General features: G+C 68.9%; 29 protein-coding genes and 1 pseudogene. 9 read left to right on the top strand and 21 right to left on the bottom strand.

Annotation, left to right across the window (positions count from 1 at the left end):
- The first annotated feature begins 136 nt into the window (after positions 1-136).
- The 3 genes from ACFWAY_RS38605 to ACFWAY_RS38595 all read left to right on the top strand — a co-directional run bounded on the left by ACFWAY_RS38605 (position 137) and on the right by ACFWAY_RS38595 (position 17,438).
- The gene (locus ACFWAY_RS38605; RefSeq protein WP_378514257.1) at positions 137-1,444 is read left to right on the top strand and encodes an HNH endonuclease; all 1,308 of its coding nucleotides are present in this window, start codon (positions 137-139) and stop codon (positions 1,442-1,444) included.
- A gap of 130 nt (positions 1,445-1,574) precedes the next feature.
- The gene (locus ACFWAY_RS38600) at positions 1,575-2,582 is read left to right on the top strand and encodes an NAD(P)H-dependent glycerol-3-phosphate dehydrogenase (RefSeq protein ID WP_378455989.1); all 1,008 of its coding nucleotides are present in this window, start codon (positions 1,575-1,577) and stop codon (positions 2,580-2,582) included.
- Between the two features lie 135 nt (positions 2,583-2,717).
- Positions 2,718-17,438 carry an amino acid adenylation domain-containing protein gene (locus ACFWAY_RS38595; RefSeq protein ID WP_378514256.1) on the top strand — a complete coding sequence of 4,907 codons (14,721 nt, stop codon included), beginning with the start codon at positions 2,718-2,720 and terminating at the stop codon, positions 17,436-17,438.
- Here the strand turns inward: ACFWAY_RS38595 and ACFWAY_RS38590 are convergent.
- Positions 17,373-18,089, bottom strand: coding sequence for a M50 family metallopeptidase (locus ACFWAY_RS38590; RefSeq protein WP_378455991.1), 717 nt, complete (start codon positions 18,087-18,089; stop codon positions 17,373-17,375). The two genes, ACFWAY_RS38595 and ACFWAY_RS38590, sit on opposite strands and share 66 nt — an antisense overlap.
- A gap of 99 nt (positions 18,090-18,188) precedes the next feature.
- Positions 18,189-19,376: an AAA family ATPase gene (locus tag ACFWAY_RS38585; protein WP_378455992.1), complete on the bottom strand. Its 1,188-nt coding sequence runs from the start codon at positions 19,374-19,376 to the stop codon at positions 18,189-18,191.
- A gap of 169 nt (positions 19,377-19,545) precedes the next feature.
- Here ACFWAY_RS38585 and shbA point away from each other — a divergent pair, with 169 nt between their 5' ends.
- Genes shbA through ACFWAY_RS38570 form a run of 3 tightly spaced genes read left to right on the top strand, consistent with a single transcriptional unit; the run spans position 19,546 to position 21,576 of the window.
- Positions 19,546-20,133, top strand: a complete 588-nt coding sequence (gene shbA, locus ACFWAY_RS38580; protein ID WP_378514255.1) for an RNA polymerase sigma factor ShbA — start codon at positions 19,546-19,548, stop codon at positions 20,131-20,133.
- A 52-nt stretch (positions 20,134-20,185) separates the two neighbouring features.
- Positions 20,186-21,283 carry a WD40/YVTN/BNR-like repeat-containing protein gene (locus ACFWAY_RS38575; RefSeq protein ID WP_378455994.1) on the top strand — a complete coding sequence of 366 codons (1,098 nt, stop codon included), beginning with the start codon at positions 20,186-20,188 and terminating at the stop codon, positions 21,281-21,283.
- Positions 21,280-21,576 carry a MoaD/ThiS family protein gene (locus tag ACFWAY_RS38570; protein ID WP_378514254.1) on the top strand — a complete coding sequence of 99 codons (297 nt, stop codon included), beginning with the start codon at positions 21,280-21,282 and terminating at the stop codon, positions 21,574-21,576. Before ACFWAY_RS38575 ends, ACFWAY_RS38570 begins: the two co-directional genes overlap by 4 nt.
- Positions 21,577-21,581: 5 nt before the next feature.
- Here the strand turns inward: ACFWAY_RS38570 and ACFWAY_RS38565 are convergent, their stop codons facing one another.
- The gene (locus ACFWAY_RS38565; protein ID WP_378514253.1) at positions 21,582-22,253 is read right to left on the bottom strand and encodes a cyclase family protein; all 672 of its coding nucleotides are present in this window, start codon (positions 22,251-22,253) and stop codon (positions 21,582-21,584) included.
- A gap of 69 nt (positions 22,254-22,322) precedes the next feature.
- Here ACFWAY_RS38565 and ACFWAY_RS38560 point away from each other — a divergent pair, with 69 nt between their 5' ends.
- Complete coding sequence (locus ACFWAY_RS38560; protein WP_378514252.1) at positions 22,323-25,820, top strand: protein kinase; 3,498 nt, start codon at positions 22,323-22,325, stop codon at positions 25,818-25,820.
- A 7-nt stretch (positions 25,821-25,827) separates the two neighbouring features.
- Here the strand turns inward: ACFWAY_RS38560 and ACFWAY_RS38555 are convergent, their stop codons facing one another.
- The 14 genes and pseudogenes from ACFWAY_RS38555 to ACFWAY_RS38490 form a co-directional block, all read right to left on the bottom strand.
- Positions 25,828-26,844 carry an aldo/keto reductase gene (locus ACFWAY_RS38555; protein ID WP_378514251.1) on the bottom strand — a complete coding sequence of 339 codons (1,017 nt, stop codon included), beginning with the start codon at positions 26,842-26,844 and terminating at the stop codon, positions 25,828-25,830.
- A complete protein-coding gene (locus tag ACFWAY_RS38550; protein ID WP_378455999.1) occupies positions 26,841-27,332 on the bottom strand; it encodes a hypothetical protein in 492 nt (163 codons plus the stop codon). Before ACFWAY_RS38550 ends, ACFWAY_RS38555 begins: the two co-directional genes overlap by 4 nt.
- A gap of 4 nt (positions 27,333-27,336) precedes the next feature.
- Positions 27,337-28,938: a GMC family oxidoreductase gene (locus ACFWAY_RS38545; RefSeq protein WP_378456000.1), complete on the bottom strand. Its 1,602-nt coding sequence runs from the start codon at positions 28,936-28,938 to the stop codon at positions 27,337-27,339.
- A complete protein-coding gene (locus ACFWAY_RS38540; RefSeq protein ID WP_378514250.1) occupies positions 28,935-30,446 on the bottom strand; it encodes an aldehyde dehydrogenase family protein in 1,512 nt (503 codons plus the stop codon). Before ACFWAY_RS38540 ends, ACFWAY_RS38545 begins: the two co-directional genes overlap by 4 nt.
- Before the next feature lie 16 nt (positions 30,447-30,462).
- Positions 30,463-31,580, bottom strand: a pseudogene (locus ACFWAY_RS38535) (Zn-dependent alcohol dehydrogenase).
- Between the two features lie 34 nt (positions 31,581-31,614).
- Positions 31,615-32,592: an ABC transporter permease gene (locus ACFWAY_RS38530; RefSeq protein WP_378456002.1), complete on the bottom strand. Its 978-nt coding sequence runs from the start codon at positions 32,590-32,592 to the stop codon at positions 31,615-31,617.
- Positions 32,593-32,636: 44 nt separating this feature from the next.
- On the bottom strand, positions 32,637-34,154 hold the full coding sequence (locus tag ACFWAY_RS38525) for a sugar ABC transporter ATP-binding protein (RefSeq protein ID WP_378514249.1): 1,518 nt from the start codon (positions 34,152-34,154) through the stop codon (positions 32,637-32,639).
- Complete coding sequence (locus tag ACFWAY_RS38520; protein WP_378514248.1) at positions 34,151-35,182, bottom strand: ABC transporter permease; 1,032 nt, start codon at positions 35,180-35,182, stop codon at positions 34,151-34,153. Before ACFWAY_RS38520 ends, ACFWAY_RS38525 begins: the two co-directional genes overlap by 4 nt.
- A gap of 46 nt (positions 35,183-35,228) precedes the next feature.
- Positions 35,229-36,338, bottom strand: coding sequence for a sugar ABC transporter substrate-binding protein (locus tag ACFWAY_RS38515; protein ID WP_378514247.1), 1,110 nt, complete (start codon positions 36,336-36,338; stop codon positions 35,229-35,231).
- Positions 36,339-36,458: 120 nt separating this feature from the next.
- Positions 36,459-37,583, bottom strand: coding sequence for a glycerate kinase (locus ACFWAY_RS38510; protein WP_378514246.1), 1,125 nt, complete (start codon positions 37,581-37,583; stop codon positions 36,459-36,461).
- On the bottom strand, positions 37,570-38,397 hold the full coding sequence (locus ACFWAY_RS38505; protein ID WP_378514245.1) for an aldo/keto reductase: 828 nt from the start codon (positions 38,395-38,397) through the stop codon (positions 37,570-37,572). Before ACFWAY_RS38505 ends, ACFWAY_RS38510 begins: the two co-directional genes overlap by 14 nt.
- A complete protein-coding gene (locus ACFWAY_RS38500; protein ID WP_378514244.1) occupies positions 38,394-39,152 on the bottom strand; it encodes an SDR family NAD(P)-dependent oxidoreductase in 759 nt (252 codons plus the stop codon). The genes ACFWAY_RS38505 and ACFWAY_RS38500 overlap by 4 nt, the downstream gene beginning before the upstream one ends.
- Positions 39,149-40,318: an acyl-CoA dehydrogenase family protein gene (locus tag ACFWAY_RS38495; RefSeq protein ID WP_378456009.1), complete on the bottom strand. Its 1,170-nt coding sequence runs from the start codon at positions 40,316-40,318 to the stop codon at positions 39,149-39,151. The genes ACFWAY_RS38500 and ACFWAY_RS38495 overlap by 4 nt, the downstream gene beginning before the upstream one ends.
- Before the next feature lie 10 nt (positions 40,319-40,328).
- Entirely contained in the window at positions 40,329-41,891 is a 1,563-nt protein-coding gene (locus ACFWAY_RS38490) for a CoA-transferase (RefSeq protein WP_378456010.1), read from the bottom strand.
- Positions 41,892-42,009: 118 nt separating this feature from the next.
- On the opposite strand from ACFWAY_RS38490, the gene ACFWAY_RS38485 reads away from it, so the two are divergent.
- Entirely contained in the window at positions 42,010-43,167 is a 1,158-nt protein-coding gene (locus ACFWAY_RS38485) for a DUF993 family protein (protein WP_378456011.1), read from the top strand.
- A gap of 1 nt (position 43,168) precedes the next feature.
- Entirely contained in the window at positions 43,169-43,972 is an 804-nt protein-coding gene (locus ACFWAY_RS38480) for a sugar phosphate isomerase/epimerase family protein (protein WP_378456012.1), read from the top strand.
- 9 nt (positions 43,973-43,981) lie between these two features.
- Here the strand turns inward: ACFWAY_RS38480 and ACFWAY_RS38475 are convergent, their stop codons facing one another.
- The 4 genes from ACFWAY_RS38475 to ACFWAY_RS38460 form a co-directional block, all read right to left on the bottom strand.
- The gene (locus ACFWAY_RS38475; RefSeq protein WP_378456013.1) at positions 43,982-44,995 is read right to left on the bottom strand and encodes a LacI family DNA-binding transcriptional regulator; all 1,014 of its coding nucleotides are present in this window, start codon (positions 44,993-44,995) and stop codon (positions 43,982-43,984) included.
- A gap of 102 nt (positions 44,996-45,097) precedes the next feature.
- Positions 45,098-46,150 (bottom strand): alcohol dehydrogenase catalytic domain-containing protein, encoded by a 1,053-nt coding sequence (locus ACFWAY_RS38470; RefSeq protein ID WP_378456031.1) that lies wholly within the window; start codon positions 46,148-46,150, stop codon positions 45,098-45,100.
- Positions 46,147-47,175 carry a Gfo/Idh/MocA family protein gene (locus tag ACFWAY_RS38465; RefSeq protein ID WP_378456014.1) on the bottom strand — a complete coding sequence of 343 codons (1,029 nt, stop codon included), beginning with the start codon at positions 47,173-47,175 and terminating at the stop codon, positions 46,147-46,149. The genes ACFWAY_RS38470 and ACFWAY_RS38465 overlap by 4 nt, the downstream gene beginning before the upstream one ends.
- Entirely contained in the window at positions 47,172-48,524 is a 1,353-nt protein-coding gene (locus ACFWAY_RS38460; RefSeq protein WP_378456015.1) for an MFS transporter, read from the bottom strand. Before ACFWAY_RS38460 ends, ACFWAY_RS38465 begins: the two co-directional genes overlap by 4 nt.
- Positions 48,525-49,029: the final 505 nt, after the last annotated feature.

Below are 49,029 nucleotides of genomic sequence, written 5' to 3'. Positions count from 1 at the left end.
CGGTCATCATTCAGCAAAATCACTCAAGGCGATGATCTATCTCAATCTCGGCGGAATCGAGGTAAGACTGCCCACACAAACGTAAGGAGGGGCACGTATATTCGAACGACCTTGGGGGAGGTTGGTTGTGGGGGCAATGCTTCTCGAGGAATTGCGAACATTCACGGCGCGACTGCAATGCGCCGATGCGGCAAGTGGAGATCCGGGACTGGGCATCGATCTGCTCGATGCAATCGAGACGTTGAAGTCGGTCGGGTGTGCGGTACAGGCGGTGATCACCGACGATGTCGCGACGAGTATCCGAGAGGACCGCAAGGTTCGGAAGCTTCCGCGATCCGAGTGGGGTCGGGGCATCGCCTCGCAGATTGCGTTGGCGCGCAGGGAGTCTCCGAATCGGGGTGGGCGGCATCTGGGTTTCGCGCAGGCTCTGGTGCACGAGATGCCCCACACCCTGGCCATGCTGCAGACCGGTCGGCTGAATGAATGGCGAGCCACTCTGTTGGTGCGGGAGACAGCGTGCCCGTCGGCGGCCGATCGGGGCATCGTGGATCGCCGGTTGTGTTCGGACCCAGGCACACTCGACGGGGTCGGCGACCGCGGTCTGATCGCACGAGCGAAAGCGTTGGCGGTGGAACTCGACGCCGCAGCGGTCGTGGCCCGGCACCGCAAGGCCGCGTCCGAACGACGGGTCACGACACGCCCCGCGCCGGATTCGATGGCCTATCTGAGCGTGCTGATGCCGGTGGAACAGGCGGTGTGCCTGCAGGCGACCCTGGGCCGGGATGCGGACAGTCTCATCGCCACCGGGAACGGCGGTGGCCGCACCCGCAATCAGCTGATGGTGGACTTGTTGTTCGCACGCGGCACCGGAGCCGAAGTGGCGTCGGGTATTCCGGTGACGGTGAACCTCGTGCTCTCCGACGAAACGTTGCTGACCGGCGGGCACGAGGCAGCGCAGCTGCAGGGTTTCGGGCCGGTGCCGGCGGGGATTGCGCGGCAGCTGGTGGCCGACTCTCTGAATGCGGATGCGGAGACGTCGTTGCAGCGGGTGTATGCCTGCCCGCAGTCAGGGGCGTTGACCGCGATGGAATCCCAATCTCGGACGTTCCCGAAAAGCCTGCGAAAGCTGATTGACCTCAGGGATCGCACGTGCCGCACCCCGTGGTGTGACGCCCCGATCCGGCACCACGACCACATCCGCTCACACGGCAAGTCCGGTGCCACCAGCGCGGACAACGGGTCCGGGCTCTGCGAGGCGTGCAACTACGCGAAAGAAGGCGACGGCTGGGCGGCCCGCCCAGTGCACAGACCCGGCCGCACCCACCTCATCGACCTCGGCACCCCGACCGGACACCACTACCGATCGGCGGCACCACCGTTGCCGGCCCCCGCGCGACAGTCGGAAGTCGAGACGGTGCTGATCGCGCACTCGCGCGCGTCATGACTACGACGATGCATCGGCCGGCCGCGGCGGAGACCAGCGGCCACAGGGACTTGCCGAATCAGCTTCGTGAACGCCCGGCAAGTGCCAGGCTTGATGCTATGGACAGCATCAACTCGATGGGTGATCGGTAATGGCCCGCCCGGTACGCGTCGTCGTGCTCGGCGCCGGCTCGTGGGGAACGACGGTGGCAGGTCTCGCCGCCCACAACACACCGACCCTGCTGTGGGCGCGGAACTCGGATACGGCCGACGAGATCAACAACGAGCACCGCAACTCTCGCTACCTCGGCGACCGCCCGCTCCCCGACTCCATGCGCTCCACAGCCGACGTGGTCGAAGCGGCCCGGGAAGCCGACGTTCTCGTGGTCGGGGTGCCGTCGCACGCGGTCCGCAGCACGCTCGCTCAGATCGCCAACGAGGTGCGGGCGTGGGTGCCGGTGCTGTCGCTGGCGAAGGGGCTGGAGCCGGGAACGCGGCTGCGTCCCACCGAGGTGATCGCGGAGTGCCTGCCCGGGCATCCGGTGGGGCTTCTCGCGGGCCCGAACATTGCGCGGGAGATCGTCGACGGACTTGCCGCGGCATCGGTCGTCGCCACCCAGGACGTCCGGGTGGCCACCGCGTTGCAGCCGTTGTTCGCGTCCGCCGTGTTCCGGGTGTATCGGAACACCGATGTGCTGGGCTGCGAACTCGGCGGCGTGCTGAAGAACATTGTGGCTATCGCGTCGGGGATGGCCGACGGACTGGACGTCGGCGACAACACGCGCGCGATGGTCCTGGCACGAGGGTTGGCCGAGATGACCCGGCTGGGTGAGGCGATGGGCGCGAACCCGCGGACGTTCGCGGGACTCACCGGGGTCGGAGACCTGATCGCCACCTGTATGAGCCCGAGTTCGCGCAACCGGCGCGTGGGCGAGTACATCGCCCGCGGCATGACGGTCGACGAGGCGGTCGCCAAGCTGGGGCAGGTGGCCGAGGGCGTGAAGACCGCCCCCACCGTGATGGAGCTGGCCCGCGACTACAACGTGGACATGCCCATCGCCGCCGAGGTCGAGGCGGTGGTCGCGGGGCGGCAGACGCCGGAAGGCGCCTATCGTGGCCTGCGGAAAGTCGCTGCCGGCGGAGAGCACGAGGTGGCGTGACCGCACAACTGCAACCGGCAGTAGCACTATCTAGACGTTTCTAAGCAATCTCCTAGAAAACTGGGGCAGACTCCTGAGTGGAGGCACTCCAGCAAGCAGCGTCGTGCGGGGACGTATGCGTGAGAGAAGTCAGCGATGAGTTCACCGACCTCGGTTGGTCCCGGAGACTCGTCGGCGCGCGCGTTCCCACTGTCACCCGCGCAAACGGGGATGTGGCTCGCGCAGCACGTCGACCCCACGGTTCCGGTGTCGGTCGCCCAGTACGTCGACATCCGCGGCGACCTCGACCGGAACGTCCTGACGTCGGCGTGTGTCCGAGCGGCGGCCGAGTTCGAGTCGTTCTTCCTGCAGATCTCCGAGGTCGACGAACAGCCGCTGCAATGGGTGGAACCGAGCCTGGACGCTCCCGTCGGCTACCTCGACTTCCGGGACACACCGGACCCCGAGGTGTCGGCGCACGCATGGATGCGCACCGAGACCGCCGATCCGATCGACATCCAGCGTGACCGCCTCACCGTCTCGTTCCTTCTCCACGTCGGACACGACCGCTACTTCTGGTATTCGCGCGCCCACCACATCGCGATGGACGGTTTCGGGTCCGTCACGATGCTCTACCGGATCGCCGCGCTCTACACCGCCGCGGTGCACGGACTGCCGCCACCCGCGAGCAGGCCCGTCGGTCTTCGGCGCCTCCACGAACTCGAGACCGACTACCGCAACTCCGCCCGCCGGGAGTCCGACCGGGACTACTGGACCGAGACGATGCGTGGTGTCACCCACGCAAGCACCCTCGCGCGTGGGTCCGCGCCGGCGACCGCGGGTTCCCGGGACGTCACCGGAACGTTGACCACCGACACCGTCGATCAACTCGAGAAATGCGCGGCAGCGCACGGCGTCAATCCGGCGACGCTCACCGTCTGCGCGGTCGCCGGCTATCTGGCGCGAATGACCGGCGAGGACGACGTCACGCTCAGCCTCCCGGTGTCGGCGCGCACGACGGCGGCGTTGCGTCGGTCCGGCGGGATGCTGTCCAATGTGGTGCCGCTGCGCATCACGTCCGCGGGGACGGGGATGATCGGCGATCTGGTGTCCCGCACGCGCCTCGTGATGTCGGGCGCCCTACGACATCAGCGGTACCGGCACGAGGACATCCGCGCAGACCTGGGACGGGCGCTGTCCGGGCCGCGACTGTTCGGCCCCGCCGTCAACATCATGCTGTTCCCCGAGGAGTTCGAACTCGGTTCGCTGCGGAGCCAATTGCATGTGCTGTCTTCGGGTCCGATCGAAGACCTCCTGGTGAACCTGTACCGGTACGGTCCCCGCGGACGCGTGCACCTCGATTTCAAGGCGAACCCGCGACTGTATTCGCAGGACGAGCTGGAGGGGCATCACACGAGATTCCTGCGGTACTTCCGGCAGTTCCTCGACGCCGGTGCCGCCCACCCGATCGGTGAACTCCCGGTCCTCACGGAGAACGAAACCGTGGCGCTGGTCCCCTTCCCCGGACCTCCCGACAGCGTGCCCGTCACGCTCGCCGACGTGTTCCGCGCTTCCGCCGCACAGCATCCGGACGCGCCCGCCGTCGTCAGCGCCGGCCGCGAGATCACCCACCGCGAACTCGACGGGCGATCGGATCGGGTCGCTGCATTGCTGGCACGGTCCGGCGTCGGGTCCGGCGACATCGTCGCGGTGGCTCTGCCTCGGTCCCCCGACTACGTCTGCGCGGTCTGGGCCGTCGCGAAGGCGGGGGCCGCATTTCTGCCGGTGGACCCGAATTATCCGGTCGCCCGCGTTCAGCACATGCTCGACGACTCCCGCGCGGCAGTCGGGTTGACCTGCGCGGAGTACGCGAACACATTGCCGGGCAGCACCGAGTGGTTACTTCTCGACGAGGCAGGAAGCTCGGGAGTCCACGATTTCCCCACGCCGACAATCCGACTCGACGACGCTGCCTACCTCATCTACACGTCCGGATCGACCGGAGTTCCCAAGGGAGTCGTGGTCACCCACCGCGGAATCGCCAATCTGGTCTCCGCGCAGCGCACCCGACTCGGCCTCGACGGCGCGGCGAGGGTTCTGCATGTCGCGTCGCCGAGCTTCGACGCCTCCCTCTTCGAGATGCTGATGGCCTTCGGCTCCGGTGCTGCGCTCGTCCTCGCCCCACCCTCTACATTCAGTGGACCCCCTCTGGCGCAGCTGATGACCACCGAACGCGTCACCCACGCGGTGATCACCCCGTCGGTCCTGGTGTCGATGGAACCCGGCGAGGTCGGAGGTCTGCGCACCCTCGTCGTCGCCGGTGAGAAGTGTCCACCGGAGCTGTTGTCTCGGTGGGCCTCCCGATGCCGAATGATCGACGCGTACGGTCCGGCGGAGACCACCGTCATGGCGACCGCCAGCGAGCCCCTCGTCGAGCCCGGACCGGTCACCATCGGCCGGCCGATCGACGGAACGAGGGCCGTGGTCCTCGATCACCGGCTCCGCCCGGTCCCGGTCGGAGTGGTCGGCGAGTTGTACGTCGCGGGGACCGCCCTTGCCCGCGGGTACCACCGCAACGCCCGGCAGACGTCGGAACGGTTCGTCGCCGATCCGTTCGGACCACCGGGCACCCGCATGTACCGCACCGGCGACACGGTCCGCTGGACCCGCGACCACGACCTCGAGTACCTCGGGCGCAGCGACGAACAGGTGAACCTGCGGGGTCTGCGCGTCGAACCCGGCGAGATCGACGCGACACTCCGCCGGCATCCGACGGTTCGATTCGCCGTCACCGTGATTCGCTCGCAGGCGGCCGGCGATCAGCTCGTGTCGTATGTGGTGGGCGCCGACACCGTGACCGAGGCGGAGTTGCTGTCGTTCCTCACCGCCGAACTGCCCCCGCATCTCGTGCCGGCAGCCGTCGTGGTGCTCCCCCACATTCCGTTGACCCCGTCCGGCAAGCTGGACCGCACTGCTCTCCCCGAGCACGGCCTCCGGTCACGTTCCAAGTCCGCCCCCCACAGTGAGCGCGAACAGACACTCCATGCCCTCTACGCCGACATCCTCGGGACGTCCGATTTCGGTGTGGACGACTCGTTCTTCGCGCTCGGCGGCGACAGCATCATGGCGATCCAATTGGCCTCGCGGGCAAGGATTGCGGGAATCCCGTTCACTCCGCGCGATGTATTCGAGCAGCGAACGATCTCCCGACTCGGCCAAGTCGCAGGAAATGACGTCGACAGACCCGCCCTCGCGGAACTTCCCGGCGGCGGGATCGGCGACATGCCGCTCACCCCGGCCGCCCGATTCCTCCTCGACAGGGCCCGCGTCATCGATCGGTACGCACAGGCCGTGGTCCTCGAACTGCCACGCGCTATGGATCCCGACAAGCTGGACAGGGTGATCGGCGCCGTCGTCGATCGGCACGACGCACTGCGGGCGCGCCTCGTCCGCGGCTCGGACGGGACGGCGTTTCTCTCCGTGAGTCCGGCAGGCGCACCGTTGCCGGCGGGCACGATCGTGCGGGTTCCGCTACCCGCCCACGCCGACCCGGCGCAGCGTACGCGGGACGAGCATGAGGCCGCGACCCGACGGTTGAATCCTGCTGCGGGCGTGATGATGCAGTGCGTCTGGCTCGATCCCGGGCCGGACGACACCACCCGCCGCGGGCGGCTCCTCATCGTCGCCCATCACCTGGTGATCGACGGGGTGTCATGGCGAATCCTGATCGGCGATCTCGCCGCAGCGTGGGTGCACGTGGAGGCGGGGGTACCGCCCACTCTGGCACCGATCGGCACCTCCCTGCGCCGGTGGTCGCACGGCCTGATCGAGGAGGCACAGCGGCCCGGCCGCAGGTCCGAGCTGTCGTTCTGGCGTGCGATGACCGCTGGCGAGGATTCGCCACTCGGCACCCGACCACTCGACGCGCGGCGTGACGTGAATTCCACCGTGGAGCGGATCCACACGGAAGCGTCTGCGGCCGTCACGCACTCGTTGCTCACCGACCTCACGGCCGCCTTCCGGTGCGAGGTCAACGACGCACTGCTCACCGCGCTCACCCTCGCTCTCGCGCAGTGGCAACGCCGCCGGGGACGACCGGCCACCGCGCCGGTGATCCGGCTCGAGGGGCACGGCCGCGAGGAAGCGGTGCTCGCCGGCGCCGACCTCTCCCGCACAGTCGGGTGGTTCACCAGCATTTTCCCGATCCGCCTCGACCTCGGGGACGTCGATCTGGACGAGGCGTTCGCGGGCGGCCGCTCCGCGAGCGCCGCAATCAAATTGGTCAAAGAACAGTTGCGTGCGGTGCCCGACAAGGGCATCGGTTACGGGCTGTTGCAGTATCCGGGGGACGGCATCGGCCAGATCGCCTTCAACTATCTCGGTCGGCTCGATACCGCGGATACCGAACGCGATTGGTGCCCGGCGCGGGACGGCACGGCCATGTTTTCGTCGGCCGAACCGTCGATGCCGGCCACCGCGCTGATCGACATCACCGCCTTCGCCACCCACGGCGTCCTCGACGCCACCTTCGCATACCCGACTGGTGCGATTGCGTCCGAGGACGTGAAGGCGCTGGCCGATCTGTGGGAGCAGGCGCTGACAGCCCTCGCCGCGGTGGCGCGTTCTCCGCACGCCGGTGGGCTCACCCCGTCCGATCTGCCGCTCGTCGCGGTGGATCGGAACGACATCGACGAGTGGGAGCGGGACCATCCGGGTCTGCTCGACGTGTGGCCGCTGTCGCCGTTGCAGTCGGGCCTGCTGTTTCACGCGGCGCTCGCCGGCACGGGTGCCGATCCGTATGCGATGCAGGTGATCCTGGCCCTGTCCGGACACCTCGATCAGGATCGACTCCGGCGCGCGTGCATCGCAGTCCTCGCGGGGCATGCGAACCTGCGTACCGCATTCGTGCGCGACGGTCGCGGCGTCCCGGTGCAACTCGTGCTCGACGACGTGCCGCTGCGGTGGCGGCACGTCGACCTTATCGCCGACGACACGGCCGATGTTGCCGAGGAGATCCTGCTCGACGACCGCACCACCCGCTTCGAGATGTCTGCCCCACCGCTGATTCGGTTCACCCTGCTGACGCGAGGCCCGAACCGCACCGAACTGGCGATCACCGCCCATCACATCGTGCTGGACGGCTGGTCCATGCCGTTGCTGGTCCGCGAACTCTTCACCGCCTACCAACGCGTCGACGTCCGCACCGAGTCGCCGGATTCGAGCCCGTACCGCAACTTCCTGGAACGGCTGGCAGCGAGGGACACCGAGGCCTCGGTGCGGGCGTGGGCCGCGGCTCTCGAGGGCATCACCGAGGCCGCTGCCCCGGCCGAGCCCACCCCCGGCACGTCCGAGGCGGTGCTGGAGCTGAGCGAGGAGGACACCCGGTCGCTGACGGCCCGCGCGGCCGAACTCGGCGTCACGCTGAGCACGATCGTGCAGGCAGCCTGGGGAATTGTCCTCGGGCAGGCGACCGCCCGGGACGACGTCGTGATCGGCGCAACCGTGTCCGGCAGGCCCGCGGACCTCGCAGGAGTGGAGAGTGCGGTGGGATTGTTCGTCAACACCGTGCCCGTGCGGATCCCGCTGGACCCCGATATCGACGCTGCCACACTGCTCACCCGCCTGCAGGCCGACCACGTGCACCTCCTCGACCATCACCATCTGGGCCTCGCGGACATCCAGCGGGCCGTCGGCGTGGCGCCGCTGTTCGACACACTGGTCGCGTTCGAGTCGTACCCCGTGGACCGCACCGCGCTGCCGGAACCTGTCGACGGACTCACCCTGGACGGGGTCCGCGCACACGATGCGTCGCACTACGCCGTGACGCTCGCGGTGACGGTGTCCCGGACCTTGCGGCTGACCGCGAAGTGCAGGTCATTTCGCTACGACGGAAAAGCACTGCTCGCGCGGGCCGGCCGCGTCCTGGACTGGATCGGCAGGGATCCCTACCTGGAAATCGGCAAGTACGACCTTCTCGGCGAGGTGGAAAAGGAAAAAGTTCTGCACACCTGGAACGCGACGGACGCACCGGTGCCCTCGCAGACCCTGGTGGACCTGCTCGACGCGCAGGTCGAGCGCTCCCCCCGGGCCGTGGCGGTGGTCTTCGGCCCGGATCGACTGACGTACGCGGAGTTCGACGCACGGGTGAATCGGCTCGCCCGGTATCTCGTGGCGAAGGGCGTCGGACCGGAAACCGTCGTCGGTGTCGCGGTTCCCCGCTCGATCGAGCTTCTCGTCGCACTGCACGCGGTACTGAAGGCCGGCGGTGCGTACTTGCCCGTGGACCCCGAGCACCCGCTCGGGCGCACCGCACTCGTCATCGACTCGGCCGCACCCGCGCTGGTCCTCATGTCCGGTTCCCGGAATCGCGCGGTCCCGGACGGAGTCGCCGTCGTGGATCTCGACCTGCTGGACGTCACCGGGTACGACCCGCGGCCGATCACGGATTCCGAGAGACGCGCACCGCTACATCCGGCGAACGCCGCGTATGTCATCTACACGTCCGGTTCGACCGGCCGGCCCAAGGGCGTGACGGTGACCCACGAGATGATGGTGAACCAGTTTCGCTGGGCGCAGACGCTGACGCCGCTCGACGGTTCCGATGCGGTACTGCACAAGACGCCTCTCACGTTCGATATTTCCGCGTGGGAACTGCTGTGGCCCTTGCACACCGGCGCACGGGTGGTGATCACCGAACCCGACGGCCACCGCGACCCCCGCTACCTTGCGCGGATCGTCGCGCAGGAATCGATCACAACTCTTCACGTCGTACCGTCGATGCTCGACGCCTTCCTGGACCAGTGCGGGCCGCGGGCACTCTCGACCCTGCGCCGCGTGTACTCGGCGGGTGAACCGCTGTCCGTGGCGACGGCATCGCGATTCGAGGAACGCTGCCCCGCCGCGCTGTTCAACTGGTACGGCCCCTGTGAGGCGGCCGCGGCGACCTCGCAGCCGGTGGACGGCAACGAGTTCGGCAGTTCGGTCGCCATTGGCCGTCCCATTTACAACATACGTACGTATGTACTCGATAGCCGACTCCGACCGGTGCCGGTCGGGACGAAGGGCGAGTTGTACCTTGCCGGTGCGTACTTGGCGCGCGGGTATGCCGGACGTCCCGACCTGACCGCCGGACGCTTCGTCGCCGATCCCTTCGGCGGACCGGGCGGGCGGATGTACCGCACCGGCGACGGGGTGCGGTGGAACGAGGCGGGCAGGCTCGAGTATCTCGGGCGCACCGACTTCCAGATCAAGCTCCGCGGCCAACGCATCGAACCCGGCGAGATCGAGTCCGCACTCACGTCCGACCCGGCGGTGACACACGCAGCAGTCACGGTGCACCGTGACCCGACGGCGGGAGATCGGCTGATCGCCTATGTCGTGACCGCGGACGGTGTGCCGCCGGACGAGAGCCGGATCGTCGACCGCCTCGCCGGTCTGCTCCCGGCCTACATGATTCCCTCCGCCGTCGTTCCGCTCCCGGCACTGCCACTCACGGCCAGTGGAAAGCTGGATCGCGCCGCCCTACCGGTACCGGCCTCCGCGAGGTCCGCATCCGATCCGCCCGCCACCCCCACCGAGGACGTGGTCGCGTTCGTGTTCGCGGAGGTGACCGGCACCGGTCGGGTGGGCAGGACCGACAAGTTCTTTGCGGCGGGGGGAAACTCGCTGACCGCGGCGCAGGCCGTCGCCCGCGTCGGAGCGGCGCTGGGAACCTCCGTCGGCATCCGCGAACTGTTCGACCACCCGACCGTCGCGGAACTGTCGGAGTATCTCGCGAAACGAACGCACGAGACCGAGCAGGCGCCCCTGGTCCGCCACGCCCCGGCCGCCCACGTGCCGCTGTCCCTCGCCCAGCAGCGTGTGTGGTTCCTGAACCTTCTCGACGGACGCTCGGCCACCGACAGCATTCCCGTCGCGCTCCGCCTCACCGGCACGCTCGACGAATCGGCACTGTGTGCGGCGGTGGGTGACGTGATCGAACGGCACGAACCCCTGCGGACCGTCTATCCCGAGCACGACGGGGTCCCCTGCCAACACGTTCTCTCCGCCTCCGCCGTGCCGCCGTGCACGGTGCGGAGAACGACGGACCCGCTCGGCCGGGTACGCGACCTGCTGTCGGAGGGATTCGACCTCACCGCCGAACCCCCGGTTCGCTTCGAACTTCTCGCGGTCAGCGCCGACGAGTGGGTGCTGGCCCTCGTCGTCCATCACATCAGTGCCGACGGGTTCTCGCTGGGACCGCTCGCCCGGGATGTGATGGCGGCGTATCGCGCTCGGGCGCACGGTGACTCTCCGGTCTTGACGCCCCTCCCCGTCCGGTACGCGGACTACGCCCTCTGGCAGCGTGACCTGCAGGACGGGCAGCGGGGACTGGCGTATTGGACGCAGACCCTGTCCGGGTTGCCCGAGCTGCTCCCCCTACCGTTCGACCGCGCGCGCCCGCCCGTCGCGACACACCGCGGCGCGAACGTCGAGTTCAGTCTCGACACCGAGATTCACCGGCGGATCCGTGCTCTCGCGCGCACTCACGACGCCACTCCGTTCATGGTGGTGCACGCGGCGCTGGCCGTCCTCGCGGCCAGACTCGGCAACATGTCGGACATCGTCGTCGGCACGCCGATCGCGGGACGCGGGCCCCGCGCAGTCGACGACCTCGTCGGGATGTTCGTCAACACACTGGTGCTTCGGACAGACGTCCCGCTGCACGCCACGTTCGCCGAAACACTCACCCGCGTGCGGGACGTCGATCTCGCCGCGTACTCCCACGCGGACGTCTCGTTCGAGGAAGTCGTGGAGGCGGTCGCACCCGCCCGGTCCCGCAGTCGCAATCCGCTGTTCCAGCTGGCGCTCGCCTATCACAACACGGTGCCGGTCGTGATCGACCTGCCGGAGGTCTCCGCCGAAATCGTCGAGATCGAGACGCACACCGCGAAATTCGACCTCCAGCTCACGGTCACCGAATTCGTCGGCGACGCAGGCGGCCCGGGACCACTGTCGTGCGTCTTCACGTACGCCACCGATCTGTTCGACGACGCCACGGTCTCGGGATTCGCAGACCGGTTCCAGCGTATTCTGCGGGCCGCGCTCGCACACCCGACCGTCGTGATCGGCGACATCGACCTCCTCGACCGCGAGGAGGAACAGGCGCGGCACGACGGCCCGCCGTCGTTGCCGCAACGGACACTTCCCGACCTGCTCTCCGCGGCAGTCGCATCGAATCCGGACGGGCCTGCGCTGACGTCGGACGGCCGGTCGATGACGTATCGCGAACTCGACGCCGAGTCGAATCGGCTCGCCCGCGCCCTGATGCGGCGCGGGGTGGGACCCGAGTCACTCGTGGCCCTCGGCGTGCCGCGGTCCGTCCTGTCCGTCGTCTCCGTGTGGGCCGTCGCGAAGACGGGTGCCGCCTTCGTGCCCGTCGACCCGCGCTACCCCACCGCGCGGGTCCAGTATCTGATGGACGACTCCGGCGCCGCCTTCGGACTGACCGCCGTTGCGGACCGCGAGGCCCTGCCGGACGGTACGGACTGGCTGTTGCTCGACGACCCGGACTTCCGAACCGAATGTCGCGGTTACTCTTCGGCCCCGGTCACCGATGCCGAACGTGTGCGGCCGCTGGATGCGCGCCACCCGGCGTACGTGATCTACACGTCCGGTTCGACGGGAAATCCCAAGGGAGTGGTGGTGACCCACACCGGTCTCGCCGACTTCACGGCGGAACAGCGTGATCGGTATTCGGTGACGGCGTCGTCGCGTACGCTGCACGCTTCGTCTCCCAGCTTCGACGGCGCGGTGCTGGAGATCCTGCTCGCGCTCGGTGCGGGCGCCTGCATGGTGCTCGCACCACCGACGGTCCAGGGCGACGATCAACTCACGGACCTGCTGGCCCGCGAGCGGGTCAGCCACGTGTTCAGTACGCCGACGGTTCTGGCGACGGTCGACCCGCGCGGCCTGCACGACCTCCGCGCCGTCGTGGTGGGCGGCGAACCCTGCCCATCGCAACTCATGGCGGTGTGGGCGCAGCAGCAGATCGCTGTCTACAACGGATATGGACCGACCGAGACGACGGTCATGACGAGTATCAGTGATCCCTTGGCGGCCGGCGGGCCGGTCACCATCGGCCGTCCGATCCGCGGTGCCGCCGTACTCCTGCTGGATTCACGTCTGCACCCGGTTCCGACTGGAGTCGCCGGCGAACTCTACATCTGCGGGCCCGGTGTAGCCCGCGGCTACCATCGCAGGCCCGCGCTGACCGCCGCACGCTTCGTCGCCTCCCCGTTCGGCGGCTCCGGAAAGCGGATGTACCGGACGGGCGACGTCGGCCGTTGGCGCCGCGACGGGTCGATCGAGTACCTGCACCGCAACGACTCGCAGATCGAACTGCGCGGCGTCCGAATCGAACTCGGCGAGATCGACGCGACCCTCCTCACCCATCCGGCCGTGAGATTCGCGGCGACGGATGTGCGTGAACTGCGGGACGGCGTCGACGCACTCGTGTCGTACGTCCTCCCGGCACGCAGCGAGACGATCGATCCGGATCAACTGATCCGCTATGCGGCGACGCGCCTGCCGACGCCGCTGGTGCCCGCGATCGTGCTCGTTCTGGACGCCGTACCGCTCACCGTCAATGGGAAACTGGACCGCTCGGCGCTGCCCGACCCTGTTCCCGCGGCGACCGAGTTCGAGGCCCCGCACACGCCCGCCGAACGGGTGGTGGCCACAGTGTTCGCCGAGGTGCTCGGAATCGACCTCGTGGGGCGGGACGAGAACTTCTTCGCCCTGGGCGGTAGTTCCCTGTCCGCCACCCGTGCCGCGTCCCGAATCGGTGCCGCACTGGAGACGACGGTGCCGGTGCGCGCACTGTTCGACACGCCGACGGTCTCGGCGCTCGCGGCGTTCGTCACCGAGCAGACCGACGGCGCGACGCACGTCGCCCTGACCGTGCGTCCACGCCCGGCCCGCGTGCCGCTGTCGCCGGCGCAGCAACGACTGTGGTTCCTCGCCCGCCTCGCCCCCGGCTCCCCAGAATACAACATCCCGATGGCGTTGCGGCTGAGCGGGACACTCGATGTCGCCGCTCTCACCGCGGCCGTCGCGGACGTGGTCGGCCGTCACGAACCGCTGCGCACCCTGTATCCCGACACTGACGGCGTCGCGTACCAGCAGTTGGTCCCGGTGTCGCGGGCCGCTCCCACTCTCCGGCCGATACCCGTGTCCCACGGTGACGTTGCCGCGCGGGTTGCGACGTTCGCGTCGAAGGGTTTCGCCCTGGGCGCTGAACCGCCGATACGTGCCAGGCTGTTCGCCCCGGCCCCCGACGAGTGGGTGCTCGCGGTCATGGTCCATCACATCAGCACGGACGGATTCTCGGTGCCGCTGCTCGTCCGCGATCTGATGACCGCCTACGAGGCGCGGGTCTCGGGCGAGGCGCCGCGGTGGGCCGATCTTCCCGTCCAGTACACGGACTACACCCTGTGGCAGCACGAGCTGCTGGGCGACCGCGACGACCCACAGTCCGTTGCCGCGCAGCAACTGTCTTATTGGAAAGACACGTTGACGGGTGCGCCGGAACAGCTGTCCCTCCCCGCAGACCGGCCACATCCCGCCATCGCGTCGCACCGCGGCGGCACAGTCGAATTCGCGCTCGACGACGAGCTCTACCGTGCGGTCGAGCACACCGCGACGGCCCGGGCCGTCACCCCGTTCATGGTCGTGCACGCGGTGTTCGCGGTGCTGCTCGCGAGGCTCAGCGGGTCCACCGACATCGTGATCGGCACTCCCGTCGCGGGACGCGGGGATCAGGCCCTCGACGAACTGGTAGGCATGTTCGTCAACAACCTGGTCCTGCGCACCGAGGTGATTCCCGCGGAAAGCTTCGCGGAACTGCTCGGCCGCGTGCGGGAGGACGACCTGGACGCGTTCGCGCACTCCACCGTTCCGTTCGAGACCGTGGTCGAGGTGCTCGATCCCGCCCGGTCACGCGCACGCAATCCGCTGTTCCAGGTGGCCCTGGCGTTTCAGAACCTCGACCACACCCCGCTCACCCTGCCCGGACTGCGGGTGTCGGCGATGACTCCCCCTACCCGGTCGGCCCGATTCGACCTGCAACTCACCGTGACCGCCGATCCGGACCCGACGACGGAACACACCCGGCGTGCGGCGGTGTTCACGTACGCCACCGATCTGTTCGACCACCACACGGTCGCGGACATCGGCGAACGTTTCGTCCGGACGTTGAACGAGGCGGTCACACAACCGGATACGGCCGTCGGCGACCTCGCCCTCCTCGATCCGGACCCGGACGTCCCCACCGCGGCGCCGTCCTCCGGTGCGACCCTCGTCGATCTGTTCGAGCGGCAGGTCGCCACGTCGCCCGATGCGACCGCCGTCGTCTCCGGCGACCGGGCACTCACCTACCGTGAACTCGACGAGCAGGTCAATCGACTGGCGCGGCACCTGATCGGCGCCGGCGTCGGCCCGGAGTCCATGGTGGGATTGGCGATTCGCCGCTCCGTCGACCTCCTCGTCGGAATGTATGCCGTCGCGAAGGCGGGAGCAGCGTACGTGCCGATCGACCCCGATCAGCCCGCGCAGCGCAATGCCCAGGTCATCCGGTCCTCGGACGCATGTGTGGTCCTCACCACCGAGCGCGATCGGTTCGACCTCTCCGACGTCCTGCCCGCGGAGACACAGCTCTTCGTCGTCGACCGTGTGGACCTCTCCGGTGTCGATCCGTCGCCGATCTCCGACCTCGACCGTCACGCTCCCCTGCGGGCGCAGCACCCCGCGTACGTGATCCACACGTCGGGATCGACGGGCACCCCCAAAGGTGTCGTCGTGACCCATGCGGCCGTCGTCAGCTTCCTGCGCTGGCGCCAGGACACCGACCCGCTCGGCGCGGACGACACGGTGATGCTCAAGTTGCAGTACACGTTCGACGCGTCGGTCCGCGAGTTCTGGTGGCCGCTGATCGCCGGTGCGCGGCTGGTGATCTCTCGACCGGACGGCCACCGCGACCCGCGACATCTCGCCGAGCTGATCGGACGGCACCGGGTGACCGCAGGATACTTCCTTCCCCTGATGCTGGCCGAGATCCTGGCGATCCCCGACGCGGACCTGACGTCACTGCGACAGGTGTCCTGCGGCGGGGAGGTCCTGCCGCCCGGTACGGCACACAGTTTCCACGCGCGGTGCCCGGGTGCCGTGCTGTACAACGAATACGGTCCGACCGAGACGGCGGTCGCCGTGACCCGTACGGTCGTCGGCACCGTGGACGCGACCGTCCCGATCGGCGTGCCGCAGAACGGCGTCGGCGTGCTCGTGCTGGATTCGCGGCTGCATCCGGTGCCCGTCGGCGTTCCGGGTGAGCTCTACCTCGCTGGCGCCCAGTTGGCGCGCGGCTATCTCGGGCGGCCGGGGGTGACGGCCTCCCGATTCCCGGCGAATCCGTGGGGATCGCCCGGTCAGCGGATGTACCGGACCGGCGACGTGGTGAGTCGTCGGAGGGACGGCACGATCGACTACCTCGGCCGGCGCGATCTCCAGGTGAAGATCCGCGGCCAGCGCGTCGAACTCGAGGAGATCGAGACGGCGCTGCGACGCCATGCCGCCGTCGCGCACTCCGCGGCGGCCGTGTACGAATCGCCCGGCACCGGCGTCCGGCTGGTCGGCTACGTCGTGCCGCGTCCGGGCATGGCGGTGGACACCCGTGCCGTGTCGGCGGAACTGGCGCTACGACTGCCCCGGTACATGGTGCCCAACCAGATCGTCGTGCTGGGGGCGCTACCGTCGACACCCCACGGCAAGCTGGATCGACGAGCGCTTCCCGATCCGGGCGTGCCACGGGCGCAGCGGTTCCGTCCCCCGACGACCCGCACCGAGAAACTGGTCACCGCGGTGTTCGCGGACGTCCTCGGCACAGGCCTGGTGGGGCTGGACGACAACTTCTTCGAATTGGGCGGCAACTCCCTGTCCGCGACCAGGGCGGCGTCACGACTGCACGCCACGACTCGGGTCGACGTCCGGCTCGAATGGTTCTTCGCCGACGCGACCGCGGAGAGCATCGCCGCGAGAATCTCGTCGAGTTTCGCCGCGGCCTCCGACACCGCCGCCGCGCTGGGTGTGCTGCTGCCGCTGCATCCGGACGGCGGACGGCAGCCGCTCTTCTGCATACATCCGGCCATCGGGCTGGCCTGGTGCTATTCGGGATTGAGTGCGCATCTCGGCCCTGGCCGCCCCGTCTGGGGTGTCCAGTCCCCCGCCGTGACCGTGCCCGGCGAACGGTTCACGTCGATCACACAGCGGGCCCACCGATACGTGGAGGAGATACGCCATGTGCAGCCGCGGGGGCCGTACCACCTGCTCGGGTACTCGGTGGGTGGCGTCATCGCGCACGCGATGGCCGTCGAGTTGCGGTCGCGCGGCGAGAAGGTCGGCGCGCTCGCGATGATCGACAGCTACGCGTCGGCGGAGCGGGACACCCCGGCACCGACACTGCCGGAACTTCTCACGGAATTCGGCGACGGGGCATCGGAGCAGCTCGGGCCGGAGCAGCTGGCCCGGCTGTACGAGGACTACGTCGACGTCGTCGACGCCGCCGCCGACTTCGTGCCGGGACACTTCGACGGCAGCCTGGTGTTCTTCGGCGCGGCCGGGGACGGATCCCAGCCTGTGCCGGCGAGCGTGACGTGGCGGCCGTGGATCGGTGGGGACGTGATCGCCCACACCGTCGACCACCCACACGCGCGGATGACCGACCCGGAGGCGCTGGCCGTCATCGGACCGATACTGGCCGAATACCTCGCGGGCGCCTCAGCCACCGACGGGACGGAGAATCCACCAGGCACCCAGCGCGAGACAGCTCAGCGTCACGAGTAGGGACAGCCCTACCCAGACGATGCCGGGAACGCGGGTGAGTCGCGCCAGCTGATCCGCGTCCGACTCCGGGGCTGCGCCGCGGGCGCGTTGCCGCTGCAGTTCGAGGACCGGGCGCGGCGCGGCGACGAGCATGAACAGGGTGATCAGATACGCCGCGGCCACCTGCTGGTCCTGCGTACCGAACCACACGAGTCCGAACAGGAGCGCCCCGACCACCGTGAGGGAGAACAACCCGTACAGGTTCCGGACGAGGATCAGCATGGCCGCGAGAGCCACGACACCGATCCACAGCACCGCGACCGCGTGCTGCGTGCCCAGCACCCAGGCCGCGCCGAGCCCCAGAACGGCGGGACCCACGTAGCCGGCGAACGTCATGAGGACCACACCCAGCCCGGTCGGTTTGCCGGACGAGATGGCCACACCGGACGTGTCCGAGTGCAGCCGCACCCCCTTCAGCGTTCGCCCGAACAGCAGGGCGACCACCAGATGGGCGCCCTCGTGCACGATGGTCACCACGTTGCGGGTGAGTCGCCAGGCGTGCGGTTCGAGGACGAGTATCACCGCGACCACCGCCGTGACCTGAACGATCCAGGGGTCCGGCGCGGGGCTGACGGCGCTCATGCGCTCCCACAACGATTGCATTCCATTCATCGGCGCCGAGTGTACGGCGACCGGCCGATCGCTCACCCCGGCACTCGACAGGACAATCTTCGGCAATCTAGGCAAATCCGTAGAGAGAGCTAGATTCTGCTAGTCGTTCTGCGCGCGCAGGTACTTGCCGAAGTGCGGCACGGTGAATCCGATCGACCCGCGCTCGGCCGAGTAGATCAGGCCCTTCTTGATCAGCCCGTCCCGCGCCGGTGACAGCGACGCGGGTTTGCGGCCGAGCTCGGAGGCGATCGCCGACGTGGCGACCGGTCCGTCGTCCCCGGAGAGGTCGGCCATCGCCCGCATGTACTCCCGCTCGGCCGGCGTCGCGCGCTCGTACCGTGATCCGAAGAACCCGACCGCGAGTTCCTCCTCCGCGGTCGGCGCGGCGACCCGCACGTCCTCCTCGGTGATCGGGCTGGCCGCGGCCACGTCCCACGTCGCCTTGCCGTAGGCCTGGACGAAATAGGGGTAGCCGTCGGCGGCGGCGTACAACGCGTCGAGCGCCTCGTCCGTGAACTTCACGTCCTCCCGCTCGGCGGGCGCGATCAATGCCCGGTCGGCGGACACCCGGTCCAGCCGGTCGATGCGGTGGTAGCTGAACAGCCGCTCCGAGTAGCTCTTGGACGCCGAGAGCACCGCGGGCAGGTGCGGCAGTCCGGCTCCGACCACGATCAGCGGCGCCGCGTCCTGGCTGAGCTCGTGGCAGGCCCCGCACACCGCCGAGACGTCCGCGGCGCCGAGGTCCTGCATCTCGTCGATGAACAGCGCGATCCCGACCCCGACGTCGCGGGCCAGGGACGACGCGTCGAGCAGCAGTTCCACCAGGTCGATCTCGATGTCCCCGGAATCGGCGCGACCCTTCACCGCGGGGGCGTCGATGCCGGGCTGCCACCGCTCCCGCATGCCCTTGTCGGCCGTCGCACGCAGGGCGAACGATTTCAGGACGCCGAGGAACTCCTCCACCCGGTCGGGGTCGCGATGCGAGCCCGCGATCTCCCGAACCGCCATGTGCAGCGCCGACGACAGCGGCCTCCGCAGATCCTGATCCGGGCGGGCCTCGATCTTCCCCGTTCCCCACCGCCGCGAGATGGCGGCCGACCGCAGGTGGTTCAGCAGGACCGTCTTCCCCACGCCGCGCAGACCTGTCAGCATCACACTGCGTTCCGGTCGAGCGCGCGAGATCCGCTCGAGCACCACGTCGAACGCGTCGAGCTGCCTGGTTCGTCCCGCGAGCTCCGGCGGGCGTTGCCCCGCGCCGGGCGCATAGGGGTTACGGACAGGGTCCATGGCCACGAAGGTAACAACCTCTGTTGCCGAATCTGCGCTCATCTAGCGCGTGTCCTAGATCCCGCTATGAAGTCGTAGCCGGGGTGGTGACTTCCGCACCCTGCGGTGCCTATCGACGATCGCGCGTTCCCCCGAGGCTGGATGCAGCCGCAGGAACAGGGAGAACACCATGATCGAGTTGGACGCCAGAGCCGAGTTGGAACGACTCGCGCCGTACGCCGCGACGGGCGACGAAGACGCCGTCGAAGAGGTTCTCCGCATCGCGCACCCGCTCGTGCACCGCTACTGCACGAGCCGGCTCGAGTCGGTGGATCATCCGCACGCCACCGCGGACGACGTCACCCAGGACGTGTGCCTCGCGTTGATGAGCGCCCTGCGGACGTACGAGAACCAGGGGAAGTCGTTGCTGTCGTTCATCTTCGGCATCGCAGCGCACAAGGTGTCCGACGCGCGGCGCCGCGCCACCCGGTTGTCGGCACCGACCACCGCGCGCGGCGCTGCCGCACATCACGTGGTGGACGTCGAGGACGGCCCCGAGCTGCACGTCCTGCGCCGCGAACTGCGCGGCGAGATGGGGCAGCTCGTCGAGACCCTTCCGGTCCGGCACCAGCAGATCCTCTTCATGCGCGTCATCGTGGGAATGTCGGCCGAGCAGACCGCACGGGTCCTGGACACCACGCCGGGCGCCGTCCGCGTCGCCCAGCACCGGGCACTGAGCCACCTGCGGGCGAGGATCGGGCACGGGCCTGCCCGCTGAGAGTTCCCGCCCCGTCGTTGCCAACTGCGGGGCGGAGTGGTCCGATGGATTCATGAGCGCACCCGACACAGTCCTGGTCGCGATCGGAACGAAGAAGGGCCTGTGGCTGGCCACCAGCCGCGACCGCGCCACCTGGTCGCTGGCTGGCCCGCACTTCCTGATGAACGAGATTCCGAGTATCGGGATCGACACGCGGAGTGGGCGCACCCGGATTCTGGTCGGGGTCCGGTCCGAGCACTGGGGTCCCACCGTCGCACACTCCGACGACCTGGGTGCCACCTGGACCGAACCGGACGACGGCGCCATCCGCTTCGGCGACGGAGACGGCGCCGCGCTCGAGCGGGTGTGGCAGCTCCGGCCCGACACGGACGACCGTCCGGGCGTCGTGTGGGCGGGGTGCGAACCCATCTCGGTGTGGCGGTCGGCCGACGGCGGCGAGCATTTCGACCTCGAACGCGGACTGTGGGACCATCCGCACCGGCCGGAGTGGGGAGCCGGATACGGCGGCGCCGCAGCACATTCCGTCGTACCTCATCCACGGGACGAGAACACGGTGCACGTCGCGATGAGCACCGGCGGTGTCTACCGCACCACGGACGGGGGCGCGACCTGGGAGCCGCGCAACACCGGGATCACGGCGTACTTCCTGCCCGACCCGAACCCGGAGTTCGGCCAGTGCGTCCACAAGATCGCCCGCGACGCCGTCACCCCCGACCGGCTGTACGCCCAGAACCATCACGGCGTCTACCGCTCCGACGACAGCGGCGACACGTGGAAATCGATCGCGGACGGGCTGCCGACGGACTTCGGGTTCGTGATGCTCACCCACCCCCGCCGCGAGGGAACCATCTGGGTCGTTCCGATCGAGGCGGACGGCAAACGGATCCCACCCGACGGCCGGTTGGCCGTCTACCGGAGCGAGGACGCCGGGAACAGCTGGACCCGCCTCGACAGCGGGCTGCCGGAACGCGACTACAACGTGGTGCTCCGCGACGCCGCCGCAGTGGACACCGGAGACCCGGTCGGCGTGTATTTCGGCACGCGCGGCGGCGAGGTCTACGGGAGCGCCGACGAGGGCGCCTCGTTCGGCACGGTCGCGGCGCACCTGCCCGACGTCCTGTGTGTGCGGGCCGCGGCGATCGGATCATGAGCGAGGGCGTGGGCGTGACCGTGCGGGTTCCGCGGGCACTGGCTTCGATCGTCGGCGGGGAACGGTCCGTGCACGTACCCCTCGACTCCGCCTCGACGGTGTCCCACGTGCTCGACGTCCTCGCGGGCGAGTTCCCGATTCTCGGCCGCCGGATTCGCGACGAGACCGGCGCCCTGCGGCGGTACGTCAACGTCTACGTGGACGGCGAGGACGTCCGGCTCCTCGGCGGCGTCGGCACCGCGGTGACGCCCGGGCAGGAACTGCAGATCCTGCAGTCCGTGGCCGGCGGCTGAGCGCGCTATTCGACCAGCTCCATCGCCACTGCCCGGGTAGGGGCTCCGTCGCCGGCCTCCAGGGCGATCGGCAGGAGGCTGAGGAGCGGGTCGGGGAAGTCGATCCGGTCGAGCCGGCACAGATTTTCGCCGATCACTCCGCCGGCGTCCGCGATCAGATGGTGAACCGGGTATCCGGCGTCGATGTGTTCCCCGTCCGGTGTCTCGTCGATGCTCGGGGCATCGAGGCAGAACGTCCGCACTCCCCGGTCGAGCAGCAGTGCGCACGCCGCGGGGTCCAGGAACGGATGCGAGTAGTAGGCATCCGTGCCGTAGTGGCGAGACCACCCGGTATGGAACACGGCGATGTCGCCCGGCGCGACGTCGTCCGCCCGGGACGTGATCAGTTCGCGGGTAATCCGCTGCCGCGCAACGAGCTCGCGCAGGTCGAACACGACGCCTCGGCCGACGAACAGCTCCAGTGCCAGCCGTTCGACGGTCGCGGCCCCCGCCTTCAGATGCGCCGGGGCGTCGACGTGCGTCCCGGACTGCGAACCGATCCTGACGTCCAGCACGTTGTAGCCGTCGCGCTCGAGGGTGCAGTGCCGGATCAGCGTCGGCACCGGATCGCCGGGATACACCTGCATCCCCGGCCCGATGGTGTGTGACAGATCCACGATTCTCCGCACGTGTGGCATCGCTCGATTGTCCGGCCTCGGGGTCACCCGTACCGCGATATGCTCGATGACGAGCGAAGAGGTGGTGGAATGACCGATTTTGACCCGCTCGCCACCCAGCGTGAGTCGGTGTCGAAAACCCTCACCGCCGAGCTGTCCGCAGTCGGTCTCGAGGACGCCAGGGAGATCGGGCACGGTGGGTTCGGGGTGGTCTATCGGTGTGCGCAACCGGAACTCGACCGAACCGTGGCGGTCAAGGTCCTCACCGCGGCGCTCGATGCGGAGAACCTCGAGCGGTTCCTGCGGGAGCAGCGCGCCATGGGCCGGCTGAGCGGCCACCCGCACATCGTCAACATCATGCAGGTCGGAACGACCGACACCGGCCGGCCGTACATCGTGATGCAGTTCCATCCCCACGATTCGCTGGACGCGCAGATCCGCAGGCGCGGGCCCATCCCCTGGAGCGACGCCGCGCGTATCGGGGTGAAACTCGCCGGTGCACTCGAAACCGCGCACCGGGTGGGCATCCTTCACCGGGACGTCAAACCGGGAAACATCCTGCTCACGGAGTACGGCGAACCGCAGCTCACCGATTTCGGGATCGCGCGGATGTCGGGGGCGTTCGAAACGACGGCGGGCACGGTCACCGGCTCCCCCGCATTCACCGCCCCCGAGGTGCTGTCGGGGCGGACCCCGACCGCCGCCTCCGACGTGTACAGCCTCGGCGCGACCCTGTTCAGTGCGATCACCGGGCACGCGGCCTTCGAACGGCACAACGGCGAGGAGGTGATCGCGCAGTTCCTGCGCATCACCACCCAACCCGTCCCGGACCTGCGGAGCGAGGGTTTCCCCGAGGACCTCAGCGCCGTGATCCAGCGGGCGATGTCCGGTAAACCGGAGGATCGCCCCGCGTCCGCCGCCGCGTTCGGAGACGAACTGCGGGAGGTCGAACGCCACCACGGATTGGCCGTGGACGAGATGGCGATGCCCGTCGACGCCGGGGTCCACCACCTCGAGGATTCCGCACCCGGAGCGGTCTCGACCATCTCCGGACCGTTCCGGACCTCCACGACGGGACGGGCGCGATACGCGTCGACGCCGCCGCCCGCGCCGGCCACCCGGTTCCGGCCGCCCGCCGCGACCCGGCAGCTCGTCGAGCGGAACCGGTTGATCGACCTGCTGCGGGCCGGACGCCGACGCCTGTTGACCGTCATCCACGGCCCCACCGGATTCGGCAAGAGCACCCTGGCAGCCCAGTGGCGGAACGTCCTCGCCGACGAGGGTGTGGCAGTCGCATGGCTCACCGTCGACAGCGACGACGACAACGTGGTCTGGTTCGTCGCACACCTCATCGAGGCGATCCGCCGCGTGCGTCCCAACCTGGCCAAGGAACTCGGCCAGGTTCTCGAAGAGCACGACGACGAGGCCGAACGCTACGTGCTCACCTCGCTCGTCAATCAGATCCACGAGAGCGGCGAACGGATCGCCCTGATCATCGACGACTGGCAGCGCGTGTCCGAGCCCGCGACGATCGCCGCCCTGGAGTTCCTCCTCGACAACGGGTGTCACCACCTGCAGGTCGTGGTAACGAGCCGAACCAGGGCCGGGTTGCCGATGAGCCGCATGCGCGTCAAGGACGAACTCGTCGAAATCGACTACTCCGAACTGCGTTTCGACGATTCCGAAGCCCGGTCGTTCCTCGTCGACCTCGGTGGCCTGCCCCTCGACAGCGAGGACGTGACCGAACTCCGCGAATCCACCGATGGGTGGGTGGCGGCCCTCCAACTGGCGTCGCTGTCGCTGCGCGGGCGAGCGGACCCATCCGAGCTGATCGCCGGACTGTCCGGCCGCCACCACGCGATCGGCGAATTTCTCGCCGAGAACGTCCTCGACACCCTCGAACCCGAGATGCTCGACTTCCTGCTGGCCACCTCGATCACCGAACGCACGTGCGGCAGCCTCGCCGGCGCCCTCGCAGACACCGCGCGTGGGCAGGCGATGCTCGAGGCCGCCGAGGACCGGGACCTGTTCCTGCGCCACATCGACGACGAGCGAACGTGGTTCCGCTACCACACCCTGTTCGCCGAGTTCCTGCGCCGCCGGCTCGAACGCGACCAACCCGACCGCGTCCGGGAACTGCACCGCGTCGCGTCCCGATGGTTCTGCGACCACAGCCTGCTCCGCGAGGCCGTCGACCACGCCATCGCCGGCGGCGAGGAGCAACGCGCCGTGGAACTCGTCGAAGCCGACGGACTGATATTGCTCGAGCAGTCCCAGGCGGCGACGTTGTCCGCGGTAGTCGACAAGCTGCCACCGATTCTCGTCGCCGCAAGCGCCCGGCTGCAGGTCACGACGGCGTGGGCGCACGCGATGGCGAACCGGACCATGGCCGCCGAACGCGCGCTCGAGCGAGCCGAATGGGCACTCGACCACAGCGGCGCGAGCGCGAGCGACACGGCGGATCTGCGGGCGGAGGCGGGCGTCGTCCGTGCGGTGGCCGAACTGCGCAACGACCGCAGCGGCCGGATCGACGAACTCGCCGCCGACTGTCTGGCGCGGCCGGAGGCCATGGCCCCATGGGTGGTGTGCGCCGCTTTCAACGTCACGACGTTCGCCGCCGTGTACCGCTTCGACTTCGCGGAGGTTCGCAGGATCCAGGAAGTGGCCCGGCCCTACTACGAGCGGAACAAGGGACCGCACAACGTCGTTCACGGCCAGAGCTATCTGGGTGTCGCGTCCTACGAGCAGCTCGACATCGACGACGCCGTCGACCGTTTCCGGCGGGCCCGCCGAGCCGGCCGGAAACTGGGTGGGCCGAGAGCGCCGTCCGCCCGGCTCGCGGGGTCGCTGCTCGGTGAGGTGCTCTACGAACGCGGGGACGTCGAAGAAGCCGAACGTCTCCTCGACGACGGATACACCCTGGCCGTGGAGACCGGCGGAGTGGACTTCAAGGTCGCCCGCTTCGTCACCGGCGCTCACGTCAAGGCGCTGCGGGGCAACCGCGAGGAGGCGACGACACGCCTGCACGCCGGACTCGAAGTGGCCGAGACCTACTCCCTCGCCCGCCTGCGGGCCCGCGTCGAGAACGAACGCCGGCGGCTCGGCATCACCCCGCATCCCTCCCTCGGGGCACCGGCCCCGGTCCGGCACGAAGACCGGCGACGCCCGGTGTCGGGCATCGACGAGATCGTCGCGCAGGTCGAGGAGACCACCGCGATTCGGATGCTGCTCGCCACCGGGGCGCGCGAGAACATCGAGCTGGCGTGCACCTGGGCGCAGGAGTGGACCGACCGGCTCGCCGGCACCGGCCGCAACCGCGCCTACCTGCTGGCCGAGCGCCTCCGGGTGGCGTGCCTCGCCGCCGCGGGCCGCGACGACGAGGCGAAGCAGACCCTCGCCTCCGTCGCCTCGATCTGCGCGGCGCGAGGACTTCACCGCGTACTTCCCGACGGCGGGCCCTTCGTCGTCGCTCTGGTCGCGGATCTCCGGGCCGATCAGCTGGCCGGCGAGTGGCGGCCGGACTGGGCGACGGTGCCCTCCGACTTTCTCGAGGAGCTACAGAACTCGACCGCCCCGTACACGATGTGACCCGCGGTCAGGACGGCGTGGGCGCCTCCTCCAGGATCAGTCCCGCGGCGCGCAGGTCATCCCAGAATTCGGCCGGGATCGGGCGTTCGAGCCAGGCCGCGTTCTGCCGCGACTGCTCGCAGTTCCGTGCGCCCAGCAGAAGTTCCCGCACCGCAGGATGCGCGGCCGCGAACTGAATCGAGGCGGCCGCCAAGGGAACCCGATGACGCTCGCAGAACTTCTCGATGTCGCGCACCCGGCTCAGTACCTCTTCGGATGCGGGCTGGTAGTTGAACTTGGCGCCGGGCACCGCGCCGGTGGCCAGGATGCCCGAATTGAACACACCGCCGAGGACTATCGCGACGTCGCGCTCCACCGCGAGCGGCAGCAGGTCCTTCACCGGATCCTGCTCGAGCAACGTGTATCTCCCCGCGAGGAGGACACAGTCGAGATCGACGCGTTCGAGGGCATCGAGGCAGACGTCGGCCTCGTTGACCCCGACACCGATTGCCCGGACCACGCCCTCCTCCCGCAACCGGATCAGCGCCGGAAACGCACCCTCGAGCGCTTCCGCGAACCGCGCAGGCTGGGCGTCGCCGTGCGTGTACCGGTCGACGTCGTGCACGTAGAGGATGTCGAACCTGTCCTGGCACATGCGCTGCAGGCTGTCGTCCACCTGCCGCAGGACCGCGTCGTACGAGTAGTCGAAGTCGGCCCGGAACGGCGGGGTGTCCACCCAGATTCCGGTGTCGAACGACCCACGGGGTGCGGGCGTCAACGTGCGCCCCACCTTCGTGGACAACACGTAGTCGTCGCGGTCCCTCGTCAGCAGTGCGTGGCCCACCCGGTGCTCGGACAGTCCGTGCCCGTACATGGGTGCGGTGTCGAACGAACGCACACCCATGTCCCAAGCTTCGACGATCTGAGCCTGGGCCTCCGCTTCGGGGATCGGCCGGAAGATGTTGCCGACGGGCGCACCGCCGTAGCCGAGCAGGGTCACGTCGAAGCAGGCGCGTCCGAACGTCCGAGTGTCGTTCACCTTCACGAGTTCTCACTTCCGTTGCCGAGGAACAGGGTGCTCGGGTCGCGCAGCACGGCATCCATCTCGCGAAGGCACACGAGCTTGATCGCCGCGACGACGAGCTCCGAGTAGAACTGGTCGTGGAACCACTTGTCGCCGCTGTACGCCACGACCAGCCCGCCCTCGCCCACCGCGCTGCCACCCCATTTGGTCCAACCCTGCTGGTAGAGGTAGGGATGCAGCTGCTGAACGGCGTGCGACGGCAGACCGGTGGTCCAGCTGATCCGCGCTTTCGACTCGGCAATCGCGGCGTACGGCCCGGCCCAGTCCTTCTCCTCACCCCAGCTGTGGCGGTAGACGACGGGCAACTCCGCGTCGGCGGATGGGGCGACGCCTGGCCGGAGCACGACGAGATGCCCCGGAGATCCGTGGGAGAGGTTCTCGATCGACGGCAGAGCCAGCTCGACGGCCTCGCGAGCCACGTCCTCGGTCAGTCCGGAAAAATTGGTCATCCGGTCATCCTTCCCCACGGATCAGATCGATCGCCTTCTCGGCGATCATCACCGTGGGTGCCTGGGTGTTGGAACTGACGATGCGCGGCATGACGGACGAGTCGACCACCCGCAGACCCTCGATGCCCATCACCTTCAGTTCCGGTGAGACCACGGCGTCGTCGCCGACGCCCATCGCGCACGTGCCGACCGGGTGGTACGAGGTGCGACCGTATGCGCGAACGAACTTCACGTAGTCGTCCTTCGTGTTCACCGACAGACCGCCGGCCAGATGTTCGGCCTTGATGTGCCGGGCCATCGACGACTGCGCCATGATCTCGCGGCTCTGCCGAAGCCCCTCGATGCTCGACTCCAGGTCGAAGTCGGTGGCGAGGAAGTTCGGGTCGATCAGCGGCTGGGCGGTGGGGTCGTTCGACCTGATCTTCACCGAACCCCGGCTCTCGGGCCGCAGCGAGTACGAGTTCAGTGTGCAGCCGTAGCCCGGGCGGACCGCCGCGACACCGGCCTCGACGCCGGCGGCGGGCAGGAAGTGGAACTGCAGATCCGGGATCGACTCCCCCGCGTGCCCGAAACTGAACCCACCGGCCTCGACGACCGTCGACGCCAACGGGCCCCGCCGGAAGGCCGCGTACTCGAGTCCCGCCTTGGCCGTGGCCGGACGCATCAGGTTCAGCCGGTCGAGACTCTGGTATTCACGGAGTTCGTAGATGACGTCGAGGTCGCAGTGATCGTGCAGGTTCCGGCCGACACCGGGAAGGGCATGGGCCACCTCGACATTCGCGTTCCGGAGGTCGTCGGGATGTCCGATTCCCGACAGCTGCAGGATCTTGGGCGATCCGAACGCGCCCGCCGCAACCAGCACCTCGCGGGACGCGCGGAATGTCTCCACACCGTTCGGGGTGAGCACCTCGATCCCGGTGGCGCGTCCCCCGTCGAGCAGCACCCGTGACACGGCGACGTTCTCCCGCACCGTCAGGTTGGGTCGCTTCCTGGCGGGTGCGAGGTACGCGACCGCGGCGCTGCACCGGCGGGCGTTCTTCGTGGTCGTCTGGTAGAGGCCGACGCCGTGCTGGTGATCGCCGTTGAAGTCGCCGTTGAACGGCAGCCCGAATTCCTGCCCCGCCTGGACGAACGACTTCGACAGCGGATGGGGGTTGATCGGATCGGAGACGCCGAGCGGCCCGTCGGTCCCGTGGTACGGCGCCGACAGCCGTTCGTTGTCCTCGGACCGGAGGAAGTACTTCTGGATCTCCTCGAACGACCATCCCGCGCAGCCGTATTTCAGCGCCCACTCGTCGTAGTCCTCGTGCGCGCCGCGGGTGAACACCTGGGCGTTGATCGAACCGCCACCGCCGATGACCTTGCCCTGGGCGAGGGGAATGACCCGGTCGTTGCAGTGTTTCTGGGGGACGCTCGAGAAGCCCCAGTCGTACTTGCTGGCCGTCAGTTTCGCGAATCCTGCGGGCACGTGGATGAACGGGTGCCGGTCGTTGCCGCCGGCCTCGAGCAGGAGGACCCGGACCGTCGGATCCTCGGTCAGCCGTCCGGCCAGCACGCAGCCCGCGGTGCCGCCGCCCGCGATGACGTAGTCGTAGGTGGCACTCATCGGTTGCCTCCGGTCCAGTTCGGGAACACGCGCTTGCGTGGTCCGGTGCGGATCTGAATGGTCTTGACGTCGGTGAACTCGTCGAAGCCGGCCTGCCCCATCTCGCGGCCGAACCCGCTCTGCTTCATGCCGCCGGCAGGCAGTTGCGGGGCGCCGTCGATGGTCGTGTTCACCCATACGCGGCCGCTGCGCATCTCCCTCGCCACCCGCAGCGCCTTGTCGATGTTCTTGGTCCAGATCGATCCGGCGAGTCCGTAATCCGTGGCGTTGGCGAGCCGGATGGCGTGGTCGACGTCGCTGAACCGGGTGACGGTGAGCACGGGACCGAAGATCTCCTCCTGGAAGGCGGCGGACTCTTCGGCCACGCCGTCGAGGATCGTGGGAGCGACGAAATGCCCGCTTCCCCAATTCTCTCCGTCGAGCCGGTCACCGCCGGTCAGGACGGTCGCACCGTCCCGCCGCGCCGCGTCGATGTGCCCGAGCACCTTCTCGAGGTGGCCGGCGTCGATCATCGGGCCCAGTTCGCTCGCGTCGTCGAGCGGTCCGCCCACCGTGATGCGGCCGGCGGCCTCGACGAGGCGGGCGAGGAAGGCGTCCGCGATCGAGTCCTGGACCAGGAGCCGGGCACCCGACACGCAGCACTCACCCTGATTGAAGAACACGCCGAACAGGACGCCGTCGAGTGCGTCGTCGAGGTCGGCGTCGTCGAACACGACGCTGGCGGCCTTACCGCCCAGTTCCATCGACAGTCGCTTGACGCTGCCCGCCGAGGCCTCGACGATGCGCTTGCCCGTCTCGGTGCTCCCGGTGAACGACAGGATGTCGACCAGACTGCTCTCCGCGAGCGGGGCACCGACCTCGGCACCCGCGCCCGTCACCACGTTCACCACACCGTCGGGGACACCGGCCTCGGTGAGCAACCGGGCCAGCTCGACGGCGGTCCCGGACGTGAACTCGGACGGCTTCACCACCGCCGTGCAGCCCGCGCCGAGCGCGAACGGCAACTTCTGCGCGAGCAGGAGCAGCGGGAAGTTCCACGGGATGATCATGCCGACCACCCCGGCGGGCTCCCGGACCACCATGGCGGTGCAGTCGTCGCCGAGCGCGGTGTGCGCCTCGCCGTGCACCGTCATGGCCAGCGCCGCCGCGTACTCGAACAACTCGATGCTCGCGCCGACGTCGCCGCGGGCCAGAGTGATCGGCTTGCCCGACTCCTCCGCGTCGATCCGGGCGAGTCGTTCCTCGTGCTCGCGCATCAGCCCCGCGCAGCGCAGGAGCGCCCGGCCGCGTTCCATCGCGGTCCAGTGCGGCCACTCGCCCTCGTCGAAGGCGTCCCGCGCAACCGCAACGGCCGCTACCGCGTCGGCGCGGGTGCCCGCGGTGAACGTGGCGACGACGCGGCCGTCGGCCGGACTGACCCGTTCGATGATGTTCTCCGACGGGGGCACGCTGCGCCCGCCGATGAAGTGTCCGTAGCTACGGATCTGTGTTGCTTCGACTGTCGACATCTTTGGCAGTTCCTCGTCAGTGTTCGTGGATCAGGACACCACGCAGGTTGAGCCCCGCGTGCATGTCCACGTATGCGTCGTTCACCTGGTCCAGGCTGTAGCGCCGGGTGATCAGTTCGTCCAGCTTCAGTCGTCCCGACTTGTAGTAGTCCAGCAGTGCCGGAATGTCCCGGGTGGGGTTGCAGTTCCGAACAGCACCCCGCGCAGATGCTTGGCGTAGACCACCAGTTCGAGCGGGCTGATCGGGATCCCGGGTTCGTTCTGGCCGATCGACACGACGGCGACGGTTCCCTCCTTGCGGACGGCGCCGAACGCGTCGGCGATCAGCTGTCCGTCCACCACGCCGACGGTGACGACGGCGCTGTCGGCGCCCTGACCGTTGGTGACCGAGCGGACGAACGGCATGGCCTCGTCGATCGACGCGTACGCGTGGGTGGCGCCGAGTTCGAGGGCTCGTTCGCGTTTGAACGCGACCGGGTCGACCGCGACGACGTGTGCGGCACCCGCGTGGTGGGCACCCTGCACCGCGTTGATCCCCACACCGCCGACCCCGACGACCAGCGTCGTGTCCCGGGGACGGACGCCTGCGCCGTTCACGGCGGAGCCCCACCCGGTGGCGACCCCGCACGAGACGAGGCAGGCCACGTCGAACGGGATGTCGTCGTCGATCTTGACGGCCTGGGCCTGCGAGGTGACGAGGCAGTTCGCGAACGTGCCGAGGCGCTGCATGGCGCCGATCGGCCGCCCTGACTGCGTGGCGAACCGCGCCGTTCCGTCGAGCATGAAACCAGCCTCCATACCGGCCCCCGTGTCGCAGATATATTGCATCCCCTGCGCGCACCAGGCGCAAGTTCCGCAGGCCGGGAGGTAGGCGGTGGCGACGTGGTCGCCGACGGCGAGCCGGGTGACACCGGGTCCGACCGCGCCGATCACACCGGCACCCTCGTGTCCGCCGACCAGCGGCAGCGTATTCGGGATGTCACCGGTGACGAGGTGATCGTCGGAGTGACACAGTCCGGACGCCATCACCTTGATCCGCACCTCGCCGGGACCGGGCTCCGCGAGGACGAGGTCGTCGACCTCCCACTTGCCGCCCACTTCGTGTATCACCGCACCGCGTGCCGTCGTACTCATCGTTCTCCTTCGAATCTCACACTCACACAGAGTCTTACTTGATGATCGAGAGCCGGCTGCGGTCGAGGGTCACGGCGACCGCGACGATGACGACCGCGCCGTACACGATCTGCTGGAAACTGGGGTCGATGCCGGCCACCGAGCCGCCGACCCGGAGAACGGTGACCACCAGGGCGCCGACGAGCACCCGCCACGCTCCGCCGATTCCACCGGTGATGGCACAGCCGCCGACCAGCACCGCCGCGATGGCAGGCAGGAGCAGCGAATCCGCGAGTTGCGGTGCGGCGCTCTGCTGCTGGGCCGACAGTACGACACCCGCCGCGCCCGCGAAGAATCCGGACAGGGCGAATGCTCCGATCCGGACGATCCGGGTTCGGACGCCGCTCATCATCGCCGCCTTCTCACCCAGTCCGACGAGGTGAAAGACATTGCCCCGCGGCGAGAACCGCATCGCGCAGAATACCGCGGCCACCGCCGCCACACCGGCCCACACCGCCATGGGGAGACCGAGCATCGTCCACGAACTGAGCCAGAAGATCGCGTCGTAGCCTTCGCTGATGTAGATGGTGGTCGACCCCGAGGCCACGAGCGCGACCGCACCCCAGAACCCCAGCGCCCCGAGCGAGACGACGAACGACGGGACCTGCCCGAACACGATCAGCAGACCGGTCAGCGCACCTATCAGAGTGAGCGCCACGAGGGTGACGACGACGGCGAGCGGACCGAGGGAGCCGATCGCCGTCGCCAGGATCACCGTGGCGAGCGACGCGAGCGCCGCCACCGACAGGTCGATGCCGCCGGTGAGGATGACGAACATCTGGCCCAGCCCGAGCAGCAGAATCGGGACCGCCTGCGCCGAGACCACCGCGAGGGCGTTCATCGACAGGAAATTCGGTTCGGCGAGAGCGACGAGGAGGACGAGCGCGACCAGCACGACCGACGGGCCGGCCAGCCGCAACCGGTCCCGCGTCGTCCGGGACACCGCCGGCGCCGCACCCTCGGGTGCGCGCATCTCGGTCGAAGTCCTCTCGGTGGAAGTTCTTGTTGCCACGGCGATCACATCATCTTCTCGAGGAGTTGGAGTTTGCTGGGCGGGTTTCCGGACGACGAGTCGAACGCTCCGGTGATCTCGCCGTCCCGCATCACGATCACGCGGTGGCCGAGGCCGATCGCCTCGTCCAGGGTGTCGGCGAGCACCAGAATGGCCACTCCCCTGTCGGAGAGGTCGCGGAACAGGGCGTAGAGGTCTTCCTTGGCGCCGATGTCGAGGCCGCGGGTGGGGTGGTCGAGAACCAGTACCTTCAGGCCGTCGCCCAGAATCCACTTGGCCACCACGGCCTTCTGCTGGTTGCCGCCCGACAGCCGCGCGATGTCGGCGTCGGGGTCGGCGGGCCGGATGCCGAGTTTCTCGATCCAGCTGCGCGCGGTCTCCTCCACCCGGGCGCCCGAGGAGATCCGGCCACCACCGGCCTTCACCGGATGCACCGTCGCGATGTTCTGCGCGACGGTCGCTCCCGCGATCATGCCTTCGACGCGACGTTCGGCGGGAACGTATGCGATACCGGACCGCACGGCGTCCACGGGTGATCCCGGGGCCGAACGCCGTCCGTCGATCTCGACTGTTCCGGAGTCGATGGGGACGGCGCCGAAGACGGCGCGGGCCACCTCCTCGCGCCCGGACTCGACCACGCCCACCACCGAGACGATCTCGCCGGCGTGGACGTCGAGCGACACGTCCTTCGCCTTGCCGCCGCAGGTGAGGTTGCGGACCGACAGAGTCGGCGTGCCCGTCCGGGAGACGGCCTGCTTACGCTCCGACGAGTAGATCTCCTCGGCCGCGCCCTTGCCGATCATCAGCTGGTACAGCTCGGATTCGGTTGCTGCCGAGGCGATCCGCTCACCGACGACCTTGCCGTCGCGCAGCACGTACACGCGGTCGGAGAAGCGGAGAACCTCGTCGAGTCGGTGGGAGACGAAGATGACGGAACCGCGCTCCTTGAGGGCGGTGACCCGGCGATGGAGCACCTCGACGTCCTCGGGTTCGAGCACCGACGTCGGCTCGTCGAGGATGAGCAGCGGCGGGTGTTCCACCTGCCTGCCGCCGACGGCGCGCGCCACCTCCACCATCTGACGCTGGGCGAAGCCGAGCGTCTCGGTGAGCGCGCCCGGATCGACCGTCGACTCCACCACCGACAACATTTCCTGGGCACGGGCCCGGATCCGGCGCCGGCGGAGGAACCCGGCACGGGCGGTGTCCCCCTCGTGTCCGAGGATCAGGTTCTGGCCGACGGTGAGGTTCGGGAGCAGCGACTGCTCCTGATGCACCACTCCGATCCCGTGGTCGGCGGCGTCGGCCGGGCTTCCGAAGCTCACGTCGCGCCCGCCCAGCACCATCCGGCCGCCGTCCTGGCGGTGGACTCCCGCGAGGATCTTGAGCAGCGTCGACTTGCCGGCGCCGTTCTCGCCGATCAGCCCCACCACCTCGTTCGGAGCGATGGACAGGCTCACGTCGTCGAGGACGGTGTTGGGTCCGAATTTCTTCGTGACATTGCGGAGTTCCAGGAGAGATGTCATTTCACGACCCTCAATCGACTGCGGGCAGGCCACCCGGTGGCGATCACCGCGACCACGATGATGAGACCCTGCGCGCCCTGCTGGATGTACGGGCTGGCGCCCGACAGGAGAAGTCCGTTGCCGAGGACCACGAGGAGCAGCACACCCACCAGGGAATGCAGGGGTCCGCCGCGACCGCCGCTCAGCAGCGTGCCGCCGACGACCACCGCGGACAGGGTGAGGAAGAGGCTTCCCGATCCGACGCTCACGTCGCCGACGCCGAGCCGGATGGTGGCCAGCACTCCGCCGAGCCCGGACAGCAGTCCGGCCACGGCGAACAGGACGATCTTGGTGCGCCCGACCGGGACGCCCGCCAGGCGGCTGGTCGCCTCGTCGCCGCCGATCGCGTAGGTGTGCATGCCGAGCCGGGTTCCCTTGCACAGCAGCACTGTCACGGCCACGGCGGCGAGTGCGAACACCACGACGACGGGAAGCCCGAGCCAGTGACCGCCTGCCCAGGCCGCGAGCGACAGGTCGGCGAGCTGAGGGGTGGCGGTGCCGAACAGCACAGTGGCGACACCGAGCCCGACGAACCAGGTACCCAGTGTGACGAGGAAGGACGGCACCCGGACGACGACGTGCAGCACGCCGTTGACCACTCCGAAGAGCAGACCGACCCCCAGCGCCAGCAGGACCGCGAGGAGTCCCAGGTCGTTGCCGTTGACACTGTTCGCCGCGAACAGGACGAACGTCAGCCCGCTGGCCGCCATCACGCCCTCGATCGACAGGTCCACGCCGCCCACCAGGATCACCAGCGTGGCGCCCATCGCGAGGACCACGGGAATCGCGGCCTGCTCCACGATCGCCATCGCGTTGCTCGCCGTCGCGAAGCCGGGAGCCAGCGCGGCGAAGACGGCGCACAGTCCCAGCAGGGCGGCGAGCGGGCCGGCGGTGGAGAGCAGCCGGCGCACGCGTGGTCGTGTGCTGCGCACGGGCGCAACGGGATCTGCGGGGGTCGTCACCTCCCCGGTCACTTCAGTCGTCGACATCGTCACTCCTTCGGAAGATTGTGTGGTTCGTGAATCGAGAGCGGGGCTACCGGGCCACCGGGCCGGTGATGCGGGAGAACGGATCCTGCACGGACCGCACGATCTCCTCGTCACTCGGCACGGCGAGGAACTGGTCGACGTTGGTCGCGGTGATCAGCGACTGGTCGACGTAGAACTCGCGGTTCTCCCGGGGCAGCGACTCGACGTCGAGTGCGCCGGTCATCGCCTGGTAGCAGATGGCGAGTCCCATCGCCCCGTTGAAGTAGGGGTCGGTCGTGTAGGTGGAGAGCAGTTCCCCGTTCGCGATGGCGCCCAGGCCTTCCGGGGTGGCATCCGCGGCGCTGGCGATCTTGATCTCCCCCGCGCGGCCCGCCTCGCGCACCGCCTGCAGTGCGCCCAGCGCCATGGAATCCGTTGCGGCCCAGATACCGTTCACCTGGTCGCCGTACTTGTTGAGCAGGGTCTGCGTGGTGGTGTAGGCCTTGTTGCGGTCGAAGTCGGCGGGCTGGTCGTCGAGCAGGGTGACGCCGGACTGCCCGTCCATGGCCTGCTGGAAGCCCTGGAACCGGGTCTGGCTGATCTCGTTGGCGAGCAACCCCTGCAGCGCGATCACGCCGCCGGTGCCGCCGAGCGAATCGACGAGGGCCTTGCCCGTATCGGCTCCCTGCTGGACGCCGTCGTAGGCGACGTAGGACGCCCATCCGTTCCCGACGTCCCAGGGGTGGAGGTCGGCCGGCTTGCTCCACTGGGTGACCGCGCAGCCGCCGCTGTTCTGCACGGCGCGCACGATCGCGGGGGTGTCGGCGCTCGTGTTCGGGTTGATGTTGAGCAGGACGGTCTTGCCTGCCGCAAGCACCGACTGCAGCTGCGACAGCGCGTTCTGCGAGTCGCCGCCGTAGACGATCACCTTCAGTTCGATCCCCAGCGATTCGGCGTACGCGCGGCTGCCCTGCACCCACGCGGCCTCGTACGGGTTGGTCAGCGACCGGACCTCGGAGACCATCACCATGTCGCCCCGGTCGACGGCTGTTCCGTCCCGCTCGATCTGTTCGGATCCCGTCGAGCAGGCGATGGCGGAGCTCGCCATCACGGAGACTGCCGCGGCAACGCCGACGGCCCGGGCTGCCGCCCTGATTGATCGTTGCGTCCGTGTCATCGTTCGTCCACTTCCTGAAAAAGAATGTAAACGCTTTCTTACCGTGATCGGCGTCACAAGTCAAGCGCTGCATGGTGCGGTCAAGGGTCATCCGGGTCGACCGGACAGGTGAGAAATCGATTACAGAGCGCTGGTGAGCCGGGCGGCCGCGACCGCGCCGGCTACGCGACACCACAACGTGGGTGCGGCGAGTGCCCTTTCGGAGCTCCCCGCCAGGTCGGACAGTGAGATCCCGATGCCGGGCGGCGACGCCGCGAGGCGGCCTGCGACCACCACCGATCGGGTCGCAGTCTCCGCGCACCGATCCAGCACGGAGCCGACGAGTTTGCCGGACAGCGACGTCGCGTCGAATTGGCCCTCACCGGTGACCACGACGTCGGCGCGGCCGAACTCGGCACTCAGCCCCGTGAGCTCTGCGATGCGGGCGGCGCCCGGCACCAGCCGGCCGCCCCAGGCCGACAGTCCGAATCCCGAGCCCCCGGCCGCTCCCGCGCCGGGTTCGGCGGGACTGCACGGCAGTCGGGTACCGAGGCAGCCTGCGAACGTCGCGAGCGCGCGATCCAGGCGGTCGCGCTCCGCGGGGTCGGCGCCCTTCTGCGGCCCGAAGACGTGCGCTGCCCCGTGTGGGCCGCACAGGACGGCCGTCGTGTCCGTCAGCAGTTCGACGCCGCCGGGTGGGGGCTCGGTCAGCGAGCCCACGTCGATCGAGGCGAGAGCGGCCAGGCCGGCGCCCCCGTCGGGGATCTCCCGCCCGTCGCGGTCCAGTAGCTTCGCGCCGAGCGCCCGCAACGCGCCCGCACCGCCGTCCGTGGACGCAGAACCGCCGAGTCCGATCAGCAGTGCCTTCGCACCGTCCGCGAGTGCTGCGGCGATCACCTGTCCCAGGCCGGTCGTCGACGCTCCCCCCGGATCCGGCGAGTCCATCAGGGGCAGCCCACTCATCTGGGCGAGCTCGATCACCGCCGTGCCGTCCCGGAGCAGCAGCCAGCGTCCGGTCGTCGGACGCCCGTCAGGGCCTCGAACACCCGCCACCTCACGCCACACGCCGGTATCGCGGCAGGACGCGACGGCGTCCACCGTGCCTTCGCCGCCGTCCGCCTGCGGGAGCAGCACCAGCTCGTCGTTCGGCCGGACCGTCGACCAGCCGGCCGCCAGAGCCGCTGCCACCTCCGTCGCGGTCAGTGAGCCCTTGAACGAATCCGGGGCGAGCACCACCCGCAGCGAGCCGGCGTCAGGCGACGTCATCGGGGTGGGGTCCCGTGCGCTGATCGCGATTCAGAGCCGAGATCGCGTCCATCTCCGCGGCGGACAGCCGGAAGCCGAACACGTTCGCGTTCTGCCGCATCCGATGCACCGCAGACGATTTGGGCAGAGGAATCGTCCCGATCTGCAAGTGCCAGCGCAGCACGATCTGCGCGACCGACACACGGTGCCGGGCGGCGAGCGCCGCCAGGAGTGCGTGGTCGTTCAGGTGTCCCCTCGCCAGCGGCGCCCACGCCTGGGTGCGGATGCCCATCGACCGGTGCAGATCCGTCAGCGCGGACTGCGTCAGCAGCGGGTGCAGTTCGACCTGGTTGACCGCCGGCGTGATCGTCGCGATCTCCGCGAGCCGCTCGAGCTGTTCGGGCTGGAAGTTCGACACGCCGATCGCCCGCACCCGTCCGTCGTAGTACAGCTTTTCCAGTGCCCGCCACGTCTCCAGGTACTGTCCGCGGCTCGGTGCCGGCCAGTGGATGAGGCACAGGTCGATGCGGCCGAGTTTCGCCGCACTCGCCTCGAACGCGTCCAGTGCCTGCTGGTAGCCCTGGTCCTCGTTGGAGATCTTGGTGGTCACGAAGATCTCGTCCCGATCGACGGCGGCCCGGGCCAGCGCCGCGCCGAGCGACGCCTCGTTGCCGTACATCGGGGCTGTGTCGAACGCGCGATAGCCGGCGGACAGCGCGTGCGACACGGTGGAGCCCATGTCCTCGTCGGGGATCCTGAACAGGCCGAACCCGAGCGCGGGCATCGTGACGTCGTTGTTCAATGTGACCGAGGGAACGGTCGCCAGGCTCGTCATGTGATCGAGTACCCGCCGTCGACGGGCAGGACCACCCCGGTGACGTACCGCGCGGCGTCGGAGACAAGGAACAGCACCACGTCCGCGACGTCGTCGCCGTCGGCGAACCGTTGCAACGGGATACGGCTCAGCTTCTGGGCGCGGAAGTCTTCCTGCCCCAGCACGTCCGCTGTCATCGGCGTTTCGATATAGCCCGGCGAGACGGTGTTGACGCGCACGCCGTGGGGGCCGAGTTCCACGGCCAGACCCTTACCGAGCTGCGTGAGCGCGGCCTTCGTCGCACCGTAGGGAACGATGCCCGGGACGGCGCGGTCCGCGGACAGCGACGCGATGTTCACGATGCTGCCGCGGGTGTCGACGAGCGACTTGGCCGCCTGCCGCGTCAGCCGGTAGGCCGCCGACAGATTGACGTCGAGGAGGCGTTCCCACCCGTCCTCGTCGACGTCGATCGCCGCGGTCCGCAACTGGATTCCGGCCGCGTTGATCAGGATGTCGAGGCGCCCCGACAGTTGCTGGGCGAGGTCGACGGCGCGTGCGCCGAACTCGGGGTCGGTGAGGTCGCCACAGAGACCGTGCCCGCCGAACTCCGCCGCGACGTCGGTGACCTTCGGGTCGGCGTCGGCCGCCACCACAAGTGCCCCGCTGCGGGCGAGGGCTCGGGCGATCGCGGAACCGATCCCACCGGCCGCACCGGTCACGATGGCGGTCTTCCCGGACAGATCGACCGAGTTGGTATGTTGTGCAACGCCGCTCATGCCGCGGCTCCCTTCAGTACGGCCCGGCTGATGATGAGCCGCTGCATTTCGCTGGTGCCTTCGTAGATCTTCGTGATGCGGGCGTCGCGGTAGAGGCGCTCGACCTCGTATCCGCGGATGAAGCCGTTGCCGCCGAACACCTGCACGGCGGCGTCGGCGTGACGCACGCACCCCTCGGACGCGTAGAGCTTGGCCATCGAGCAGAGCGTCTCGGCGTCCGCCGCGCCCGCGTCGAGCGCCCGCGCCGCCTCGACCGACAGCGCGGTGCCGGCCCGCAGTTCGGTGGCGACGGTGGCGAGGGAGAAGGAGATGCCCTGGTTGGCGGAGATCGGCTTGCCGAACTGGCTGCGATCGAGGGACTGCCGGGTGGCGGCGTCCAGGGCGGCGCGGCTGATGCCGAGGCTCAGGCCCGAGATGCCGAGACGGCCCTTGGCCAGCACCTTCATCATGTACCCGAACGCCTTGCCTTCCTCGCCGAGGAGCGCGTCGGCCGACAGGTGGACGGAGTCGAACACCAGCCCGCCGACCTGCGAGGCCCGCTGGCCCATCTTGTGTTCGTGGTAGGCGCGGCTCACGCCGGGCTGGTCGACGTCCACCAGGAACACGGAGATGCCACCGCGCTTCCCCAGTTCGGGATCGGTCACGGCGAGGACGACCGCGAAGTCCGCGACGGGGGCGTTGTGGATGTAGATCTTCTCGCCGGTGAGCACCCAGCCGTCACCGTCCCGCACCGCCCGCGTGGTGATCGACCCGAGGTCGGATCCGGATCCCGGCTCGGTGAGCGCGTAGGCGCAGCGCTTCTCGGCGGAGAGCATCGGGCGCAGGTACTGCTCCTGCTGCTCGGGTGTGCCGTAGTTGCCGAGCAGGCTGCCGAGGATCTCGACGAGGCCGCACTGGTCGGCCACCGACGCGTACCCGTAGGACAGGGACTCCATGACGAACAGGTAGTCGAGGGCGGTGCCGCCGAACCCGCCGAACTTCTCGGGCACCGTGATGCCGAACAGCCCGATCTTGCCCATCTCGCGGTAAATCTCTTCGGGGAATCGTTCGGTCTCGTCCAGCTCGGTGGCGACCGGACGGATCCGTTCGTCGACGAACTCGGCGACGAGCTTGCGTTCGTCGGCGCCGAGCACCGACGAGGGAATGACGCTGTTTCCGGTTGACATGTAGTTCTCCTCAGATGTGTACGGCGACGGGGGCGAACAACCCCGTGTCCATCAGGCGTGGGTTCTTGATGATCGGACGGAATCCCATGTGCGGCAAAATGTCCCGATCGATGTCGATGCCGGGTGCGATCTCGGCGAGTTCGAGGCCGTCGCGGGTGAGGACGAAGACGGCGCGTTCGGTGACGTACACCGCCTCGCGCCCCTCACGGACGGCGAGAGCGCCGGAGTAGGTGACCTGATCGACGCGGTCGACGAACTTGGACACCGAGCCTTCGCGCCGGATCACCAGTTCTCCTCCGACGATCTCGACGTCCAGGCCGCGCGCGGTGAACGTTCCGCAGAACACGGCGCGCGGCGAGTTCTGGGAGATGTCGATGAACCCGCCCGGTCCGACGATTCCGCCGCCGATCTTGCTGACGTTGACGGCGCCGGTGGAGTCGACCTCGGCCATACCCAGGCAGCTGACGTCGAGCATTCCGCCCGAGAAGAGGTCGAACTGGGTGGTCGACGAGTGCACGACCTTCGGTCCGCGCGCGGCCCCGAACAGATCGCCGGAGACGGGGATGCCGTCGATCAGCCCCTGCTCGATGGCAAGTGTGATGTCATCCAGGCGATCCTGTTCGGCGAGCGCGTCCACGACCAGCGCGGACACCCCGAAACCGACGTTGAGGACATCACCGTCCCGGACCTCGGCGGCGGCCCGCCGGGCGATCAGCATGCGGATCGGGTCGTGGTTCGTGGCACCGAAACCGGAGTTCGCCGCGTCGCCGGAGAGTTCGGGGTCGAATTCGCCCGCGTACGTCTGCCATTGCGCCGGCGCGTGGACGACGTCGTCCACCAGGACCGCCGGGATGTGCACGAGCCGCGGATCGATCGGCCGGTCCAGCAGGTTCTTCACCTGCACGATGACCCGGCCGCCGCTCGCCTTCGCCGCCTGAGCGACGGCCAGCGCGTCGAGCTGAGCCGCCTCGCCCGAGCACGTGACGTTCCCGGACGGGTCGATGGAATCGCCGCGGACGATGGCCACGTCGACGGGAAACGGCTTGTAGCGCAGGTACTCGCGGCCGTCCAGAGTGAGGAGTTCGACGAGGTCCTCGGTGGCGGACGGCGTGAACTTGCCCCCGCCGTGCCGCGGGTCGACGAACGTGTCGAGACCGGTGGCGGTGATGAGGCCCGGCCGGCGCGCGCCGATCTCCCGCAGCAGCTGACTGATCGCGCCGCCGGGCCACGCGTACGCCTCGATCTCGTCGTTGCGGACGAGGTCGATCATGGTCGGCGACCACGTCCAGTGCCCGCCGATGACCCGTTTGACCATGCCCTTGTGCGCAAGGTGATTGGTTCCGCGGCTCACCCGGTCGCCGATGCCGAGGGCGTGCACGATCGTGAGTTCCCTCGGCGATCCGGTCGCGAGGAAGCACTCCTCCAGCGCCTCGAGGACGGTGTCCGGTTCGAGGATCCCGCCGCCCGAACCGGTGAGGGCGATCGTCGATCCTGGCGCGATGTCGCTCACGGCTCGTGTCGCGGTGGTCAGTGTCCAGCGCCTCGAGGCGGCACCCGTTCCGGGCTGTGTCATATCCGCTCCTGTAAATGCTTACATTTTGCCAATCGGCCCATTAAAGCTATGGACCTCAGTGATTGACACAGTATATTGTGAGCTGCACAACATCAAGAAAACGATTACAGGAGATTTCATGGCCTCGATCCTGCTGCCCGATCGCCACGGTTCGCCCACGACTCTGGCGTTGAACGCACCCGCTCGGCTGGACACCAGGTCCACGGCGCCGACCAGCAGGGCGGTGTACGCGGCCGCGCATGTGGTCGCCGATCCACTGCGGGCGTCGGCGGAGAATCCCGCGGATCAGATCGACTGGGACGCGACCCTGCGACTGCGCCGCGACCTGTGGTCGCTGGGGCTCGGGGTGGCGGAGTCGATGGACACCGCCCAGCGCGGCATGGGACTGGACTGGGCCGCGGCGAAGGAACTCGCCATCCGCACGCTCACCGACGCGCAGGCGGTCGGCGGGAAGGTGGTCGTGGGGGTGGCCACCGATCAACTGAAGACCGACACCCCCTCGCTCGACGAGATCCGCGGCGCCTACCTCGAGCAGGTCGAGGCGATCGAATCGGCGGGTGGTGAGGTGGTGCTGATGGCGAGCCGGCACCTCGCCCGTGCCGCCACCGGCCCCGACGACTACCTCGCCGTGTACGACGCGGTGCTGTCGGCGGCCACCCGCCCGGTGGTCCTGCATTGGCTGGGTTCGGTGTTCGATCCCGCCCTCGACGGCTACTGGGGATCGGCGGATCCGGGCGCGGCCATGGACACCGTCCTGCAGATCGTCGACGCGCACCGGGACACCGTGCGCGGCATCAAGGTCTCCCTGCTCGACCCGGCACTCGAGATCGCCCTGCGCCGGCGGATGCCGGACGGGGTGCGGGTGTTCACCGGCGACGACTACAACTACGTCGGCCTGATCGCCGGCGACGGCACCCACACCAGCGACGCCCTCCTCGGTGCGTTCGCTGCGCTCGGGCCGTTCGCCTCCGCCGCGTTCGCCCGGTTGGACGACGGTGACGAGCAGGGCTTCCGGAACATCCTGGGCCCCACCGAAACCCTGAGCCGGTTGCTGTTCGCCGCCCCGACGCAGTACTACAAGGTCGGCGTCGCGTGGCTGGCGTACCTGAACGGCAAGCAGGAGCACTTCCGGATGATCGGCGGCTTCGAGACCGGTCGCAGCCTCACCCACCTGGCCGAACTGATCCGCGCCGCCGATGCGATCGGCCTGTTCACCGACCCCGACTTCACCGCCGCCCGCGCCGCCGCGTACTTCGCCGTGCACGGAATCCGCTGACATGGACCTCGCGCACTGCAGTCTCAACTCCGTCACCGTCAAGGGCGCCGGCCTCACCGAGGTCGCCGACCTCGCCGAGCAGTGGGGGTTCGGCGGCGTCGGCCTGTGGCGGGACGTGCTCGACAGCGTGGACCTGGCGGGCGCGTCGGCCCGACTCCGGCGGTCGGGTCTGCGCGTCACCAGCGTCTGCCGGGGCGGAATGTTCCCGCAACCGACCGCCCGGCTGCGGCGAGAAGCCATGGACGACAACCGGGTGGCGGTCGATCAGGCGCACGCCCTCGGCGCCGACTGCCTCGTGCTGGTCTGCGGCGCCGCCCACGGCGACCTCGCCGGCGCGAGGCGGCAGGTCCACGACGGCATCGCCGAACTCGAGCCGTACGCCCGGGCGGCGGGGGTGCGGCTCGCGGTCGAGCCGATGCACCCGATGATGGCGTCGAGCCGGTCGGTCATCACCTCACTCGGCGAAGCGAACGACCTCGTCGAGGCACTCGAATCCGACCTCGTCGGGATCGCCCTCGACTCGTATCACGTGTGGTGGGACGCGGCACTGGCGGAGCAGATCGCGCGGGCAGGCGAACGCCTGTTCTCGGTGCAGTTGGCCGACTGGGTCACCCCGATCCACGGCGAACTCAGCAGCCGCGGCATGCCCGGCGAAGGCTGCATCGACATGACCGGATTCGTTGCCGACTGCAGAAACGCCGGCTACCACGGACTCGTGGAAGTCGAGATCCTCAGCGACCGATGGTGGGCCGAGACCGCCCCGCGGGCCGTCGACGCCGCGGCGAACGGCCTCGCCGCCGTCTGAAACCCCAGCTCAGCTCGAGGCGGGCCCCGTCGACTCGCGAATGACGACGTCGGCGGGGATCAGCGGCGGAGACGTGGTGGTCTCGTTGTTCAGGGCCGCCCGCATCAGCGACCACGCCTGGTCCCCCAGATCGATCTTCGGGCTCACCACCGTGGTCAGGCGCGGCGCCAGGTGGCGCGCCATATCGATGTCGTCGAAGCCGGTGACCGAAATGTCCTCGGGGACGCGGAGTCCGCGCTCACGCAGTTTCGAGATGACGCCCAGCGCGGTCAAGTCGTTGAAGCAGACGAGGGCGGTCGGCTCGTGCGTGAGTGCTTCTTCCACCACGTCGTAACCACCCTCGATGGTGCCGTCCGACGGCACCGCCGTCGCCTCGATCCCGAGCACCTTCGCCATTTCGATTGCCCGCCACCGCTCGCGGTTCTGCCAGGCCAGATCCGAGCCCTTCACGTAGACGATCCGGCGGTGGCCGAGCTTCGAAAGGTGCCCGCACAGCTGCATCATGGGGGTGAAGTTGTCGACGGCCACCATGGGGAGATCGACTTCCAGTTCCACCCGGTTGACGAGCAGGACGGGAGTCGACTGCTTGGCCAGTTCCTTCAGGCCACTCGTCGGAATCCTGGACGAGAGCAGCACGAGGCCGTCGACCTGGCCGAGTAGGTCGAGTGCGGTGGCGAGTTCGTCGGCCGCGTCACCGGAGTAGTCGGCGACGAGCATGCGGTATCCGTCGGCGGTGGCGCCGTGGTGCATCTGCTTGACGACGTCGAAGAAGTACGCGTTGGCCAGGTCAGGCAGGATCACGCCCATGTTTCTCAGCGACCCGAGGACGAGTCCGCGAGCGGCGGTGCTGGGCCGGTAGGACAGCTCGTCGGCGACCTTGTGGACCCGGGCTGCAAGGTCCGGGGTCACCGACGAACTGCCGCTCATGACACGGGAGACGGTGGCGATCGAGACCCCGGCCGCCTTGGCTACGGTATTGATCGTGACGCGACGGCTCGCGGGCACTCGGGTCTGATCAGCCATAGCTGCCTCTACATCTCTCGTCACCATTGCTACCGTCTCCCACCTCGGTGGGTGGAAACGCTTACAGCGTATCGCGAAGACGGCCCCGGATCACGCGGACGCTCACTCCTTGCGCAACAACGCGCGCGTTCCGAGCAGTTTCCGCGACGTCAGCAGCACCTTGACGTGCTTGCTGCCGTTCGATTCGAGTTCCTCGACCGCGCGGCCGAACTCGTCCAGCGCAAACGTCGCGGTGTGCAGCGGCGACGCGTCCACCTTCCCCGACTCGAGGAGTTCGGCCGCGTCGACGAAGTCCTGCCGGACGTAGTTCCGGCAGGCCACGACGGACAGCTCACGGGCGTAGAGCGCGCTGTAGTCGAGGGTCAGTTCGTGCCCGGGTTTCGCGGACGCGATCGCGACGTACCGGCCGCCCGGAGCGAGGACCCGCAGCGCCAGCCGGGACGATTCCTCCGTGCACACCGTGTCGTAGACGAGGTCGACCGAGTCCGTCCGGTCCCGGAGCCAGCCCTCGAGCGCGTCCCCCGAGTCGGTCGTGAAGCCGCTCATCCCGCACGCCAGGGCAGGCTGCTCCCGTTCGGTGTAGCGATCGACGCCGAACACCCGGACGCCTCGGCTCCGGGCCACCAGCGTGGTCGCGAGTCCGATCGCACCGGTCCCGATGACCAGCGCGGTGTCCCCCTCCGAGGCGCCGCCGCGCCGGACCACATGAACTCCGACGGCGAGCGGTTCGACGAGCGCCCCGAAACGGTCCAGCACCGAGTCGCTCACGGGCACGCACTGCGTCTCGGGTACGACGAATTCCTCGCTGAAGCATCCGCGTGGGTCGGACAGGCCGAACACCCGGATGCTCGGACAGTTGTTGATCCTGCCGTCGCGGCAGGCGCGGCAGCTGCCGCAACCCGTGGTCGGGTAAACCATCACCGGCTGACCGATCGTGAGACTCGTGCCCGGACCCACCCGCGACACCCGTCCCGCGCATTCGTGGCCGAGCACCGTCGGATATGCGGCGACCGCGTTCCGGCCGCGCAGGTGCGACAGGTCGCCGCCGCAGATCCCGGCCGAGTCGAGAGCGACGAGCACCTCCCCCGCGCCCGGCGCCGCGACGTCACCGTGGTCGAGGCGATAGTCGTTCGGGCCGTCGACCCGAATACTCAAGACTGACATGCGCTTTCCTTTTCGTCGGAGACAGTGACCGGCATCGCGCCGGCTGTGGCGGACCGGTAGGCGGCGTCGATCACCGCTTGCACGGGCAGCCCGGACCGGGCATCGGACAGCGGCGCCGCGCCGGCCGCCCAACTGGCGAAGACGTCCTCGTACAGCGACCGGAACCACGCCGTCATGGACAGCGGATCCGGCCCGGACGCGTCGACGGACCCGTCGACGAGTGGGCGGACGCCGTCGCCGATCTGGACGAGCGAATCCCCCACCAGCCGTAACTGCCCCGCGTCGCCGTAGAGGTGGATCGTCTCGGCTCCACCCGGCCATGCGGCCGTGCTCGCCGTCACCGACGCCGCATGCGTGCCGTGGTCGATCAGGAGGTGAATCGTGTCCTCGGCCTCGAGCCTGCCTCGGCTGGTGGAAGCCGTGGCCACGACACTGCGCGCGGGCCCGGTCAGCGACAGGTAGAGGTCGAGGGTGTGGATGGCCTGGGTGATCAGCACTCCGCCGCCGTCCCGGTCCCGGGTGCCGCGTCCGGCCTCGGCGTAGTAGGAGTCGGGACGCCATAACGGGACGGTGACGGTTGCCGAGCGGAGGGCGCCGATCGCGCCGTCCGAGAGTAGCCGCCGGGCGCGACGCGCCGCCTCCTTGTAGCGGTGTTGCAGCGTGACCGCGGCCCGCACGCCGGATCGCTCGGCGACGTCCACGATCGCCTGTGCATCGTGCAACGAGACCGCCAGCGGTTTGTCGATCACCAGGTCCAGGCCGCGCTCGGCCAATGCCGACGCGACGGCCAGGTGACTCGACGGCGGCGTGACCACGACCGCGGTGTCGGCGTCCAGAGCCGCTGCCGCGTCGAGGCTCGGGAGTATCCGCGCCTCCGGTGCCAGCCGGCGTGCGGCCGCCGCCCGCGTCTCGTCGCGCGTCACCACACCGACCACGTCGGCGTCGACAGCCCGGAGGGCCGTGAGGTGCGCGGCGCTCGCGAGCCCGGCGCCGACCACAACGACGCGACGGGTCACGATGCGGCCTCGACGGCCTTGCGGGAACCCACACTCCGGCCGAGGGTCTCGGGAAGCAGGGCGATGCCGATCAGCCCGACCACGCTCAAACCCATGAGGTAGCTCGCGACGAGCCAGGGCGTTCCGCCCGCGACGGCGACGAGGGCCGTGGCAACCAGCGGGATCGTGCCGCCGACCACGGCGGCCGGGATCTCCCGGGAGATCGCGATGCCGCTCCACCGGATCTTGGTGGGAAACAGTTCGGAGAGCAGCGCACCGCCCGGCCCGGACGTCGTGCCCTGGACGAGGCAGATACCGAGCATCAGCGCCAGTCCGACCATCCACGGCGACCGCGTGTCGAGCATCAGGAACATCGGGAACGGGAAGACGATGCCGAAGATGGCGCCGGACAACAGGACCGGCTTGCGACCGATCTTGTCGGCCAGCCGGCCGAACCCGATGATGACGGGGATGGCGCAGAACTCGGCCACGATCAATCCGATCAGGGCCTGAGTGGAATCGACGCCGAGGGTCTTGGTCACGAACGACAGCGCGAAGACCTGCATGACGTAGGCCCACGGGATCACGAAGCTGAAGAGGGCGAGCCCGCACAGGATGTGCCGCCAGTGGTTTCGGACCGCGTCGACCAGCGGCGCGCGGTCCACCTCACCGTGCTGCGCGGCCTCCTTGAACACTGCCGTCTCGTTGACCTTCAGCCGCAGATAGCCGGCCACGAGAACGATGGCGGCGCTGGCCAGGAACGGAATACGCCAGCCCCAGGACAGGAAGAGGTCGTCGGGCATCAGCGTGAGCAACGCGAAGATCATGGTGGCGCCGCCGGTTCCGACGTAGATCGCCGCCCCCGGATACGCACTGGAGAGAGCTCGCCTAGAGCTGTCCGTGGATTCGGTGACCATCGTGATCGCCCCGGCGAACTCGGCGCCCGCGCCCGCACCCTGGAACAGGCGAAGGACGATCAGGAGAATCGGCGCCCAGATTCCGATCGCGTCCGCGGTGGGCAGCGCACCGATCAGCGTCGTCGAGGCGCCCATGACGAGCAGGGTCATGAGGAGCATCGGCTTGCGGCCGAGCCGGTCGCCGAAGTGCGCGAAGACCAGTCCACCGATCGGGCGGGCGCCGAGTCCGACGGCGAACGTCCCGAACGCGGCCATCGTGCCGGCGAGGGATCCCGCCCCGGGGAAGTAGAGGGGCCCGAAGACGAGGGCCGCCGCGAGACCGTAGAGCGTGAAGTCGTACCACTCGATCACGGTTCCCGCCGCGCTCGCCTTGATCACCCGGCGGCGTTGCTGCCCTGCCGACCCGTGCGGCACCGCGGTCGACCGCTCGGTGCCGAGTTCGGTCATGCCCATCGAGAACTCCTGACTGTGAAGGGGAACTGCCGGAACCCGACTACTATGACCCACGTCACCGAATTTGTAAACGCTTTCTCAGCTTCGCGGAGGATTCTCGTTTCCACAGTTCACAGCATTATGCTTGCGGGATGTCGACCAGACCCGGTCAGATACCGCTTTCATTTCCCCCGGAGCGGACAGGGCCGGTCGCGCGGCCAGGCGGACCCATGTCCGCCGATCGCCAGTGCTCGGGGCGGAGGTAGATGGCGACCTGTTCGCGACAGATTCCGGAGCCCCACAGCGGCGCGGCGGACCGATTGAATGGAACCTGGCGGTTCGAAACGGTTAGATGGGACCTGAGGTTCCGGACAGTGCAGCGTCGTACGTCGAGGTGAACGGAGACACAGATGCCAGGCCCAGTCGCGAGATTGGCACCCCAAGCAGTCCTCACTCCGCCCAGCCCTGCCGCCCTGTTCCTGGTGCTCGTCGCCGGGGACTCCGACGAAGACCGCGCGACGGTGTG

This window comes from Rhodococcus sp. NPDC059968 (assembly GCF_042738615.1).
Taxonomy (GTDB): Bacteria; Actinomycetota; Actinomycetes; order Mycobacteriales; family Mycobacteriaceae; genus Rhodococcus_F.
Note: the sequence above shows the minus strand (reverse complement) of the source record. Positions and strands in the feature narration are given on the sequence as shown.

Coding starts and splice junctions, on each gene's coding strand:
- ACFWAY_RS38605 (WP_378514257.1), top strand. CDS start 137: ATGCTTCTCGAGGAATTGCGAACATTCACGGCGCGACTGCAATGCGCC.
- ACFWAY_RS38600 (WP_378455989.1), top strand. CDS start 1,575: ATGGCCCGCCCGGTACGCGTCGTCGTGCTCGGCGCCGGCTCGTGGGGA.
- ACFWAY_RS38595 (WP_378514256.1), top strand. CDS start 2,718: ATGAGTTCACCGACCTCGGTTGGTCCCGGAGACTCGTCGGCGCGCGCG.
- ACFWAY_RS38590 (WP_378455991.1), bottom strand. CDS start 18,089: ATGAATGGAATGCAATCGTTGTGGGAGCGCATGAGCGCCGTCAGCCCC.
- ACFWAY_RS38585 (WP_378455992.1), bottom strand. CDS start 19,376: ATGGACCCTGTCCGTAACCCCTATGCGCCCGGCGCGGGGCAACGCCCG.
- shbA (WP_378514255.1), top strand. CDS start 19,546: ATGATCGAGTTGGACGCCAGAGCCGAGTTGGAACGACTCGCGCCGTAC.
- ACFWAY_RS38575 (WP_378455994.1), top strand. CDS start 20,186: ATGAGCGCACCCGACACAGTCCTGGTCGCGATCGGAACGAAGAAGGGC.
- ACFWAY_RS38570 (WP_378514254.1), top strand. CDS start 21,280: ATGAGCGAGGGCGTGGGCGTGACCGTGCGGGTTCCGCGGGCACTGGCT.
- ACFWAY_RS38565 (WP_378514253.1), bottom strand. CDS start 22,253: ATGCCACACGTGCGGAGAATCGTGGATCTGTCACACACCATCGGGCCG.
- ACFWAY_RS38560 (WP_378514252.1), top strand. CDS start 22,323: ATGACCGATTTTGACCCGCTCGCCACCCAGCGTGAGTCGGTGTCGAAA.
- ACFWAY_RS38550 (WP_378455999.1), bottom strand. CDS start 27,332: ATGACCAATTTTTCCGGACTGACCGAGGACGTGGCTCGCGAGGCCGTC.
- ACFWAY_RS38545 (WP_378456000.1), bottom strand. CDS start 28,938: ATGAGTGCCACCTACGACTACGTCATCGCGGGCGGCGGCACCGCGGGC.
- ACFWAY_RS38540 (WP_378514250.1), bottom strand. CDS start 30,446: ATGTCGACAGTCGAAGCAACACAGATCCGTAGCTACGGACACTTCATC.
- ACFWAY_RS38530 (WP_378456002.1), bottom strand. CDS start 32,592: ATGCGCGCACCCGAGGGTGCGGCGCCGGCGGTGTCCCGGACGACGCGG.
- ACFWAY_RS38525 (WP_378514249.1), bottom strand. CDS start 34,154: ATGACATCTCTCCTGGAACTCCGCAATGTCACGAAGAAATTCGGACCC.
- ACFWAY_RS38520 (WP_378514248.1), bottom strand. CDS start 35,182: ATGTCGACGACTGAAGTGACCGGGGAGGTGACGACCCCCGCAGATCCC.
- ACFWAY_RS38515 (WP_378514247.1), bottom strand. CDS start 36,338: ATGACACGGACGCAACGATCAATCAGGGCGGCAGCCCGGGCCGTCGGC.
- ACFWAY_RS38510 (WP_378514246.1), bottom strand. CDS start 37,583: ATGACGTCGCCTGACGCCGGCTCGCTGCGGGTGGTGCTCGCCCCGGAT.
- ACFWAY_RS38505 (WP_378514245.1), bottom strand. CDS start 38,397: ATGACGAGCCTGGCGACCGTTCCCTCGGTCACATTGAACAACGACGTC.
- ACFWAY_RS38500 (WP_378514244.1), bottom strand. CDS start 39,152: ATGAGCGGCGTTGCACAACATACCAACTCGGTCGATCTGTCCGGGAAG.
- ACFWAY_RS38495 (WP_378456009.1), bottom strand. CDS start 40,318: ATGTCAACCGGAAACAGCGTCATTCCCTCGTCGGTGCTCGGCGCCGAC.
- ACFWAY_RS38490 (WP_378456010.1), bottom strand. CDS start 41,891: ATGACACAGCCCGGAACGGGTGCCGCCTCGAGGCGCTGGACACTGACC.
- ACFWAY_RS38485 (WP_378456011.1), top strand. CDS start 42,010: ATGGCCTCGATCCTGCTGCCCGATCGCCACGGTTCGCCCACGACTCTG.
- ACFWAY_RS38480 (WP_378456012.1), top strand. CDS start 43,169: ATGGACCTCGCGCACTGCAGTCTCAACTCCGTCACCGTCAAGGGCGCC.
- ACFWAY_RS38475 (WP_378456013.1), bottom strand. CDS start 44,995: ATGGCTGATCAGACCCGAGTGCCCGCGAGCCGTCGCGTCACGATCAAT.
- ACFWAY_RS38460 (WP_378456015.1), bottom strand. CDS start 48,524: ATGGGCATGACCGAACTCGGCACCGAGCGGTCGACCGCGGTGCCGCAC.